A 57671-nucleotide genomic window follows, 5' to 3' on the forward strand; every position below is an offset into this window, starting at 1 on the left:
TACAAAATACCATGCTATAGCATTACGCCCTTTCAGAACACCGCTGTCCTTCGACAGCGGATAAGCCGCCAATATTACCAACAACATACTTACCGCAGTACCTAACACCACACGCATTACCGAGTTCCAAAGCGAACTCGAAAAATCTCGGTTTGAGATCACCTTGTGATAGGCGTCCATAGTGAAATCCACAGGCCAGAAATTGACCAAGTTGGCGCTTACGGCCGCTTTATCACTCAAAGATACCGCCAGAATATGAAATAATGGAAGAATACACATTAATGAAATGATTCCTAACAGGATGTGATTTCCAACAGAAAACCATTTGTAACCTGATGTTTTATAATACATAGATTTGGTAACCTCTTTTCTTAAAAAACTCTGTAATTGGCATATCTGTAAGCAAGTCTATAAGCTGCTATGATAAACAGGCAGGACACAATCGATTTCAGCAAACCAAAAGCCGTTCCAAAACTGTATTGTCCGGAAACCAATCCCATCCGATACACATAGGTATCAATGATGTCGCCCTTCTCGTAAACCAAGGGACTGTAAAGTGTAAGAATTTGTTCAAATCCCGCGTTGAGTACGTTACCCAAGGAAAGTGTTCCCAGAACAATCATGATGGGCATGAGCATCGGTATGGTGATATATACGGTCTGTTTCCAGCGGTTGGCGCCGTCAGCTTCAGCAGCTTCATACAATGAAGGATTAATTCCTGCCAGCGCGGCTAAATATACAATCGTGGAGAAACCGAATTCTTTCCACACATCACTGGCGATCATCGTAAATCTAAACCATCCTCCCTCTCCTAAGAAGAAAACAGGTTCCACACCCAGCATACTCATGCCCCGGTTAATCAACCCTCCGGATGGAGAGAGTACATCCATCAGAATCCCGCCGATGATGACCCAATTCATAAAATGAGGTAAGTAAACCAAGGTTTGCACCGTTCTCTTATATCCGACATGGCGAACTTCGTTAAGCAATAGAGCAAAAATGAAGGGTACCACCATATTCGCCGCAATTTTCCCTACTGCGATGACTAACGTATTAAACGTCACTTGAATCGTGTCCGGCAGGGTGAATATGAGTTTGAAATGTTCCAAACCTACCCATTCCGAACGGGTAAACCCCGTCCAGGGTTGATAATCCTGAAAAGCCATAACGAGCCCTGCCATCGGCAGGTAGGAGAAGATGAAGGCAAAGAGGATGGGCGGCAGGAGCATCGCATATAGGATGGTATGTTTACGGAAATAAGATTTCCGCCGGCTTACGGTCGGCCGTGCAGTAGCGGTTTGAGGCACTTGAATCACTCCAGACTGTTGTTTTTTGTCGATGATCGTGATGAATATGTTGTATAATTAGTATAAAATCAGGAACTTGATTCCGATACGGTATAATTTCTTGATCCATCACCTTTTGTTCACTTCTTTAGTCAGGGGGCACCATATGTTTCGACTTAATACATTCTCGCGGACACTGATTCTGTTGCTCTTTATATTTATGACCTTTGCCATGATGTTCTGGTACTCCAATGCCATCAGCATGAAAGTGACCCGTCAACAAATCCAGGAGCTCAATCTGAACAGGCTCAGTAATTTCCTTAGAGAGATCGATGAAGAAGCTAATCGATTAGTTTCCATGGCCATAACCATTGCGCGGGATCCCTATATCCAATCCTTGCAAGTGCCTATGGACCTGACAATATACAACGAAATCACTTCCGTGAATGCAGTGGAACAGAAATTAACGCTCCAGCCTATTTCCAGCAAGTGGAAAAGCCAGTTATCGGTCTTCTATCCGCAGACGAATCGATTTGTCAGTAATGATCCGACACTCCGTAGTTTCCCTTTCGAATTAACCAATCCCGCATGGAGCTATCAGGAACAAACCTGGAACGGGATTCCCTCTACCCCGGTGTTTGCCTATTCACTGATAGAACCTTATTTTGCCGTCCATGACGAAAGTCAGATCCAGCAAGTTACCCAGATTGCGATTCCCAGCAAAACCCTCTCTTCCATGTTGCGTAAATTGAACAGCAGCCATGACGGAGGATCATTCTTCTTCTTGCCGGAAACGAATAAAGTGATTGCCGATGTTGTAGATGAGCGAGTAGAATCATTCCAAACCTATTTAAGTCGTACGAATCCGCAACAGTTACATAACACCACATTGAAGGTTCAAGGCGAAACTTATCTGGTTAACGCTTTATACTCTTCGAAGCTCAAGCTGTTTCTTATTGACTATGTGCCAATCAAGAGGATTTTGGCTCCGATTACAGACAGTCGGAACACATCATACCTGATTGCGGCGATCCTGCTTGGTGTCAGTATCGCGGCCGCATTATTGTTATACCGGTACATCCAGATCCCGGTTAGAGATTTGCTGCTGGGTGCGAAGAGAATGAGGCAGGGAGATTATTCTGTCAGGCTCAGCTCTCCTTCCGGGAATGAATTCGGATACGTCCTGGAAAGCTTCAATCTGATGGCAGAAGAAGTACAGCAATTAGTAGAGAAGGTTCATACGGAACAGATTTATTCAAGAGAAGCCAAGTTAAAGCAATTACAATCCCAAATTAACCCGCACTTTTTATACAATTGTCTATACTACATAACGAATATGGCTTCTATGGGCAATAACAAAGCGGTAACGGCCATGTCCCTTAATCTGGGGGATTATTACCGGTATACCACTAGGAATGAAAATCAAAGCGTAAGGCTCACCGATGAGCTGAAGCTGGTTACGAACTACCTGAAGATTCAGCAGCTGCGAACAGAGCGGTTGATCTTTTCTGTGGAAGTTCCGGATGTGATGCAGGAGCAGTTGATTCCCCGCCTGTTACTTCAGCCTGTGGTGGAGAATGCCGTGATTCATGGCATAGAACCCGTGCCGGGCGAGGGAACAATTCAAATCCGGGGATATCGGGAGGGCGGCAGCTATTTCTTAACCGTCATGGATGATGGGGCCGGCTTATCCGAAGAGGAAGCAGCGTTGCTGAACAAGCAAATCAGAAACACGGACATTTCCGATGCAGGATGCGGTTTATCGAATGTACACCAACGGTTGGTATTGAAATATGGCGAGGAAGCAGGTATAACCGTCACATCATTAACGGACGGAGGTTGTTTATTCATACTTCAATGGCCCGCGGTGGAACTTTAATAACTTCTTTACAGACAAAGGATGATTACAGATGTACAAAATTATGATTGTAGATGATGAGCCGTCCGTTCTGGATGCCATTACGTCCCAAATCCCTTGGGAATCGCTTCAAATCACTTCCGTCATGACCGCTTCGTCCGGTAAAGAAGCGCTTGAATTGTTTCAAGAGGAGAATATTGATATCGTCATCAGCGATATTCAGATGCCCGTTATGGACGGGTTGGCATTGGTGGAACAGATTAAGGAAAAGAAACCTCATACGCGCTGCATTCTGCTGACAGGATACGCAGACTTCCATTATGCCCAAACCGCTCTCAAGCATCAGGTTTCCGATTATTTACTTAAACCCATTGCAGTTGAAACCATTATAGAAGCGGTCCAAAAAATCACCGATGAACTTGCTTCCGAATGGTCCCATGTAAGTTCCTATCAACACGCTCTATATACTTTAAAAGAAAACCTTCCTTTCCTGCGCAGCCGCCTGCTGGCCGACTTGCTGAGCGGACGTCGTATGGAACACTCCGTATTGGAAGAGAAGCTAACTATGCTGGAAATTTCCATTCATTGCAAAGACGTGTTCTGGATGCTGTTGATTCGTCTGGAGGAGGATTTTCTTCATTATGACCGTAATAGCAGGGAATTGCTTGAGTACGCTATATTGAATATCGCGGGAGAAGTGCTTGGGCATGAAGTTCATTTATGGTACGGCAAGGATGATCATGATTATCTGGTTCTCCTTATAGGCGATGCCCAAGCATCCGAAAGGTCCTCCTTTCGCAAAGAGCTTGAACGTAAAGCGGAGGAGTTGTTGCATCAGGTTCAACTTTATCTCAAAGGCGCCTTAACCATGATCATCAGTGAAGCCGGCGAATTCCCCAACCAAGTTTCGCAGTTTTATGATTCCTTACTCTATGAAATGCGTCGTACTTTGCCGCATCAGCAAGGTTGGCTAAAAACGGTGAATTCTTTGGATGTCAGTCAATCTGCCAGATCCTTGAAGCGACTTTATGAGCCTCCGGTGTTAATGCATCTGCTGGAAGCCGGGAGATGGGAGGAAGCGGAGAAAACCATCTTGCGCATCATGGAAGAACTAACCACCGTATCGGAGCATTCGGCTGAGACTGTTAATGAAGTCTATCATGCGTTTCTCGCAGCGTTTCACTACAATGCTCATAAAAGCGGAGTAAGTCTAGTAGAAATTGTAGGAATAGAACCGTTGGAATTACGTCACGGTGACCGGCGGTCCATCCCGATCATGACCCAGTGGGCAATCGGGATCGTAGACAAGCTCCGAAAGAATGTGGATCAGGATCATCGTGAGTCAACAACCGCATTAATTGGACAGATCAGGGAATTTCTGGAACAGAGGTTGTCGGATGATGTCTCTCTGCAAGCCATTGCTGAACATCTTTATATGAATCCCAAATATATTTCAAGACTGTACAAGCTGGAAACCGGAGAGAATATCAGCGACTATTTGTTCAGGCTGCGCATGGAACGGTCTGCTTATTATTTAAAAAATACCAATATGAAAATACAGCAAATATGCGAAAAGCTAGGATATCAGAGTACCTCATACTATATTCGTTTATTCAAAAAGCATTACAGTGTCACACCTCAAGAATTTAGGAACTCATAAAATGACAAGGCCTGAGGATAGCTCCTCAGGCCTTGTTAATTCTTTACTTAGATAGGTCGGAATACCACTGGTTCATCTCTTCGACATATTTGCTGTACCCTGCTTTATTGTAATCCTCCAGAAATTGGTCGTAGAATTCTACCGGGGACTCTCCGAAGATAATCTTGCTCTGCGCTTCTCTTCTCATCTTCTCCAGCAAGGCGCCTTTGGATACCATCGTACGGGTTGACGGTGCACCTTCGGCCAAGTTATTTACTTCTTGGTTCGAATCCAGGTACTGAAGAATGATTTTGGCGGCCTCGAGTGTAACTTCGTTTTCTCCGCCCATTTGCTTAATCTCCATAGCGGATTCCGGCTTTCCGCCGCTTGTAAATTTACGCATCATCTCAACCCACTGATCCGGAATAAACCATTCACTGTTCACACTGTAACGAACAACATCTGTATAATCAGGCACTTTTAATTTATCATTCGTCGGAACCCCGTCAACTACAGCCCAATCGTAGTTTTCCGCTAGTCCAAATTCATATTTGGAGCCTTTCTCCGGATAAATATAATTCTGGATAAACCAGTTGATATACGACATAACCGCTTCAGGATTCTTCATATCCTTGTTGATCATTACGTATTTACCCAAAGTCAAACTCTGGCCTGATACGGCAAGTTCGCCTGATGGGCCTGTCGGGAGCGGGTATGGCTTGAATTGCGCGGCAGGCACATTCTTAACCAAGTCCGGAAACGGCCATAGCGGCAGCCAGTAGGATCCTACCGTAATGCCGGCTTTCCCGCTGTTCCATAACTCTGCAGCTTTCATTTCATCATAAACGCCAACATCTTTAGGCATATATCCTTTCGATAACCATTCATGCAGCTTGGCCAAGCCCTTCTTCATGTTGGGTGTCGCGTAAGGCTGATAAAGTTTCCCTGCTTCATCTTTAATCCAGAAGCCTTCGCTTGGCGCAATGCCGTAAGGTGCGAATGCAATCTCGGGAGATCCCATCCATCGGGTATAATAATTGTCCTTAAGCGCCATGGATATTCCGTATGAATCAGCTTTACCGTTCCCGTCAGGATCTTGCTTCGTAAATGCTTCCAGGACAGCATCTAATTCATCCATCGTCTTCGGTGCTTTCAGCTTCAGCTTAGTCAGCCAATCTTCCCGGATCCACATCACACTGTCCCGGCCGGTCCAGTTAAACAACGGAATTGCGTATTTTTTTCCGTCTACGGTCACGGCATCCCATGCTTGAGGATATTTCGCAAATGCCGCTTTAAATCGCTCATCAGCATGCTTCTCAAAGAGCTCATCCACTGTCATGAATTTGCCTGAGTCAATGAGCTGCTTCATTAATACTTTATCCGGAACTACCATCATATCCGGTAATTCTTCATTGGCCGCCAGGGATAGACGAATCTTCTCTTTCATCTCGTCATCTTTGGAAGCCGTCCATAAATATTTCATTTCAATGCCCAGATCTTCTTTGAGTGTTTTATCGAGCACATTATTCTCCAGGTTCTCGCCATCGCGAAACATGATGTCCTGATTCATGACCTTGACTGTGGACATCGTAATAGGCGGATCAAATTTACCGGAATCTCCGCTCGTATTAACTTGATTTTCCGCTTTGTTGTTGGAAGAAGCCGGCTCCTTGTTCTGATTTCCTTTCCCCGTTTGGTTAGAACATGCTGTTCCTAGTAATACAGTAATCATCGTAACCATGACCAAACCCTTTTTTAATCTCATGCGTTAACCCTCCCAATGAAATAAATCCTCTGTACAATTCCATTCTAATAGAACGTCCACAACGCTTATATGCTAATATTTCTTGTTTTATAGTCTCCTGTATATCATTCATTCATGGATAAAAGTTGTGTCAGGATGACAGCGGCATGAGTTCTTGTGACGGAAGTCAACGGCATGAGTTCTCCCTTCCCGGATCCTCTCAATATGCCTGAGTCAACAAGCCCGCGCACACTTTCCTTGGCATAATCGCTAATGAGATGCCCATCGGAAAATTCTTCAACTTTAGTTCCTTTCATCGATTTTCCGTAGTTTGCCGCTTGCATCGCCCTGAACATGAATACCGCCATATCTTGTCTGGATAAAGGAGTGCCGATGCCAAATTTATTGTTACCCGCGCCTTGAGTAATGCCTAATTTGGCTGCAGAGGCAATATGAGGATAAGCAACGGCTGCCTGGTCCAGATCCTGATAGGAAACGGATGCTTTATTATCTACGAGATGCAGCGCCTCCATTAACATCACCAGGAAATCCTCTCGCGTAACGGATTTCTCCGGTTGGAACAAGCTTTCCTGCTGCAGATCCATCAGCTCCCGGGCTGTAATAAACTCGACAGCATTCTTGGCCCATGGCACATTCTTCAAGTCCGCTAACGCCTTCATATTATAAGCTGTGACGAACGTACCGAAATGAGTCGTTGTTAAAATCATGGATTCCCGAGAGGCATCGTATCTGCCATGATGTATAATTCTCATCCCGTTCGTGTTACTCACATTGTAGATAACAAGTCCATTGGCCCTCTCAATGGGGAGAAGCTCATACGGAATAACCATTGTTATGGACTTGCCGTGATGTTCAATTAAATTGATCGCTGTATTATTCACAAAACCTTGAATACTGACAATGGGATGTCCCTCGGTCCAATGCTTTATTTTCTCTTGGATGCCGGCCAGAACGGTAGTATCTATATCCAAACGAAGGATATCGGATGCCTTCAGTTCCTGTTCGTCAAGCAAAGTTGCGGATAGATATACATCCGCTGGTTTCGCAGACAGACACAGTTGTTGAATTCCAGCTTTCTTCAGAAGGGTGAATGTATCGGATGGAATTGTAAAGCCGACTTTCTTAACAACATCGCTATTGATCACTTTCAGTTGTACATGCTTTTCTTTCCGAAGAGCTGCGTTGGCAATCGCGATCTCCAATACAGGCTTAGGAACAGTAAGTTGCATCGTTGTTCCGTCAAGCCTGCCCGTCAGTTTCACCGTTCCTCCCTCCGCAACCGGCTGGTTATCGGAGATCGTAGTTGACGGGTCTGCTGGAGTAGTCACGTCACTAGGCGGTGTTACCTCACCTGATGGTGGAACCGTTCCCGGGGGAGTAACTTCTCCCGGTGGTGTAACCTCTCCTGGGGGTGTAACTTCTCCCGGTGGTGTAACCTCTCCTGGGGGTGTAACTTCTCCCGGTGGTGTAACCTCAACAGGAGTCCGGTTTGAGAATCGAAGCCAATCTAAGTCGCATACCCCGTTCTGGAGTTCGTTCAAGAAAATAACATAAATCTTATGTTTACCCTGGAGGGGCGTCATCGCAGCAGTCACTTTTCCCCATCCGGTCGGAGAAGCCCACGAGCCTGTATTCGGAATAGCCAGGCTTGCCACGACAGGACCTTCCGGCGAACCGCTCCGCAACTCTATGCCGCCGCCGTCCAAGGCCGTTGCAACGCGGGCGGAGACCTCATTATAACCACTACCGAAATCAATTTCGTTATATACAATATAATCCTCATGCTTAGTCCAACCCGCTAATCCTTGCCCTCCGGCTCCGCTTGCGGCTTGATTATGAAAAGCTCTGACGTTGCCCTCCGATGTATCGAAAGACTCCGCTTCAATTCGAAGTGTACCCGCAGGATCCGGTTCTGGTTCTGTAATCGGACCCGGTCCGCCAGTATCTTCCGTAAGCGTTTTAACCGAAATTTTTTCACTTTCTTCTGAAATGTAACCCGCCGCGTCCCATGCCTTAACACTAAATGTATAATCCGTATTAGGCAACAAATGTTCTACAGTATACTGCGTGTTCAATAAAGCTTCAGCATTCACCGGGCTTTCATTTACATATACGTTATATCCAACGGTAGCAATATCATCCTCTGACGGAGACCATGACAATGTTACCGAATCGGCTTTCACGTCTGTAACAGTTAGATTGTCGGGCTTCGCAGGAGCTGCGGTGTCCAGTGCAGCCTGTTCCGACACCCTGAATTCGCCAAGCGTTAACCAACCATCATGGTCTGAATCTTGCTTAGCATTCGCGAATTTCAACGGATGACCGCCTGTCATGGGATTACGCACCTGCATTAACAGCTTGTATTGACCCTCTGCCAGACCATGCTGAGGAAGAACATATGCCCTGCCGTCGTGATCGCCCGGCAATACTCGGTTCAAGTCAAGATCCGCCGAACCCAGCTCGCGAATCACACCATCTTGAGATACCGCAGCAAAAGATACTGGCCAGTCATAAGCAAATGGAGCAATTCCCTTGTTTTCCAATTTAATTAAAGCCTGCAGCGCAGCATCGGGATGAATCGTACGTAAATTCACTTTCGATACGAACAGCTCATACCCAATCATGCGGTGTGCTTTCAGCGCATTTTCCCGCTGAGCAGCCGACAACGTGTTTTCTTTCGCTTTATTAAAGAACACATAGTTGGCAATCCAGGATGCATGGGTTGTCATAATACTTTCTTCTAATGTCGCATTTTGCGCGAAATCTTCCAAGGACTTTGAAAGTCCCGGTTGCGACCATGCATCGAATATCCGATCCATAATGATGGGATTCAGCTCTCCGCCCATAGGATGCGACTTCCAGTTATTCGTCAGACCGTTATCAACCATTCTGGGCCAGAAATACCATCCTTCACCCAGCGTGTAGTGAGCGAACGAGTCATCAAAATACCCGAATTCATGTTTCAAATCCTCATCTTCTGTCCCTGATGGATCCCGTGTAATGACAACGGATTGTTGAAACGCATCCTTGAATGCCGTTAATACTCGGTCTTTATTCTCTTGTGACATTCTCCAATCATCTGTCGGGTGTCCGCCAGGTTCGTGAGGATAAGTATGCCATTCTCCCCAGAAACCATAAAGTCCCGTTTGTACAAGCGCTATACGCGGGTCACCGTCGTACGCAGCGCCATAAGCCGATATGAACTGCTCCAACGCGTAGATTAAATCGGGATCGTTCCAATCGGGCGCTTGGCTTTGTCCGGGCTGATTATCAAGCGTGGTGTAGTCCCTCATTTCCAAACCGCCGTCAATCAGATATTGCGGTACCCCAGTCGGCCGCTTCGGAAAATCCACATAGAACCGCACAATTGATTGGTTTCCTCGATTACTGACTTCGTTGAGGTTCTCTTCGAGCTTCGTCCAATCAAAGCTGTTATTTCCAAACATGACGTCACTTAAGGGTATATAAAACCATTCCATGCTGTGGGGGAAGGGAGAATCGCCTTGCCAGGAGAAGGGGACTAACCCTTTAATCGGGTTTAGCTCCAGTCCTTCAACATCCCCCTTGTATACTTGCTCTACCCATTGTCCGTTCCCGGAGGGTTCGCCTGAGGAAAGCTCCTGTTTGATTAAAACAACATCATCCCAGTATCCATAGGTGGTCACGTTGTTCGCGGCCCATTTATAATAGGATACTTCCAGCATCTGTGTGTGTTCAGGCACGGTGAAGTTATTCACAAATCGCTTATAAATACTTGTCTTATCGATTAAGATTTCTTCGTTCAGAAGTACACTGGAATCCGCGCCAAGCGCCTTAATATAAACCTTTGCGTCAGCCCAGCCGCTTGAGGCCTCATCAAGTTTGGACCAGAAAGAAAGCGTTAAATTCTCACCTGCGGCAAAGCCTGCAGTAACAAGTTGAGTTAACGAACCCTGCACAGACCCTCCTAATTCCGCTGCTGCCTCTCCGGTATGTACATGTGTGATATCCTGAGTCTGCTTGGCACCCACAACCGTTGTTGAATCTGACCAAAGGCTCCATTCATTCATACCTGACTCGAATGAACCATTCTGAATTAAGTTTACTGCAGAAGGTTCTTCGGCGGCGACAACACCTGTGCCCGGAGCAACACCTGCAAAAACCATTGCGTGTGTAAGCGTTATCAACAACATCCAACCTATAAATCGTTTCAACCAACTTCCCATTCTTCTTCCTCCTAAGATGATGATGTCTACATTTCCATTATAGGAGTCCTTAGGGTGATGCTCTATAATCGTATCTCCTGATTTGTCGCCTTTTGTATACACATATCTTCATTGACCTAGATCACATATCCTCTACCCTTGCGAATATACTAAATAACAATTGCTTACCTGAAGTATGATATTAGGAGGAAGCCCTCATGACAGAGCCGTTATTTATCGTTTCCCGGGAAGATTGGTCCCTTCATCGTAAAGGTTATCAGGATCAAGCACGCCATCAGCAAAAGGTACGGGAAGCCATTAAACAAAACTTGCCCGATCTGGTAACGGAAGAAAGCATTATTATGTCCGACGGCAAACAAACCGTGAAGATTCCGATTCGCAGTCTCGATGAATATCGATTTGTCTATAACTACAACAAGAGTAAACATGTCGGGCAAGGGGACGGAGACAGCCAGGTCGGCGATGTGCTCGGCAAAGACCCAAGCGACGCGAAGGGGCCGGGCAAGGGCGAAGGAGCCGGCGATCAACCCGGGGAAGATTATGTGGAAGCGGAAATCAGCATTGAGGAATTGCAGGCCATGCTGTTCGAAGAACTGGAACTGCAGCATATGCAGGAAAAGGATAAGGACCAGCTGGAAACGAAGGAAATTCGCTTCAACGATATTCGCAAAAAAGGAATTCAATCCAATATCGATAAGAAACGGACCATTCTTGAGAATTTGAGACGCAACGCCCGCGACGGCAACCCCGGCATTCACGGTATTTCACCGGATGATGTAAGGTACAAGACTTGGGAAGAAATCGTAACACCTCATTCCAATGCGGTCATTATTGCGATGATGGACACTTCGGGTTCCATGGGCAGTTTTGAGAAGTATATGGCCCGCAGCTTCTTCTTCTGGATGACCCGCTTCCTGCGCTACAAGTATGAGAAAGTGGAAATTGTATTTATCGCGCATCATACGGAGGCCAAGGAAGTAACCGAGGAAGAATTCTTTACCAAAGGCGAGAGCGGCGGCACCATCTGCTCCTCAGCTTACCAGAAAGCATTGGAAATTATTGATGCGCGTTATCCGCCGGCCTCCTACAATATTTACCCTTTTCATTTCTCTGACGGCGATAACCTGACCTCGGATAATGAGCGGTGTGTCAAGCTGATTGAGCAGCTTCTGGATCGATGCAATATGTTCGGCTACGGTGAAGTCAACCAATATAATCGCAGCAGCACCTTGATGTCCGCCTACCGCCACATTCACAAACCTAACTTTCTCTACCATGTCATCCGGGAAAAAGGGGAAGTGTATAAGGCGCTGAAGACATTCTTTAAACCGAAGGTGGGTTCGGTTTAAGGACAACATTGAAGAACCCCATACCTCGGTCTGAGTTTTAGCCTCAGAACAGGGTATGGGGTTTGTTTCGTTCACTTTATGTTTATTTTCAATATCGCTTTCCGCACGTTCCCTCCGCCATTCATCGAACAACAAGGCTTATGCGCCTCGCCCGGCATCAACACGATATACATACCGGGTTTAAGCGACACAATACGCTCTTCTTCCAGTCGGCTAAGAAACACATGATCATCTAGAGGAGGATCTACGGGTACAAGCGCTAAATCGCTATCCGGTCGTTGCCCCGGTCGTTGCCCCAGCCCCATCCACTCTTCTCCCTCAAGGACATAATGAATATCCACATGATCTTCATGAAATTCGCCAAGCACTTGGGTGGCCGGCACCGTTACTGCTTCTTTCACAATCAGTCGGACCCTATCCGTAATGTTGAATTCACCACATTGGAAAGGCTCAGAAATGATCTCCTTCAGGATTTCCAACCATCCACATAACATGGGAGAGAACAGGTTGCGGTCCCGCTCCCAATGTTCAAAATGTCCTATGATCATCGCAGTCCCCTTCGCATCATGATAATCAGTTTCTTAACAAAAGGATAATCGCTCCGGAAATTGGGGTGAGCACCATCGCGGACCTCAACAACAACTTTGGTGCCTGCTGCGTAAATTTGGCTCCGATATAAGAACCGATGACCGTACCCGTCACCACTTCCAGAAATAAACCCCATTCCATAAACCCTGCTTGCAGAAATCCAACAGAACCGGATATCGCGATCGGCAGAATAACGACCATCGTTGTGCCCACAGCCTGACGCAAAGAGAATCCGAACAGAATCAACAGGGCTAATTGAATAAACGGCGTGGCCCCGATCCCAAATACGCCCGACAATCCTCCGGTCACAATACCTGTAATTATAGCTAAACTCCAGAATTTTCTAGAAGAGAAGTCGGCTTCCGTTGTGTCTTTCTGATTCACGCCTTTCATCCGCGTTCTAACCCAGATTAGCAATCCGCACAGGAGTAACATTCCGCTGGTCATCAAAATTAAGATGTCCGGTTCAATTCCTCTGGAAACGAATGTTCCCGCAAACGCCCCGAACGCACCGAAGCCGCCAATAATACAGCCGGTCTTCCATAAGGCGTTCCCTTCCCGGACATGACTAACCGAACCGGAAAGCGTCGTAAATATCATGGCCGCAATGGAAGTGCCAAGCGCGGTGTGAATCGGCACCCCAAAGACGGCCACAAGCAATCCAATAATAAAACCGGAGCCGCCTGTGCCTGCAAACCCCAAAATCATACCCATGACTAACATCGTTGCAAATATCATAGAATCGCTTCTTTCCTGAACGTGCTCGTCTATACAGGTTGTTCCTCGAATTGTCTGTAAAATTCAGGACGGCGGTCCTGACGGTTGCTGTTATGGCCTTTGTTGCGGATCGAGTGCAGGTAATCCACTTGGATATCGGCTGAAATGACCATCTCCACATTCGGCTCACCCTGTTTCACAATGCCGTCAGGGGTGCCGATTAAGGGTTGAATCGGAGAATAAATCCCGCTCTGCCCGGTAAAAGTGAAACCATATGGGATATTAGGCGGAAAGGGGACCGAACCGATCAGATGGCTGTTAACGACAAAGATTTGGTTCTCGCTCGCTCTTGCTTTGGAAAACAAAATATTTCGCGATCTTCCCCACTCATCCAAGCATGCGGTAGGTGCGAGAATAACATCCGCGCCTTGCTTGCACAGAATGCGGGCTACCTCAGGAAAGGAACTGTCATAGCAAACCGAAACGCCAATCGTTGTTTCTCCCGATGTAAACACACTCAATTCTTTCCCCGGTGTAGTTAAATGTTTGTTATAAACAAGTTCATAGGACGGGTGAATTTTGTTCTGCGTGTGAATGCGGCCGTCCGGCATAAATACGTATGCGGTGTTGTAAAACCGGTCTTCATTCTCATGGTAAGCAAAAGTGGATCCCGCGGCCAAAATAATACCGTATTCCTTGGCTAGCGCCGCGCAAGTTTCTTTCACAGGCAATGTGTATGTTCGTGCCCAGTGTTCAAATATACGATCAAAGTCCGCTTGGCAATCGGCTTTATAATGTTCTAGCGTCATGAGTTCAATCGTGAAAAATTCCGGCAAAAGCAGAAGCTCGGCGCCTTGTGCAACGGCCTGTTCCATATGTTGACGGATATGTTGCTCAAATTCCGCGTAGGACTTGAGAGCTTTCACTTTATACTGACTGGATGCGACTTTCATAGGGTAAATCTCCTTTCAGGTCTGTATGACCATGGATGCTTTTTAGAAAACTGCCCATTCTGGCATTCGAGTGGTTAAACATTTCATGAGGCGTACCTTCTTTGACGATTCGGCCATTTTCTATAAACAAGACACGATCCGAGACATTACGGGCAAAATTCATCTCGTGGGTCACGACCACCATCGTCATTCCCTCTTGAGCCAGCTTTACCATAATCTCCAGCACTTCATGCACAAGCTCGGGGTCCAATGCGGAAGTCGGTTCATCAAACAGGATGACCTTAGGCTCCATAGCCAATGCCCGAGCAATCGCCACACGCTGCTGCTGACCGCCGGATAAATTCGCGGGGTACTCCAGCTTTTTGCCCAGCATACCTACTTTCTCCAGAAGAATCTCCGCTTTGGCGACCGCCTCTTCCCTGGGGATCTTCTTCACCAGCACCGGTCCCTCAATAATATTCTGTAACACCGTCTTATTCGGCCATAGATGAAACTGTTGAAACACCATGCTGACCGAGGTGCGCAGCCAACTGACTTTAAATTGGGAGAGCAAGGAGAGCTTGCCCTTCGCATTCGTCTTATATTGAACCGGTTGCCCGTCAACTGTAATTTCACCGGAAGTTGGGACTTCCAGCAAGTTGATGCAACGTAACAGCGTACTTTTGCCAGCGCCGCTTGGACCTATAATCGACACCACCTCGCCTTCCCGAATGTCCAGATGGACATCACTCAGAACAGGACTGCCTTTGAACGCCTTATTTAATCCTCGGATTCGAATCATGGGGTTACCTCCTACCTTTTGTTCATCCTCAACTTTTTCTCAATAAATGTCTGAAGCAGCATAATCGCGCTTGTCATCGTTAAATACACGGCACCGGCCACACCCAGCGTTTCGGCGACACTGTAAGTACTGTTATAGGCGCGTTGAGCGGCTAACATTAAGTCGGGAACGGTAATGATCGAAACTTGTGCTGATTCCTTAAGCATAATCACGCAGTTATTAATGTATGGAGGTGTAATCAGACGAACGGCTTGCGGAATGGTAATCCGAATCATCTTGGTAAAGGGGTTCATCCCCACGGATTCGGCGGCTTATATGCAGCATGTGTTTATATGTTCCCAATTCCGGGCTGGAAAGCTCGATGACGTCCCCCGGCTTGCAGGCCATCGGTCCCGCAGGTGTTCCCGTCAGGATGATATCCCCTTCACGCAACGTCATCATACTCGAAATATGGGCAATCACCCACGGTACAGAGAACAGCATATCACTGGTGTTTCCGCGTTGGATCAGCTCCCCGTTCACCCGCATTTCCAGGGTTACATTCATCGGATCAATTCCGCTTACCATAGTTCCCACCGGTGTAGTCTCATCAAAAAACTTGAACCGTCCATCGTCAAAATGCTCATCCGCCGTCATATCGTTGGCCAGCGCGTATCCCGCAACGTAGGATAAAGCATCATTCACCGAAACATTCCGAGCGGTTTTCCCGATGATCGCCGCCATTTCCACTTCGCACAAAAAAGACCGTAACGACGCGGGCACATACACATTTTCCCCCGTCACCAAACTCTCGGGCGACTTAATAAACAAGGTCAGCTTGCTATCGTCCGTGATTCCTTTTTCCTTGCGGAACGCTTTCAGGTTGGGTCCGACCCCGACAATTTTGCCCCGTTGCTGCTTAACTGTTTCCATGTTCATCCTCTGATCTCCCCAATCTATAAAATTGCCGGGTATTGTCCAGCATCATTCTTCCCGCTTCTTCCCGGGAGATTCCGTGCAGCATACTCCAAGTTGTCAGGGAGTCCATCATCATCTCGGGATGGGTGGATCGACCCGTGAACGGGCCTTCGAACGGCCAAGGCCCGTCCGTTTCCAGCATCACCTGCGCGGGCGGGTACAACCGCGCCAGCTCCTGGATCTCCGTCTCGTACACCAAGTCCGGCGTGAACGAGACGAAGTAGCCGTTAGCGACCATGCGCTCCGTCACTTCGCGCGGGCCTTTGAACCAGTGGAAGTGCGCCCGCGTACAGCCGCGGCGCTCCAACAGATCGCACGCGGCAGCGGCGTCTTCGTACACCGCGTGCAACACCACGGGTTTATCCAGCTCCACCGCAAGCTGGATAAACCCATCGAGCGCTTCGACATAGGGCTCCATGTCGAAGCGCTCGCCCCGCGCCTGGGCTTCCGCGCGCGTGTAGTACGGGAGGCCGACTTCGCCGATGGCGGCCATCCCGTCCGCGTGCGCGCGGATCCAGGCGCGGAGCCCGGCTAGCGCAGCTTCGCCGGGCAACGGCTGCTCCGGGTGAAAGCCGTAACACGGCTTCACCAGGCGCGGCAGCCGCAGCGCCAGCTCGCGGTTCAGCAGGCACGACTCGGCGTGCATGCTAACCGCGATGAGCGCATCGACGCGCGAGCCGGGCCGCGCGCAGTCTTGCAGGATCTGTTCCCGCTCCGCGGGCGGGTACAGGTCCAGATGAATATGCGCATCGATTAGCCGCATGTGATGTCCCCTCCATTTTGCACATAATAGTCGCAGTAACTCTTGCTCGCTTCGCTCTTTGATTTCGTCATAACAGTACGCCCCTTGTCCGATATTTGTGGGGAGAGATGCCTGTGACTTTTTTGAACGTCTGACAGAAATAGGATGTGTTTCCCAGACCGACCTCGCTACCGACCCACTCCACCGATTTGGAAGTTGTCTGCAATAACCGGCAGGCATGTCGGATTCGAGTGGCATTTACATATTCCGTAATACTGCTGCCCGTCTCTTGACGAAACACCCGCGAGCAATAGGATTTAGACAGATGCAAGGCTTCTGCCAACATATCCAGATCAAAGCCTTTCGCATAATGCTGTTCGATCCATTGCATGATCTGTTCCGAATACCGGGTGACGCGAATGGCGGGGGGAAGCGGCGTGGCTTTCTCATCAATGCATGTCATGAGCTGCATTAGCAACAAAAGTGTTCTTTCCTCTTGTTCTTCATGCCGTTGCGCCTCTTTATGTAACCCGCTCATATCGAATATCCCTTCAACAAACGCAAACCGATCCGAGAGGTCAAACGCGCATTCCGCTAACGATTGAAACCAGAGCCGTTGAAATTTCCCGTGCATCCAATCCCAACTCTTCAGTTTGGCGGCAACCTGTACCGGATCAAAGCTGAATATCGTGCGTTCATAAGGCGTCTCCGGACTGGTCTCCGCATGCACGAGGTGCAGTTCATAAGGTTGGAAATAGTAGAGCATGCCCGGTTTCATCGGATAATTTTCTTCATTCACGATGACATGTCCGGTGCCTCGATGGATATATAACAGCTCGCAGCTTTGGTGGAAATGGCAATAGCCTTCAAATTCTGTCTCCGTCCGTTGCCGATGCGCGATATCGAACAGTTTGGTGCCGAAGTCCACCTGCTTAAAAAATTGTTTCATTCCATCCCCCACCGCAGTTCGTAGAATATCAAATGACAATAGAGCAACATTTTTGGACAAAGCAATGCAACCGATTTCAACAATCAACCCTTATACTGAACATACGAAATCATAAGGAGGCATATACAATGACAGTAACATTGACAGGCACCCTGTTGCAACGTCTGGAAGAGAAAGTGCTGCGTATGGTACAGCAAATGGGAGATAAATCTCCGCATGTGGCGCGCGCGGACGGCAAGTATGATGATATGGCTACGGACTGGTGGACATCCGGATTTTGGCCGGGGATGCTTTGGATTATGTATGATATGACAGGAAATGAAAAGTTTAAAGAGGCGGCTTGGGGCTGGGACGCGAAGATTGAGCCTTGGTTAACGAAAACCTCACTGGATTTGCATCATGATGTAGGCTTTCAGTTTTTGGCCACGGCGGTAATTAAACATACGTTGACCGGCGATGCGGACGGATTGCGCAGAGGCTTGCAAGCGGCGAATTTCCTGGCTGGACGGTTCAACCCCGCAGGTAACTTCATTCGCGCATGGAACGGGGACGACAACGCGGGTTGGGCGATTATCGACTGCATGATGAACATCTCTCTGTTGTTCTGGGCTTCCGAAGTGACCGGCGATCCGCGTTACAGACATATTGCGGTTCGACATGCGGATACCGCCTTGGCGAACTTCATTCGGGAAGACGGCTCCGTTCGTCACATTGTGAGCTTCGATCCGGAAACAGGCGGGTTTATTGAGGCATTCGGCGGCCAGGGCTTCGCTCCGGATTCCGCCTGGAGCCGGGGCAACGCATGGGCGCTGCACGGATTCGCCAACGTGTACCGTTGGACGAAGGACGTGAAGTATCTGCATGCGGCCAAGCGCGTAGCGCATTATTTTATCGCGGCCTTGCCGGAGGACGGCGTGGCGCATTGGGATTTTCGCACCGGCGAAAACAACCCGCCGCGTGACAGCTCCGCTTCCGCGATCGCCGCTTCCGGCTTGTTGGAAATTGCCGATGCGGTTGGTGAAGGCGAGCGCGGCTTGTATCTGAAGAAGGCGGAACATATTGTCGCCTCCCTTACGGAGAACTACGGAACCTGGGATGACCCGTCTCACGAAGCGATCCTTACGCAAGGAACCGGGCATTTGCCGGCTAACTCCAACATCAACGTTTCGCTCATTTATGGCGATTACTATTATATTGAAGCGGTTGCCAAGCTAAACGGCTGGAAACATCGCATTCATTAAAAAGAAGCCGATCCTGTTTAACGGGATCGGCTTCTCTTTCACTAGAGGACACATTAACTAATACGATGTCAATTAGGCACTTGAATACTCAGTCCCGTTAGTTTGCCTTGCTTTTCTGTATATACAACTACAATCTCACCGTTCGGAAAAGACAGGGTGGCTTTATATTTCTGTACTCTATCAGAATTTTTGGAAAGAACCTCGCCCTTATACCCGCCGTCCGTAAGACCTGTTCTGGACAGGTAGGTCATAACGGTTGTTACATCCGCTCCCCGATAAAGCCCGCGAAGATAAGTCGTCCACTCGCTTGCGCTCCAATCGGGCCCTCGAACTTCCATATTACGCGATCTTAGATATTCCAAACGCTTCCCTAAGGTTTCCCCATCCGCTTCCTGTAAAGAAGCGATCATTTGGGCAGGTATGCCGTCTGACAGATGAATTGTTTGATTTTTGGCTTGTAACATCGTAAAAATATCCTCTTGTGTTCTTTCGTTACTAAACCAGTAGTATTTAAATTCATTCGGATTGACATGCGAAGGCGCGGGTAACATATAATTCCCATCTGAAGAAGCCGGTATTTCAAGCACAGGGAATCTCGCCGGGTGTTGAGCTATGAAAACGGATTTTCCGTCCCCGCTAACCATCATTTTAATGTCCAGCACGTTGCGTGAGTCTCCATCTTCCGTTGTTAACCCCGCAGTTCCGCTTAAGGATGAATAGTAGAACGAACCGTCCGTTCCCTTCTCTTTGCTGAGTCTATAAAAGAACCGATCTTTTTCTTTAACATTTTCAACTGTATTATAGGTTGTGTTCCCTTTGTTCTTATATTCATCTTGGTCAACTGACCACAGAATCTCACCCGTCCCCCTTAGTTCATCCGGAGCATCCTCCACTGTCCATTGGGGTAAATTCAACCGTATTCGGTAGCTGTCCTGACTCCAAGCATAAGTATGATAACTTTGTTTCGAGAGTCTGTACGCCTCCGAATAATCCGCAGAGTACCCGACTCCCTCCATTTCACGCATGGATTGCAGAGGTTGAAACGCCGTTAAATAGGAGCCCTGCGCTACATAAACGCCCGCCAGAGGTAATGTGATCAAGAGTACATAAGAAAAGCCCTGTGCCCATCTACCGTAACGCGCGGCAACCGCCGGATAATCAGCAATTGTCTCTCCGTCCTTCGTCAGGCAGTCGGTCAACTTCTTTACAAACTCATAAATCAACCAGGTTCCGGTGCAAGAATAGAGGATCAGCACCAAATACACATTTATAGGTTCCTCCAGTAAGCTGATTAAACTAATACTTAACGTGCAGACCAATGCCAGTATCACTAACGGGATAAAAGATGAGAAGTATTTCTTCATATAAGTCGCGGAAGTGTTCAGTGCTTTAGCGACCCTTAAGTCTTGAATGATAATCAGGTATGGCGCCAAAGAAAAGAACAAGAACAGAAGTGACAGCACAATCCCTAACGGCCAAAGGAACAGAGCGGAAATAAACACGATCGCACCCGTGAATGTTTCAAAAACAGTCCAGCCTATCATCCGTTTAAAGAACATTCTTCCACCCGACAGCATGTTGTACGGCTTACCTTGAACTAAGGCATGTATTCCTCCTATATACATACCGCGGATATAACTGTGTACCAAGATGTACAATATCGTCATTGGAACCGTCCATTCCATATGAATGTGTTCCACCTTGAAAGGAGTCAGTTGTATTTTAAGCTGCTGCAGCGATGGGAGATGGAAAGGGATTGCCGCAGTAATTCCCGGACGTTGGACAGGCGCAATCTCTGGCGTCCCCCCTAAGAATGAGAAATGAGGGATAACAGTGAAGCCGTAATAGGCTCCCCATCCCAGCAATAAACCCAATCCTATGTCTAGAGTCATTGCCAATAAAACCAGTTTTCTGAAATTCAAAATAACTCTCCGTTCTTCTGCTTAATTCTCATGATGTCTAACGCAATAGGGCGCTCTAAAGTTACAGTGTTGTACATTAACACAACATCACAAAGAAAAGCAATACCCGCTTTTTGCGGATATTGCCTACCATGTTTATTCTTCAACAAGCTTAGCAAGGACTACTGCCGCCTGTGCCCGAGTGGTCAGCCCTTTGGGTTCGAACCGGTTGTCATTGCCGCCGCTAATAAACCCGAGCGAAACCGATTCCTTCACACTGGATTGAGCCCAAGCACTAATCAAAGCACTGTCAAGGAAAGACTTCCCGGATTCAGAAAGCACTCCTGCTTCCGTTGTTTCCTGCGGTTCCGCTGTTTGTACTGACTTGTAGCGATATGCATTCACCAACATAACGGCCATTTGCTCCCGCGTCAGCGTATCGTTGGAGCCGAACTGGCTCCCCGTTATGCCCTGGGTAATGCCGGCTATCACCGCCGCATACACATCCTTGCTGTACCAGGCCTTCGGCGGAACATCCCGGAAGCTGCCGTCTGTAACCGTTCCCCTTAACCCCAGCGCTCTCGACAGCATGGATACGAATTCGGCACGGGTAACTTTACCGCCTGGACTGAAGGTGTCTCTAGTCGTTCCACTGACAACTTGACGCCCGATCAGATGCTCAATGGGTTGTTGCGCCCAATGTCCGCGGATATCATCGAACGTCTTCTTGTATTCGAGCATCACCATGACCCGGTGTTGAATTGGCGCAGTAAGCGTATGTGCTTCCGTATCCCGTTGTCCGCCAATATAAGCCCAGTCTCTGTCGTAGTTCTGATATCCGAAGAAATGAAGCCTTTCAGTCTTGTTATAATGCCAAGGATCGTAGAACATGGTAAGTTCAACAGGATGGTGTTTAATCGGGGAGTCCTTGCCCCCCTTTATCTCCAAACCGTAATAGCTGGCCAGGTCCATTGGAGCGGAGTTATCATCACCCAGTGTCATTTCAAAATGATAGTACTCCGACTTCTCGTGGGCATCCGATGGATTGTAAGGAACGCGTTCTTGTGCATTCGCATTCATAACCCGGAACCGAATGCCGTTCTCAGAAGTTTCTTCTTGAAGCAGAGCTACCGGGAAATTCAACGTGAACTCACGAGTTCTCAATTCAATGGGTTTACTAGCGCGACCCGCCTCCGTCACCATCTCCTTGGACAGGAATACGTCCAACTTATCCAAGCGCTCCGGATTGACGGAATGAATCGTGATTTTGTCCGAATTGACCGCTTGGACTTGAGGTTCCCAGTCCGTTCTTGCCGGATTCACATTTAACACATTCGAGCCGAATGAATCCACGGTTGTGCTATAAGGGGGCATCTGATGATCTTGTGCGAGTTGCTTCACAGCATCCATGTCCTTGAATGAATAAATGCGATGATCCCCCTGATGGGGATCTTCTTGAATATCATTGCCTATATGCATGAGCATACTGCCGTCTTTCATGGAGATCATGTGTTCAACCTTATATGGCAGATCGAACAGTTTACTGTACGTATTCTTTAAGTACACCGCCTTGGTTGTAAAGACATACTCCCCGTTCGTCCCAATAATGTACTGATCCATGTAACTTCCATAAATCTGGGCTACCTTGTCCGCATTCATTCGTCGACCCGCATAATACACAGAGGTTCCATCCTGCACAACGAGATTGGACGGGGGATACATGAATCCGTAGCCTTCCGTTTCACTTTGGAACGAATAATCTGTCATGTTCAAAGCGGTGATGGAGCCGCCTGACGTACCGCCTTCTCCAATATATAACAGGTCCCGTCCAACATCAGCTTTGATGTCCGGCGAGCTGAACGAATAACGGTTATTATGGAAATGACTGCCTATGTCCATGTTGTGTCCTGAAGCGCGGTCGTATACGTTAATATCGTTGTAGTAGCTGTCTATGTAGAATATTTTGTCCCCGGCCAGCGCAATTCGGTTTGTGGTTCTGCCTAACTCGATACTCGTTAGCGGTCCGTTCAGCAGAGCGCCGTGTCCGGTATCAATGACATTCAGCGACGTGGCTTCGGTTTGAGCAATGTATAACCGATCATCGGGACCCAGCTCAATATCCGCTGTACCAGATCCTGCATAACGTTTATGTTCAATCTTCAGTGTTGTAGCGTTTATGTATAGCAGTTCGTTGCGTACGAGCGCATAAATATACTTTCCGTCCCGGCTCGTGGTCCAATCTGTAAGCGGTGCGTCCAACGTTAACGGAAGGTTGTTGTTGGATGGGGTCAAATGCGGCGTGGCGGCTTGTATGGCGGTTTGCCCGACAGGAAGTACGGTTCCCAGGCATACGGAAAGAAGAGTTGAAGTAATAATCAGTGTCTGTCTAAACACGGTGACGTCCCTACCTTTCTATGAAGAAGTTGAGGGTTTATTCTAACGGAAGCGGTTTAATTTTGCCATGCAAATATATGGAATTAAAAAAACGACTCGCGATGGAGCCGGTTCATGTTCAATATAAGGATACTCTTCAACATGGCGCATCCTAGGATATATAGATACTGAGTTGATTAAAAGCCAAGAAAACAGCCCTACTGTTTCTTGGCTTTATTCTTTCCCTCATACCCCCTCCCCCACGCACATATACATAGCTACAGACAGCAATTTACCAAGGGGTGAAGGACATGCGTGACACGGAAATCAAGGAACTGGAATACGCCATAGCGGAAATCATGGAGGTGGCGGACGGGTTCGGGCTCGACTATTATCCGATGCGATACGAGGTTTGTCCGGCAGATATCATCTATACCTTCGGCGCGTACGGCATGCCTACCCGGTTCTCGCACTGGAGCTTCGGCAAGACGTTCAATAAGATGAAGACGCAATACGACTTGGGTTTAAGCAAAATATACGAGCTCGTCATCAACTCAAACCCCTGCTATGCCTTCCTTCTGGACGGTAACTCTTTGATCCAAAATAAACTGATCGTAGCCCACGTCCTTGCCCACTGCGATTTCTTCAAAAATAATGCCCGCTTCTCCAAGACGAACCGCAATATGGTCGAGAGCATGTCTGCAACCGCCGAGCGCGTTCGTGAATATGAGATGCAGTACGGAACGGATCAAGTCGAAAAGTTCATTGACGCCGTCCTGGCCATTCAAGAGCATGTCGATCCAACCATTGTGAAGCCTTACCAACTGGAGAAGGAACGTTATCTCGACCTGATGCAGCGCAAACATGAACCGTCTCCTCCGCCCATCACGGCTTATGACGATTTATGGAATTTGGAGAATACAGGGCAAGAAAAGGATGCAACCCCTGAACTGAAGCGTTTTCCGCCGCATCCGGAGAAGGATATTCTGTGGTTTATCGAGGAATATTCCACTGTGCTTGAGCCGTGGCAACGCGATATTCTGACGATGCTGCGCGATGAGATGCTCTACTTCTGGCCTCAGCTGGAGACGAAGATCATGAATGAAGGCTGGGCTTCCTACTGGCATCAGCGCATTCTTCGGGAGCTTGACCTGACCGCAAGCGAGACCATCGAGTTTGCCAAATTAAACGCATCGGTGGTGCAGCCGTCCCAACATACCCTGAACCCTTACTACCTGGGGCTGAAAATATTCGAAGATATCGAGAAGCGCTGGGAGAATCCTTCGGCTGAGGATCGCGAACGCTTTAAGCGCGAGCCCGGCCGCGGCCGCGAGAAGATGTTTGAGGTGCGCGAAAACGATTCTGATCTGTCGTTTATCCGTAACTATATGACCAAAGATCTGGTGAAAGAGCTGGATTTGTACGTTTTTGAGAAAAAGGGGCCGGAATGGAAAATTACCGATAAGTCGTGGCAAAATATCCGCGACCAGCTGGTCTATTCCCGCGTCAACGGCGGTTTCCCTTATCTTGTCGTGCAAGACGGCGATTTCTTGCGGAACGGCGAGCTGTATCTGCTTCACCAGTACGAAGGCGTGGAGCTTGACCTAAAGTATCTGGAGCGCACTCTACCCTACGTCTTCCAAATTTGGGGTAAATCCATCCATATGGAAACCGTCGTGGAGGATAAGCGCGCGGTGTTCACCTATGACGGGAAGAAGCTGCATCGCAAGTTTCTATAAACGCACTTCGCCACAAAGGAAGAGCCCGAACGAGAAGCGAAACGCTTCGTGTTCGGGCTCTATTATTTGTGCCAAGCGTCCAATCGAATTTCCGTTGGAGTTCTGCCGGTTTGCTTTTTCATGACTCTGGCAAAATGGTACGTGCTCTTAAACCCGCAGCGTTCAGTAATTTCGTTAATCCGAAGCCCCGTCTGAATGAGAAGCTCGTTTGCCCTTAGCACTCGATAGTTCCAGACATATTTCATCGGAGTCGTGTCTTCATGCAGCCGGAACAAGCGTACCAGATGCTCCGGGGACACCCCGGCTTGGGAAGCAATGTCCCGGAGGGACAGCTCCTCGTGAAAATGACTGTTTATGAAATCCTTCGCAAGCAGGATGGAAGGGTGAAGATCCTGAAGTTGCCTGGACCTGAAGTTGGCTGCCATAAACAGTTCAATAGCCCCGTAACCTATGCTGCGAATGACATTACTGGTCTGTTCGTATTGCGTTTGAAGTGACAACAGCAGTTCGACCGTTCGATTCAATTCGGAAGGAATGGAAATGATGTTTGGAAGGGCTTCAAGGCCGTTTCGTTTCAATTCCGTCAACTCAGGCACATGCACGCTGATCCAGCGATGCCAGGTTTCCTGATGCGAACTGAATTTGAACCATTCTTGATGCTGCGGCTTCAACAACAGCACTTGCCCGGGCAATACCTGATGCAGAACGCCATCCACGGTCACTTCCATAGAACCGCTGTGCACCAGAACCAGCTGGATATCCTGCTGCTTTCTCGGACCATAGCTCCCGCCCGGGGGATAGACGATATTGCCGGCATAGACCGAGTATACGTCGTCTAAACCGAGCAGGTGCTTCTGATCCATAGATCTTTAACTCCTTAATCTAATAATCCCTTAATATAGCGGATACTTTTCTCTTAAATCTTCACGCAGTGTAATGTTGGCGTCTTCACGAATGTAATGGCACACATAAGAACGGCGCCATCTGTTCAAACTGCGATTCTTGTTGGATGAATGGATAACCAGCTCGTGAAAGAACAGGATATCCCCCTTCTCCATCACGACCGGAATCTGGTTGCTCACATCCACGCCTTCCGTTTCTTTTGTCCAACTTTCATGTTCATCCAGATTCTTCACAGCTCCGTGCGGGAGCAAACCTAATTTATGCGTCCCGGGAATGACCCAGAGACATCCGTTCTCTTCATCGACAAGATCCTCCATGGCCACCCAAGCCGCAATCATCGTCATCGGATCGTTCTTGATATAATAATAATCCTGATGGGAAGCTTGCCCCGGTGAACCCGGCTCTTTGTAGAAATACATGCTTTGCACACCGGCCGCTTCTTTGCCCATCAGTTGCGCCAACCCGCCGCGGATGATCGGCAATTTCATCATTTGACGGGAGAAACTGTCATGACGATGCGGGTTAAACAGGCGCAAAGAATATTTCTTATCTTCGTCACAGGCGGCCCAGTCCGGCATCGGTGTCTGGTTCCGTATATCATAGATGTGTCCGTTGAAGGCATCGATCAGGTCCGCGCTGCAACCTTTCTTAACAAGCAGATAGCCTTGCTCCTCATATGTCCGAATATCCTCTTCTGTGAATGGTTTCATTAATGTGCTCGCTAATTCAATCATATACCCTAATCTCCTCTCGAATCAATCATTGGATTTGTATCTTTATCATAGCGCGAGGCCAATGATCCAACAATGCTTCGGATTATCACATTTGTGTCTGTAAATGATATCTTGCTATGGAGAGACCACGGTGAAGTTATCTACGTAGCTCACACCCGACAAGCCTGTAATGGATACAATCACACTGCTGTTGCTTCCGCTGTTGAAATTCAACGTATACTCTGTCCAGACTCCGTTCACAGGCGTTGAACCTGAAGCGATGACAGCCCAGGAGGAGTTCACGATTTTGTAACCTAACGTCGCCCCCGTCTTGGCATAGAACTTTAACTGATAAGCCGTGTTGGGCTTGGTTAATATGGTTTGGAACAGATTCGTGTAACTGCCTGTGCCGTTGAATCCCGCTGAATAAGCGCCTGCATATTTATCGGCCGTTGAACGGGCAAATCCGTTCTGCCAAGTCCAACCCGTAAGCCCCCATTCGAACCCGGGATTCCGGACAAGATTCGGTTGTCGCCCAAACGCCGGGATATCCTCCAGATTTGCGACCCAGCTGTCATTCATCAACAAGTTCCCGTTCGTATTCGCATAGCGTCCGATGGTCCAGTTTCCGTTCCAGGCTTGGAAGAAAGCCGTCTTAGGGAAGGAAGCTTTAATGCCGCCGATCAGGTTGCTCCAGTTGAATGCGGGGTTCGCGCCGGCACCGTCCCCGGAACCAAATTCCGTAAATCCGAACGGTTTATTCAGTGCAATCAGCTCGTTATAGCCGACGATATGAGCCGGGTCGATGTAACTGTTATAGACGTCCAGTCCCACAACATCCACATATCCTGCGCCCGGATAATAGTCATCCACTTCGCTGCCGGTCCCTCCGTTACTTATAGGCGCATAAACCCAAAGTAAGTTATCCAGTCCTCTGGTATTCGTGAAATAAGTGTACATCTCCGTCCATAATTGCTTATATTTAGCTGTCGACATTTGTCCCCACCAGAACCATCCCGCGTTCATTTCGTGAAACGGCCTCCATAGGACGACAATCCCTTCATCCCTTAACACTTTCAATCCGTCCGCGATTTTAGCTAACTGTTCACGATAATTGTTGTAAGTCGTTGTTCCCGGCGTGAAGATATCAGTTTCATTCGCAAGCTCAGACTTGGAGCCCAATAATGGATTGTCCGGATTGTACAAATGAGCGCTGACAGTAACAAGTCCGCCCTGTTTCCAGTACTCTCTGGCCACCTGGTTAGGTTGATCATATTTAATATATTTGCCACCGCCCGACTGAAAAATAAAGGCGTAATCCACACCCACCATACCCGCCCAGGAACCTGTATTGGTGTAAACTTCCGACGGGAACGTGCTCATAGTCGCATAGTCGCCGTAATGGGCAAATTGTCCCGAGACGACTTTGTTGTTTGTAGCGGCGGCCCGCGTGCTTAAATAATTTCGAACCTCCGCTTTCGTTTCCGCCACTGTAGCGGCCCCGACTTGGATCGCTGATAATCCGGAAAGACCACTAAGTAATACTGCCGCAGACAAACTCTTCATCAACCAAGCATAAGATAACTTTCTCATCATCATGATTAGTTCCTCCGCTTCCTATGATTTGTTTAATTGCTTGATTACCATAATCAAATCCGTATAACTGATCTTCAAATCCCCATCCACGTCGCAATTCACGATGCGTTGCCAATCGACATGGGCTGAGTTTTTACCCAAATTCGGTAAAATCAGCAGCAAATCCAAGAGATTCGTCTTGCTGTCTCCGTTTACATCTTCCTTCTTGCGTACAACAACAGAGTTGTTAAACTGATTCAGGGCAGCTGACAGCCGCGCTGCGGCTTCATCCGCATGAGCCTGAGTTGACTTTTCATTACCCGCGACTGACTCAGCTAATTCAAGCTCGGTGTGTAACGCCGCTTTGGAGCCCGGGGCATATTGACCGATACTTGCCCCTTCCGCTGCGGATTCCAGCTTATGCTGAACCGCGGCGATCAGATCAATCAACGTTGTCTTATCCACACCGATCATTTGTATAGCCAGGGTTGATTCGATACCTGGTAAAGCATCACCCACGCCGCTGCGGAAGGCAGAAGAGCCTCTTATCGTGGTTTCATAGTTCGTTGACCGGATCTTGGCTCTCCACTGAAGCTCAAAGAGCTGCGTATCGCCTGAGACGGCTCCATTAGAACCAGCCGAATCTGACAAGACTTGAATGCGGCCAGGTTCCGTATCGTTTACCCGTGTAATTTCATAACCGGGTTTGACGGATGTCGCCCCGATAAATTCAACGGCTTCCGGATCGTATTGAATGAGAGTGCTCGGAACATATACATTCTGATATACACTCTGGGTCACATAAGAAACCCCGTAGATGGTTGAGAAGTACGCATCCGCATTCACGGTCACCGGTCCCGATAGTTGACTGTATAGGCTCAGATTTGAATAAAATTCGGCCTTCGCCGCTTTCAACTCGGTTACAGCAAGCTCGATATCAGCTTGCTTGATTCCTTGTGTGGCTAAAGACGCTCGAGCCTCCTCTATAGCCCTGCCGAACACCTCCACGGGTTCCGAACGGACTTGCATGCTGGACAACGCTTCTTCATAAACAGCCTGAGTAACGGTTAACTCCGTACGCAACGCCGACTTGTCCACGACTGTCACCGTTGCATTTGCTGAATGAGCACCGTCCGGTGTGATGACGTTGATTGTCGCATCGCCCGAAAGATGCGCGGTTACTTTGCCGGCCGCATCCACACTCGCGATGTCGGGTTGCCCCGAGCTCCATACCAGCTGGGAAGCGGCTCCCAAAGGAGCAATCCTCGCCTCCAGCGCCAAATCTTCTCCCTTTTCCAAGTACCCGCTTTCAGGGGTAACGGATACACCGGTAACCGGTATCGTCTGGGTCGCTTGAATATCATCGAAGTAGATGGCGCCCGCTGCCGGACCGTCAGCGGATCTTCCCACATACAACGCGAAGCTGGTCACGGAGCTCAAATCAAGAACCGCGTCGCGGTTCGCTACCCAAGAAGCTAACTTAAATTCACTGAAAGGGATGGTGACTACTCTCGGCGTGGTTCCAGTAAGCTTGATTTGGCTTTCCCAACCATAACCTGACGCATCGGAGAATTGAACCGTCAATGTATTATTGGAACCGTCCGGTTGAACCCACATGGATAAGCCTTTGTATTCATACCAGTTTTTCAGTAATCCGAAGATAACCCCTGCGTACGTTTTGGCACCCATATCGTAACTGTACTTCATTCCGTAATCTCCCCCGCTCTTCATGGAGGAATCCAACGTTGTAGTTATCATTCCGCCGCCTGCGTTTCTCGCCCAGGCACCCGTTAAAGCGGCGTTCATATCCGGTTTGTTACCATAAACCTCAAAATTGTCTATAAACCAGTTGTAGCTTTGATAGTTTTCGGGAGCTTTAAAGCCAATCATGAATTCATCCAAATAGATCGGAGTTGAATTCGTCTGCATGACTTTTAACTTCAACTCACGAAATTCACCGCTATTGAAATTGACCGTATTGTACGTCCAACCTCCTCCGATATTAAGCGTGACTGCCTCCGCAACAGGAACTTCCCCAGAGACGTTCGTAATGCTGTAAGCCGCGCTGCCGCCGGAGGTTTTAGAGTAAAATGAAATCGTATAGTCCTTCCGGGCTTCAACATCGAAATCTTGAGAAAGTATAGTTTCCCCTTCTCCCTGGCCGGCCAATTTGAGAGATTGCAAACCGAGCCTCCGCTCCTCTGTTGTCACTGTAACCGGCCCGCTGGCCAGCCAAGGAAACAAGCGGCCCGTTTCAAAGTCACCGTTCATCAAGAAGGAGACTTTCGCCGCAGCCGGCGGTGTTTCTATGATCTCGATATCATCAAAATAAGTAATCGCAGCCGTACCCGGCTCTGTAAGCATTACTTTCAATGTAGAATGGGTCCCGCTGACAAACTCACGAGTATATTTCACCCAGTCGGTACTGGAAGGCACGGGTACATCCATGAGCGTAGTTCCTAAATCTGAACTTACGACTTTATATCGCCCTCCCTGTCCCTTGGCGTATAGGTTTAGGGTATATTGTGTTCCGGGCTTGACCGTGATCTGCTGGGAAGATAACGTATAATTCCCTTTGGCGCCTGTTTTCAACGCGTTGATTCCTGTCCGTTTCTCCACGGAACTTATCGTTGCCCCGCTACCCAGCACCCAAGGAGAGATACCTGCTTCAAATCCGCCGTTCGCCACGGTATTTGGAGTTTCGCGGACATCAACGTCATCAATATACATTGTTGTCGGTGTACTGCCTTCATAGAACGTTAAATACACGGTGCTGAAATTGCCGCTGTTAAAGGACTGTGTACAACGCGTCCATTCCGTTGCCGAGACGGTACAGGCACTGTTTGTCACCGTATTGGACAGACCCGGATCCGTAGTCACCTTCGCTCTCGGATTCTGGCCTTTCGCGTAATAAGATAACTCGTAGTTGGTATTGGGCGTAACGGACATCGTTTGGGTTATACTTGCATATCCGCCTTTATTTCCGCTTTTTAACGAAGCCGTTCCGGATTTCGCTTCATTGCTCACCACAGCCGCGCCGCTTGTTCCCGCAGACCAGGATTTCAGTCCCGCTTCAAAGCCCGCATTCATCACGTAATTTTCATCCTGTTTCAACTCCGCGTCATCCACATACGTATTATTATTCAAGGATAAATTTAATAGGGAAACAATGACTGCTTCTTGGTTACCGCTGTTAAAGTTTAACGTGTGAAGTTTCCATTCCGCGCTCGGCGAAATAGATGTAACATTCGCAGGATCTGTCGTCCCGCCAAGGCCGATGACTCCCTGATTAACGTCAGTCACTTGCAACCTCGCGGATCCGCCGTCGGACTTGGCATACAGAGTCAGCTTGTAGTTTGTCTTCGGCTTCACTTTAAGCGACTGCTTTGCGGTTTGGGTTCCGTTCACCGGACCTAGTAACAAGGAGGTTCGTCCCGTACGATGCCCTTCCCGCGTTATGGCGTTGGACTCATTCTCCATGCTCCATCCATACGTGCCAAGCTCCAGTCCTCCATTCACCAACAAGTTTTCTTTTGAAGAGATAACCGTCGGGACCGGTCCCGCAACATTAGAATAAGGCGATGCGCCGGACATATTGTTAGCGGTCATTCGGTAATAGTAGCTTTTTCCTCCAACTGCGGTAGCATCCTGATAAGGAACATAAGGATTACTGCTGTCTACAACTTCGGTGGCTACCACCGACCATGGACCATCCGGAGTATTCGCTCTCTCGAGCGTATAACTTTCCGCGCCCGTGCTTCCACGCCAGGCAATCTTCTGAACCGATTGAATCGGCAGCAATAAAGGCGCCTCAGGCACAGGGATGGGAGGTACTTCCCTATTCTGTATGCGGTAAGCCCGGTCCGTTACCATCCTCACGACGTTCGCCTGATCATTCGTGACCGGATACCCGATTGCGGTAGGCAGAATCGGCGGATAATGGTAAGAGAAATAACTCGAGTTTTCCCGGTGCTGATAATACCCGCCGTCTTCCTTATGGAAACGCAAGCTCCAAATCATCGCGCCGGAGGTGCCGTTTTCGATGACTTTATCAAACATCTTCTGCATATTCAGCGTGGCCGTTAAACCTACTTCCCCGATAATCAGGGGTTTCTTCCCCTTGGTCCGAAGTCTGTCTCTGTCCGCCGTACCCGCGAGATCCGTATTCGAATAATAGTGATTAGACAGGATGTCCACATTCGGATCCTCAATGGATTGCTCGCTAAGCGTCCCCCAGTTTCCGTCCATGAATAACTGATTCGCATTAACCGACTTGAAGTACGCCGCAATATCCCCGATCCACTCATCGGGAGCATGAAGCTCATTCCCGGTTTCCCAAGCCATGATCGCCTTGTCATCCTTATATTTAATGTTCGTATACGTATTGGTTCGGTTCATAATGTGATGCATGACTTCCTTGAAATCTTGCCTTACGCCCGGATCCGTGTAGAATTCCTCCGCAGTTTTCCCACGCAAGTTAGCGAAAGCGGCTTTCCCGCCGAAATATTCTACATCATTGGTAAACGGAATGATCAACCGAATTCCGTACTGGTTGCATAACTGAATCGCTTTATCCAAATTCACAAACAGACTCTCGTCATATTGCATCGTCCCTGTACCGTCCCGTCCGTGAATGAAACGGAGCGCGGTATCCGCTGCAGACTTTTTCACGGTAAATTGCATAATCCGGATGACTTGCCCGCCCATCTGCGCAACGGATCGAATCGCATCCTCCATCTCCCAAGCTGTGGATTTATGAAGAACGGGATCTTCATTAAGCACCAAGCTCGGCACGTTCCACGAAATGAATCTGAACTCTTCCGAACCATTCATCAGTTTATCTCCTGATCTGGTAATGAAACGGGATTCGTTACTCACCTCAGCCTGAGCAAGTTGAGGGGTCCATTCTGTCATGCAAGCGCTTAACAAAAACAGTACAACAAAAGATAACATACCGGTTTTCTTTAACATAAATTCACTCCTTACTGTAATGGTTGTCTATGAAACCGATGGTACATCCTTTATGTTAGAACCGAAGTCCAACTAAATCTATCGATAATGGCACCTAAGTAACATTTTGCGACACAAATTCGAAACTTCCACTATCAATCTTGGCACTTTTTTATCCCGATCGTGACATTGTCCGAAACTTTCAAGACGTGCTTGACGTGACTGCTTTATAATAGAAACATGCAAAGAATAACTGTGGCATCCAGAGGAGAATGCGTATGTTAAAGCCCAGCGGATCATTAAAGAAAAGCCTTATCATACATATGATTCTACTAATGATAACGCTTACGAGTTTGTTGGTATATATTCTGTATTACGGCATTGGCATTCTCACAACCCAGGCGCTCGATTCCCACCGACAACTGACGAATACGTACATGGAGCGGATGGACAGCGCCCTGACGAAGACGAACAGTTTCTTGTCCCACCTTGCGGCGTACGACAGCGACTTGAGTTCCATCGGAGCTTATCCCTACGGATCGACAGAATATATTATGAGCAAAATCAACATTCAGAAGGAATTCACAACCAACACAGGCCTATATGACGGCGTTGCCGCTTTTTTTCTGTATATCGAACCGACCAACGATCTCTTATTGTCCGAAGGCAGCAGCGTCATTAAGCCGGACACGCTTCGCCGAGCCATTTCGTCAACACAGGCAAAGGAACGTAACATTTACATTGACGAAAAATCCCAAGCCATTATTCAAATCACATCGATTTCGAGAGGGGTGTATATCGGAGCTTGGATTGATCCGAACCGTTACAGCTTTTCCTATGACGGCTTCCTCTTTATGTTTAGCGACGGAGGAACTTCCTTACTTCGTAAAGACTATAACAGTCTGTACAGCAATTTAACTCCGGCCTTAGCCTCCCGGGATGTAACCGTTTCGAACGAACTACAACATGACGAGAAATCTTATCTTCTTGTGAAATCAACTTCCACCCTTGCGAATTTACAGTTAGCCATTCTAATCCCCGAATCCGATTTGTTAGGATCGCTGCGCATGATTAAGAATTTGATGTGGTTGCTCCCGATTGCCTTTGTCGTCATCATCCTGCTGTTTTATTTCTATTTACAAAAAAGTTTCATGAAACCGGTCCAGCATTTGCATCAATCCTTCAAAAATGTAACCGCGGGTAAACGGGAAGTCGATATCCCGGAACATCACCATGATGAGTTTTCATTTCTGTTTCAATCGTTTCAAAATATGGTCGGTGAAATCAATGAACTTAAGATTGATGTGTATGAAGAGCAGATCCGTGCTCAACAAGCGGAGTATAAGCATCTGCAGCTTCAAATTAACCCTCACTTTTATATGAATACGCTGAACATCATTTATAACATGGCTGCCGTCCGTGAATACCAATCCGTACAGAAGCTTACTTTGCATCTGGCCCATTATTTCCGGTTTATTACGAAAACCAATCGTCCTTTAATATCCTTAGGAGATGAAATGGATCAAGTCCGCAATTACCTGGACATTCAGTGCATGAGATTTGTGGACCGGCTTCATTATGAAATTGTCATGCCGGATGACATAAAGGCCTATCCAATTCCCCCCGTTACCCTGCTGACCTTTGTGGAGAACACGATGATTCACGGATTTCGCAACAAGCGTAAAGATTTAATGGTCCGAGTTGTCGTGGAACCGGATCAGTCACATCCCGATCAATTGTTCACCATCACCATTAAAGACAACGGCTGCGGATTCCCGCAATCTATTCTGGACGGTGCGCCCGCTACATTACCTCTTTCGCAATGGTCTCCTGCCGAGTCGGATGAGAGAGAGAGGGGCATTGGAATGTATAACGTAGTAAGAAGAATAGGGATGATGCCGGGTGGTGCTCTGGCAAGACTAGAGCTCACCAATGATGAAATTACTTCCGGTGCCGTCGTTAAATTGACACTTCCCAAAGCGATATAAACCGACAACCTGAAGGAGTGGCCTGAATGTACAGTATGTTGATTGTCGATGATGAAGATTATGCGGTCAGAGGAATTAAAGAAGGCGTGGATTGGAGCGAGCTTGCGATACACACCCTTTACGAGGCCTATGATGCGGAACAAGCCATTGATTTGTTGCTAACCCAGACCATCGATATTGTGATTGCGGATATTGAGATGCCTATGATGAACGGGTTGGAATTGCTGGAATGGATGAATGAGCATTCTCCTTCCACGATTACACTCTTCCTGACGGGACACGCGGACTTTCATTATGCCAAGGAAGCGATCCGCTTAGGCGGCTTTGATTACTTGTTAAAGCCGATTGAACATGACGAGCTCAAGCGCATTGTCGCTCTCGCCATTCAAGAGACGACCCGTAATAAGCGAAATGAAGAGGTCGATGATCTGTATACCAAGTATTTGCGCATGTGGGAGAGTCGGCTGCCCAGTATGGTAGACCACTTCTGGCAAGAACTATTGGAGCGTAACAAACCCTATGATGAGGAACAGTGGACACAGGTTTCTGAGCAGCTGCGCATACCGTTCCAGTTTCGGGATTCGCTGATTGCCATTCTGATCAGCGTAGAGCAATGGAAGAAAGAATTCTCCGGCAGAGATGAGGAGATCATGATGTACGCGCTCCGCTCGGCGGCACAGGACATCTTTATCAACAACCGGAAAGGACAAGTGTTTCAAGACAGCGGAGGAAGCATCTGGGTAGTGCTTGCAGCGGAACACACGTTGCCTGTGGATTGGGCGGCGGATTCCGATTCGTTCATTAACGCTTGCAACGAATACTTCTACTGTTCCGCATCCTGTTATATCAGCAACCCCGTGAATATAGGGGAATTAGCCGGGGCGTTCGGCGATCTTCTCAGCATGGAACGTTACAATGTCAAGGATACTAATACGGTACAATACCAAGGGACATCCCTTCCGGATTTGCCTGTGTACACGGTACCTTGGCTTCCGAATTGGTTGCCCCTGCTGGACATGATGAAGAGGGAAGAGATTGTTCAGAAGGTGGACCTTACGATACAACAGCTTCGCGAGAGTAAATCCGACCACTTCGAATTAATCGCAGCCATGGTGCATGGGACAACTTATATCCTTTATTGCGCGTGTCATAAGAAAGGTCTACTTCTCTCCACCCTAAAGCCGGCTTATGCAGTACAAGAGAGTCCGCGCAACCTTGCCGAACTAAGAGATTGGATGTTGCGGATGTTTCAGACGTACTTCGATGCGGCCGGAGGAAATAACGATGATCATTCAGCCATCATTACAAAGATCAAGCATTATGTGAAAGATCATCTTCATGAAGAGCTTACCCGGGAGTCCATCTCAGCCCAAGTCTACTTAAACAGCGCCTACATGTCGAGATTGTTTAAAGTGGAAACCGGCGAGGCTCTGTTCGACTTTATCGTACAAGCGCGCATGGAGAAGGCACGAGAGTTGCTCAGACATTCGGCGCACAGTATCAGCAATATTGCGGTCTCTGTCGGCTATACTCACTTCTCTCATTTCTCCGGAATGTTCAAAAAAGTATACGGCGTCACCCCGAAGGAATATCGTAAACGTTACCAGGAATAATGTAAGATCCAAAAAGCGGCCCCCAGAAGAATGATCTTCCAAGGGGCCGCTCTTTTTACACTTATTTGGCTTGATACGAAGTCTTAAATTCTTCTTGAATTTGTTTGTAGGTTTCATTGTTTACAATGGATGCGACGTATTTGTCCCAATCCTCGAAACTCATGGCGCCCATAACCACTTTAACCGAGTTATTATCCAGATCTTTCGTTAACGCTTTCCACTTGTCATCGTAAGTCGGAGCGTTCAAACCAATGGTAGGGTACGAAATTTTGTTCTCTTCAACAATGGACTTTAATTTGGTTTCCAACTCTTCAATCGTTTTGGTGTATTCCGGTTTATTGAAGTCTTTAGCCGCACCCAGTTGCCAAGGCACCGTTGCTGTTGCACCCATGAAGTTCTGGTAAATCCATACCGCATCGTCCTTATACTTCGGCGTTTCTACTTTCTTGCCGTCTTGAATCGTATAATACACATTCTCAATCGGATTTTTGGCAAAGTCCAGATATTCCTTGGTAGCCGTATAATTGGCTATTTCCAGAATCCGTTCCGCACCTTCCTTACCGTACTTTTCATTAATGACCCATGCTACATCGAAAGGCTTTGAGGCGTTTATCGCATAGCCCTTAGGACCTTTCACTGGACCGTAAGCTACCAATTCAGGGTTATCCTGAACGCCGTCCTCGAAGTACTTGATACCGAATTGCGGCAAGTGCAGCCAATCATACATGTCTCCGAGAACAACACCCGATTTGCCTTTTTTGATAAAGGATGTTGGTTGAGCCAAAGCAAATTCCGGGTTAATCGCTTTCTTCTCAACAAGTGTCTTTACCCATTGCAGGAAGTCCTTATATTCAGGAACAAAATCACGGTAGATAAAGTTTCCTTCCCCATCCATCCCCCATGGAGCATGGATGCCAGTGAACGAAGCAGCGATTGGCGCCAAATCTTGCGCGTGGAAATGTCCGCGGTCGAAGTTCAAACCGTAGCGCTCAGGCGGGTTCGTCAACTTCGTTAGCAACTCCGCCAATTCCTCTGTTGTTGCAGGCGCTTTCAAATTCATCTGTGTCAGCAAATCTTGACGTATTCTGGTTGAGCTCTGCACAAATTGATTATATGCGATTCCTTTTGGAATCCCGTAAATTTTGCCGTCCACCTTCATATACTCCCAGTATTCCTTCGGAATCTTCGCAAGCTCCGGATACTTCGTCGCGAAGTCTTCACTCTCGATGAGTGGTGTCAGATCGAAGAAAGCTCCGCCTTTAATAGCCTGGTAGGTTTGTGCAGGGAAGTTCACGTTATCGCCAAGCACAATTTCCACTGCATCCGGCAAATTTTTCGAAGCCAGCTGCACGTTCACACGGTCGATATATTGCTCAATTTTATCAGCAGGCACGAATTGAATGTCTAACTTGGTGTTCAACTTCTTCTCCAGTTCCAACTCCAGCTGATTGTCATTCTGGGGCAACGTTCCCCACATTCTGGTTTGGATCACCGCGGTCATTTCTTTCGCAAAAGGCTTGTAAGCTTCAGCTGTTACATTAGCAGCCGGTGTTTCTGTATTCGTTCCGGAATTCGTGTTGGTGCTTGAAGCGCCATTATTGTTGTTGTTCGTATTGCAACCTGCCAGGACGGAAGCGGCTACAACGGTTAACGCCGTAAACTTCGCCCAATTTTTAATCATTCCCATGGTGATGACCTCCCGTTATATCTGTTTACATCATTTATAATGAACAGAGATGCGTCTCCGGCCGGAAGACCCTCCCGAACATCCATATTTACCTTGTTTCCCGAACTTCTCTACCCTTTAACCGAACCAATTAACACACCTTTGGCAAAATATTTCTGAAGAAAAGGATACAGCGCCAGGATCGGTGCCGTAACCACCATGACCGCGGTCATCTTCACAATTTCCGGATTAATCTGCTGATTACGCGTCATATCCACGCCGGAATCCGTAAATTCGTTTACATTGGCCTGGACCACAATCTGTTGCAGAAACACCTGCAAGGGCCATTTCTCAGGGGTGGTTATATACATGATCGCGCTAAAGAAAGTATTCCAATAGGCAACGGCGGCAAACAGCGTAAATGCGGCTAGCATAGCCTTGGATAGCGGCAGAATAATTCGAAAGAAGATGGTAAGGTCGTTACAACCGTCAATCTTCGCGGATTCCTCAATTTCGGAAGGAAGTTCCTGAAAGAAGCTTTTCATCACGAGCAGTGTCCATGCGCCCACCAGTCCTGGAAGAATAAGCGACCACCACGAATCGATCAGATTCAGCTTGTCAATTAAGAGGTAGTTTGGAATCAGGCCGGGTGAGAACAGCATCGTGAAGATGACCAGATTCAGAATCCATTTGCGTCCCGGCAGCGTCTTCTTGGCCAGCATATAGGCCATCATCGAACTGATGCCGATGGAAAGAGGAACACCGATGCAAGTGATAAATAGCGAAGCTTTAAACGCGTTAAGAAAACCTTGACCGGATAGAACGTAATCGTATGCTTCCCAGGAAAAGTCCTTGGGGAACAACATGAATCCTCCACTGATATAGTTGCTGGAATCGCTGAATGAAATCGCCAGTACGTAGATGAAAGGGACAATCATGGTGAACGAAAGCAGCAACAACAAGAGTGTCAATATTCCCTGATAGACTCTCTCCATCCCTCTGTGACTACCCGCACTAATAAATGCCTTCATGTCCGCGTCTCCTTACCAGATAGTTACTGCCCAGAACCAGGATTAACCCGATGGTGGACTTGAAAATACCGACCGCAGCCGTATAACTGAACTCGCCTTCCCGAATACCTTGCTTGTAAACGTAGGTTTCAAAGACTTCCGAATATTCGGAGTTTATAGGGTTCTGCATCAGATAGATTTGTTCAAAATTCGTATCCAGCGTATGTCCAAGCGCAAGAATAAACATGATGATGACGGTGGGTATAATCGACGGCAACGTAACGGACCAGATCTGTCGGAGTCTGCCTGCCCCGTCCATCTTGGCGGATTCGTACAGAGCCGGATCGACGCCTGCAATGGCTGCCAGATAAATGATGGAACCCCAACCGATATTCTTCCACTGTTCCTGCAAAATCACAAGAGGATAAAAGGCTTTGCCATTGAAAAGCAACTCGATGCGCTCCCCTCCCCATGTGTGAATGAGGTTATTGAGGATCCCGGTTTCTTTGGAAAGAAAGATGTACGTTAAACTGATGACAATAACCCACGATACGAAGTGGGGCACATAGACGAACGTCTGAATCCAGCGTTTGACTGTGGCATTCTTCAATTCGTTGAGCAACAAGGCCAACACGATCGGTGCCGGGAACATAAGGATATGCAACAAACTGATCGTAATCGTATTGCGGAACAGCATGAAAAAATCCGGATCCTTGAACAGCGTTATGAAGTGCTGCAATCCAACCCATTCACTTTGCAGGATCCCCTTGTATACGGAATAATCCTGAAACGCGATCATAATGCCCGGCAATGGCAAATATTTAAATATAATGAAGCATAACATGCCGGGAAGCCCTAACAAATATAAGTACTTATGTTGAGCGATCTCCCGCAGAACAGAAGGTTTTCTCTTCACGGCGATCTGAGCCGGCAACCGTTGCGGCAGGGTATCTTCCATAGGTTTCTCTAACTCCTTCTCTGTCTGGTGTATCTTCATTCTACTCTGAAAAAAATAAGGGTTCTAACTGTCAAGCACATCATTTTATCAGAATTGTAACTTTCCGTAGTTGTCACTTTTTGATTAGCAAAATAATGACAGCTCCATTGACATCCCTAGTGCAGAAAAAAGCTGCTTTCCTAAAGGAAGCAGCTCCATGTTAACTATTGGAAGAGATACAAACGGACACTTTGAGGGGGAATTGGACTTGCAGCATCAACTGATTCCCCATCCGGATCAGCACAGCCGAATAAGGAACGTCGCCCCGCTCTAATGCTGCAATTCAGCTCTGTTGAAGAGCTGTTCCATACGAGTACGGCGATCCGGTCGCCGGCTGCATAAGCCTTAGCAGTCAATCCCTCAGACAGGCCGATAAGCTCGAAACCGGTGGTATCTAGGAATCGGCCCTCCCAAAGGTAATCTGAATACTTTTTGCAGAATTCAATAACCTGCCGCAAATATTGTTTTGCTTCAGCTGGAGGAATACTCCTCATCAACTCATGATCAGGTGGATAATAAACTACATCCTCATAATCCTCAGACTCGGGAAGTTTATCTTGAAGCAAGTACTGTACATCGGCCCTGTAACGGGTTTCCAATTCAAACCTCAATCCATACAGGACTGCGAAGTTGGCGTAGTACCGGTCCATCATGGCCGTAGGATGACGCTGCGTCATAGGCAGTTCCGGAAACGTGTAACGGAACATCTCGGGGAAGGGCTCTTCCCCTGCGGAGGCATGCGTTTCTTCCGGCCTGAAGCCGCAGCCCCAGCCGTGAACATACGATATCCCGGAGAGCACAGAGTCATGAATCCCCTCGGTCATAATCGCGAAGTCAGGGCTTAGACTTCTCATATGCGTTGCGATAGAATGTATAATTTGACTTCGTTCTGTTGTATATGCGGTCGCCGGTGTTTTATGTTTATGATTCGGGTTATGACATTCATCTGGACCATAGACTCCGATTTGGTCGAAAAGGATGCCATCGGCTCCCAGCTCATAGGCTTGTATAGCCAATTCCAGCATCCGGTTCTGCCATACGTCCGAACCTGTACAACCCATGGCGAACGGAACCGGTGTTGCACTGCGAAATTTACGTACTGATGAAACTTGGAGTTCCTGGTTCTCCAGGAGCAACGCAGCATCATTGCCATGATAACGATAGAACTCCGTCATAAGGTCCATGATGACCCCATTAGCATAGAGAATCGTTCGCATGCCTCGCTCCTTGGCACGCCCCAGAGCTTTCCGCAGCGCCTCTTTACCTCCCATTAACTGATCGGGAATAAAATCGGGGAAACAGCGGTCATGTCCGCCATGCGCCCAACCGAACAAGCCAAGGGTGTCTAGACCGCGTTCCTCGGCGACTTGACATAACTGATCAATTCCGCTGTGGTAGTCCCACATGACCTCCCCGTTCTGCTGCTTCATTACGCTAAGCAGCCACCCGGAAGACCGGCGAACCCATTGTGGGGGCGTAATGATTGAAGCATGCGAATCGTACCAACTTCGGTATATCTGAGCCGCTTCATGCCAGGTTCCCTGAAAAGCTTGTATGACGAAGGTCGGAGAATTCCAACTTCCTCCGGGCTGGATATACGGATGATGCTTAACGCTGACATCCAGAACATCCAATAATTCATTATGATTTGCATGAATGTCTAATTTCCCCTTATCAGGATCATGTGTGCCGAAGTATAATCCGCCACTGTTTTCACAAGCAAGAGCGAACCATGGCATCGTCCCTGTCCCGCTTGGATAGGACATCGACCTGCTTCCTATCGCCTGAAATCCGCGGAATCGCTGGCCCAGTCCGTTGGGCCAATATAAGTTGCTATTTTCGCCCGAAGCTTGTATACCCGATAACTTTACTCCTACGACCTCCCGAATATACCAAGCCTGCTCATTATGATTCTGAATGTGCAGAGAAATATCCCATTTCTGGGATGCTGTCTCCAATATCCGCATTTCGATCTGTATTTTTGAAAAAGGCACCGATTCGCTTAGCCTACTGTACCGAATAAGATAACCCTGATCCACCGCTTCTGCCTGCCCGGAACAATCCTTGCTTGAAAGCAGCAACTTTACTCCCGGCTTCCAAGGTTGGGAGGGAAGCTGGGCGGTCAAACTCCATTCCAGTAGGCCTTCCTTATAACAATTCATGATACTTTCCAGACTAATAGCCTTTCCGTTCAATTGAACTAACCCGTCTGATATTTTTGGCACTATGCATTCTCCTCCGCGCAATAAATATAATGAGTTCTACGCTTCCTTGAAATAGTATGAAGGCGGTTCTAAACCGTAGGCATGTATACAACGACATTTTCTTTCGACTGCTCAATATTGTAAGTCTCAACGACCACGTCATATGAGCGCGTCTTCACGCGCGGATCTGTTATCAGGCAACCTGTCTTGATATCGAATTCCCACTGATGCCATGGGCAACGGATAATTTCGCCTTCACGCTCAGAGGAGAACTGACCCGGTTCTTCAGATGTCACCAGAGGTGTAATTAACCCGCTGCACAGCTCAGCGCCTTGATGAGGGCAATAATTCCGCAAAGCATATAATTTTCCTTCGATATTAAACACGCCGATACTTCGACCTCCAATGTCGATCACTCGACGGGACCCGACAGGGAACTCAGCTGCTGCTCCGATTATATGCGGCTTCATACACTTCCCTCCTTCGCCCAAGAACCAAGTTTGTATAATCGCGCTGCATTGTTGTAGTAAATATTCGCCGAAGTTTCCTCATCCAGCTTGGGTAAGGCCATCGCTGGAGAATCAAAGTCCCAATGCGGATAATCGCTGCAGAATAACAGCTTCTCCTTCCCGTTCATCCATTCCAGCATTTGCTTGAAGGCTGCCGGATTAGGTCCCGTTTCAATCGGCTGAGAACCTATATATACATGATCCATAAAATACTCGCTCGGCTTCTTCTTCACCCACGGGGTTTGATACCGCAAGCCGATCCAGTCCTGATCCAGTCTCCATAAGTAAGGCACAATCCAGAACACGCCTGCTTCAAGCAACACTACCTTCAGGTTAGGGAAACGCTCGAATACCCCTTCAAAGATGAAACTCGCCAGGTGAGCCATTATTAACTGGGGCCGCAAAGCCCGGTATTCAATATAATAGGAAGGGTGACCGGCTCCTGTCGGTGAAGGATTGATTCCGAACCCTTCCATACCGATATGAATGGTGAAAGGCAGATCGTTCCGTTCACAGGCCTCATAGATTGGATTGTAATAACGCTGGCCGTATAGAGATTTTGCGCCGCTTGGCGCAATAACCTGAACCACATCTTTATGTTTGCCCACACGGTCAATTTCTTTGGCGGCCAGCAATGGATCCTGAATCGGGATGAGTACGGATCCCTTCATGCGCTTATCCTTCTCTAACCAATGTTCCACGGTAAAGTCATTGTACGCTGAACATAAAGCTGCCGCGTAATTCGCGTCTGGTGTGGTCGTTACAGGTTGGAACTCCCCGGTTAATATGCCGTACTCCACGTTGAATTCGTCCATAAGTTGTTTCGCCAAGAAGGACAAATCCGATGCCGGTGGATTCCCGTTGGGCGGGAATGAATCCACCCTTCTCCCCTGTACCCCGCCGTTCAGTGTCGGCAGGGACGGCAGCTGTAAACCCCACGTCTCCACTTGAGAACGATAATGTTGAGACAAATAAGGGAACAAATCTTTGACTTCGCCAAGCTGATGATGAATATCACAATCGATGATTTTACGTCGTCCCATATAAATCCTCCTTGTTATTCACACTTGTTGTTTATATCAATCATTTTGAAGAGCCTGTTATGTCAGGTATGTTGCTCCTTTTCATCGTAATCGGGTTTAGAGGGTCCAACAAGCATGAGAACAAGGTCGGAATGCGTTCCATTTTAGCCTTGTGTATTTCGATATCATTCGTTATAATTACATGTTATTCTATCGGATCGGAGCCCCAGCCATGATGAACAAGATGTTGCCGCTGATTGCGGAGCCCGCTTATACCCTGACCAGTTGGTACACAAAGACGGTTGCCGGCATTGAATCCGAAGCCGGGCGGAGAGGGTTAAAACTTACCGTATATCCAACAGAGCTGAATGATGTCATGGAAGAGATACCAAACCCGGGAGCCATTCTTGTTCTTGGCAGCTCCGCGGCGTGGGAACAAACCGTATTGAATCAGTTGCATGCCGCGGGCGTTCATCCCATTCTCGTGAGTACGCATTTCCATGAGATGCAGTCCTCCTCGAGCTACATAGCCCTCGACCATTCCCGGGCTGCATGCGAATTGACCCGATCTGTTATAGATTCGGGCTGTAAGCGCCTGGCCTTCTGCGGCATGAATCCGGACTCCCTTACCGATTTACTGAAGCACCGGGGATATGTTACGGCTCATTCGCAGGCAAATATTCTAGTCCATGATGAGGACATTTACAGAATGGACGGCTCCATAAGCCGTTGTTTTGAGAAACTTTTACCGATGCTTCCTCAATACGACGCCGTGATATGCACGAACGATGTTGTCGCCGTCCTTTTGATCCAAACATTGAAAGAAATCTCACCTAACTTGTTATCCCGCTTGTCGATCACCGGTTTTGGCGATACGATGACGGGCCGGATTACAACCCCTTCCTTAACCACGGTGACGCTGGATTATGCTGAAGCTGGCCGGAAAGCCGTGGATCTTCTTCTTTATCTTGTTAAGCATGATAAGGTCGTCTCTTCTTCCATAACGGTTGCCAGCCACATTCAAACTAGGGAAACGACCTCCGGTTTCCACGACATGCCGGTGGACGAAGGATCACATTTAACGCTCTCCAAATCTTCGAATGCAGTTTCAGCCCGAACGGAACAACAATTTTACCGAATGGAGCACCTCTTGCAGGAATCGGATTCATTAGACCTGGATATTCTTCGCGCCCTGCTCACAGGCAACACCTACGAATCCCTGTCGGAACATATAAACCTGTCGGTGACCGCAATCAAATACAGAATAAAAAAGATGCTGATTCGGTCCGAATCAACATCTAAAGCGGAGCTCCTGAAGCTCATCAGCACTTATGTGGAACAGAGCGACAACCTGAAAAATCTGTACGGGTGTTCAGGATAGATTTATTTTCCTTACGGCCGATGGCGAACATCCCCGGAGTTGTTTGAATACCCGGTTAAACGTAGGGATGCTTCGAAACCCGCAGCGGTAAGCAATTTCCGTTACCGGAACATCCGTAAGCTGAAGCAGCCTGTCCGCTTCCGTGACACGGTAACTCGTTATATATCGGCCGACGGTCATACCTGTGGCCTCCTTAAAGAAGCGGGAGAAATGGTACACGCTCATGTTGGATACAGCGGCGAGCTGATTCAGCTTCAGCTCGTTAGCATAATGCGCTTCCACATAATCGAAAACATGTTGCAGCCTTTCCAGTTTCGTTCTGTGCCTCGTTTGTTCATAGCCGGAGTAGACCTGATGCGGGACATCGCGGTAAACGATTTTCATAAGTTCATAGATGCTTGCCTTCACCGCCAGGGGGCATTCCTGATCCTGTTGCAAGCTCTCCTGATAAAGCTCCAGTACCGGCTTCAGAAGTCGCATATACAGTTTCCCGTCCTCCCCCTGCCGGGGCTTGGGGATATGGGGTTGCGCGACAATCCTGACCCTAACTTTCTCCGCGAGCTCATCATACAAAGTTAAACCGTATTGGATGATGAATACACGGCTTCCTTCAGGCAGAGGAGCATAATGATGAACCTGACCCGAATGAATGAGGAACAGATCTCCCTCTCCTAACGTATAGGAATCCTGATTTAACCCTACTCGTTGCCGCCCTTGCATAACGTAAACAACCTCGATCTCGTCATGCCAATGGGGGGAATATTCAATATCCCCGGTCTCAAAACTATGGATCGGACGCGTTGAGGTCGTCCTGCCTTTCTGTTGCCACGCGCGCACGGTCTTCGACCTCCAACCTGAAATATAGCTTCATTCTAGCTCAGTCGGATGCAGAATGTAAGACCGCGCGCGTAATCACGTACATGAAATCGGATTAAACCACCGTTAAACGCACGGTTTGCCTGATATCCGCTGACGAGGAACCCAACATCAACTCGAAATCACCGGGCTCTACGATCCAGTTCAACGATTCATCTAACAATCTCAGCATACGCGGGGTGATGGTGAATGTCACATGGACACACTCACCCGCTTCGACCGTCACTCGTTTATAGTCTTTGAGCGAGAACAATGGAGTGGCCACAGTACCGTACAAATCGCGAATATACAGCTGTACAACCTCATCGCCGTCCACTCCTCCTGTGTTCCTCACCTCGATTGAAAGCGTCGTTTCTTCGTCCTTGTCCACCGTCGTCTTCGATAACTTCGGTGTTCCGTATTCAAAGGTCGTATAGCTGAGACCGAAACCGAATGGAAACAACGGTTTATCCGGCATATCATTATAGCCGCTGTTGCGCCCGCGGGGCTCCGTATTATAACACATGGGCAACTGCGCCACATGCTGAGGGAATGTGATGGGCAGGCGGCCCGCCGGATTGACAGCTCCATAAAGAATATCGGCAATCGCACTCGATCCCGCTTGACCTGGATACCATACATGGAGGATGGCGCCCGCTTTACTCACCCAGTGTTGCATGGTCACCGCGCTGCCCCCGTACAGCACAACAATCACTTGCTTCCCCAGATCGGCCACATCCGTAATCAGCTTCTCCACGGACTGCGTCAGGTCGAGGTTGGCACGGTCGCTCCCCTCCCCTTCCGTCAGTCCAGCCGTCACGATGACCGTTTCATAACCTTCCAACAGCGAGGCATAATCCGTCCGCGGTTGCACCCGGTCAGGCTGATAATCCCAAGTCAGCTTTAACCTCGGAGATGTGCCTGAGGTTCCGAACATGACGGAAATCGGATATTTCTTTCCTTTTTCCAGATCGTAACATGCGTATTGACAATCACTGACCGTATCATGAAACCGATCAATTAACATTTCCCCGTCTATGCTCAGTGAAATTCCGCCGTTAGCTTCCATGCAGAACGAAAATTGCCCGCTTGCGGGCGCTTCAATAAATCCTTTCCACTCGGCTGAGAATTCCCCGCCAGCAGGGAATTGAGCATGCTGCGCTACAGGCCCATCCGACCAGTCAAAGTGAAGTTCCGCATCCGTCCGCTTCACCACAGGCTGGCCGCAATACGTCTTATCCGGTTTGAAATAACCGTATAACCCTTGCTCTATGCCTTGATCCGTGATGCAACTAAACACTTTCTGCGGGATGACCGAGTAGGATTGCCCCTGTCCTGCCGCCGGCTCCACAACCTCCGCTTCTTCCATCACATCAGCCAAGGAAGGGACCTCGATGCCCCAAGTGGAATATCCCCCTAATTTAGGCGCTTTGGCAAGTGATCCCATGATCGCGACCTTCCCGCCTTTGACCAGGGGCAGGACATTGTCGTTCTTTAGCATAACGATGGATTTCGTCGCGGCGCGATAGGCCACTTCACCGTGCTTCGCGCATGCTGTAACGGCTTCAGTTTCTTTGAAGTCCAGCGAGAGTTCCTCATCAAACAGTCCCCGTTCAAATTTCACCCGAAGAATATCAACGACCAGAGCATCAATGTCTTCCTCAACCAGCAGTCCGCGGTCCAAAGCTTCCTCTAAGGAAGAATACCCGTTCTCGCCAAGGAAGCTTGGAATCTCCCGGTGCAATCCAGCCTTGACCGCTCGCGCGGCAATACGCGCATAGTCATTGTCCTCCACCCGATGCAAGGTTTTCGCTTTGTGCATAAGACCGTAATCCGTCACAACAAAGCCTTTAAACCCAAGGTAGCCTTTGAGCATATCTGTCAGAAGCCACTTGTTGAGTCCGACTGGGATGCTGTCCAAAGCGTTATAAGATGCCATCACCGAGCGTACGCCCGCTTCCTCAATACATGCCTGATACGGTACAAAATACAGAGATTTCAAAACTCGCTCCGAATGATAGACAGGCCCGCTGTCCCTTCCGCCGTCCCCGCTATTCGCAACGAAGTGCTTGGGCGTGGTTACAATTCCCGCCGACTCTAAGCTTCGGCAGAAGCTGACCGCCGTCTTGGACGTGAGCACCGGGTCCTCGCCATACGTTTCTTCCACCCTTCCCCACCGTAAATCTCTCGCCATATCGATGGTAGGCGACAGCACTTGGCGTATACCGCGCGCTTTGCTCTCCGCCGCGATGACACCCGATACTTCTTCCATAAGCTCCGGATTCCACATGGCCGCGAGTCCGATCGCCTGAGGGAACGATGTGGCCCCTTTAAGGCATAACCCGTGCAGCGCCTCCGCCGAAATGAACGGAGGGATGCCCAGCCGCGTATTTTCCTTGCAATGACGCAATACGCCGTTTACGATTTCCACTTCCTTCTCCAGCGAATGCGGCATCATAATCCGTTCAAAGGCGATTCCGCCCAAGCCATGTTCACTAATCAGATGCTTCTTCGACAAATCTCCGTTCTCATCCATAAGCTCCTGGAGAAAAACACATTGCATCTGGGCAATTTTCTCCTTGATGTTCATCAGTGCTAACAATTGTGTTGCGCGTTCAGATGCTGTCAGCGTTCGGTCCATATAACTAATGCTGGTAGAGGTCATCGTTCATCACTCCTGATTTGATATGGTTTTAAGCGGTATAACCATGTTCCACGTAACCCCCTGAATATCCCAAGGTTCATCACCGTTACCGGTTGCGAGAAACAGGTGGGTTGGCTTACCGTCGTGGAACAACAGATTAGGTCTTTCCAGATTGCTCTGCTTCGTGACAGTGCCGTCGTCCCAAACGACGTCCCGCGTATAGGATAGAGGTTCAGGATGCAGCTTCCAGTGGACGCAATCCTCGCTTGTCGCGTAGACCCCCGCCCCCCACTCACCTGTAATTCCGCCTCCGTTGTTCTTGAAATCATCTTTCATGAGAACATGAAACTGATCGTCCTGATACCACAGATAAGGATCTTCCACATGAATATTTCCGTCATCAAACTGCAGAATCGGAGAGTCGCTTAACCGCTCGAAAGGACCTGCGGGATGCGGCGCTTTCACGATGCCCAGTTGTAACGGAGCGTGCGCGTACTCCCTGGATTTATAGATCATGTACGTCGTGCCGTCAGGCATGATTACCGCGGATGGATTGGTCGTGATGGTACAATCCCAATGGCCGGGGGTGCGAGGCTCCAGCAGTGGCTGATCCATCCGCTCCCAAGGGCCGAATACCGATGTGGAGACGGCAACACCGATTCGCTTGCGGTTCCATACTTCGATGGCCCGTTCAGGGGAGATGAACTCCCCCGCTTCGGGAACAGGTCCGCCGAAGGTCGTTCCGAAATAATATAAATAATAAGTTCCCTTCCAATATTTAATCGAAGGATTATGCTGATTCATCGCGTCGAAGTAGGAACGATGACGTCTCTCCATCACAACTTCCTGAAAGGTGTAAGGACCCTCCGGCGTATCGCTTATAGCTCTTACGATTTCACTGTTAAACAGCCACTGCCACCCGAAACCCAACGCCTTTGGCCATCTCGATGCGAACATATGATACTTCCCGTCTTCGCCTTGAATGACTGAACCGCACCAGACAAAATAATCATCCATACGAAAACCGCCGTTCTTGGGTGCGGGAAGCAACTTCTCATTTATAGGGTTACTCAACATTAACATCCTCCATCTGTCATTGGACTCTGCTTCCCACTTTAGTGGATAAAATCAATGATCACTACTTATCCCCTGCTAACAAGTTCTCAAATATTGCTGTTTTGACTCAAAAAAAAAGCAGTCAGCACTTGATCCTGTACTGATACTGCCTCTCTCTTATAGCAAAACATGAAGTTATCGATATCCCTAAACAAATATGCCTTTCTTCAATATAATATTGGCATAGAGCGCGCGCTCCCCTGTCGCCACAATCGCATAGGCTTTCTTCGCGCGTTCGTAGAACGCATATCGCTCCAGGTAATCGATGGGAGAGGTCGTTTCCTGATCAATGATACATCTGTATTTATGCCATATGGTTGTCTCCGCCAGATCTCCCGGAACGACGGACATCAGCGCAATCGGGCTATCCGTGTATGTATCCAGGGGCATCAGTGACAGCACCGCCTTCAACAAATCCGGTAAACCGTGCCCATCGCATCTCACCACTCGGCTGGTATGGCTGGCGGCCGGAAAATTGCAATCGGCCAGTACAATCTCGTCACCATGACCCATTTCCATCAAGATTTTAATCAAATCCGGCGATATGATTGGCGGAATTCCTTTTAACATCGTAAATCTCCCCATTCTTAAAATTAATGTTATCGATAACCCTCAATTTATCAACAAAGATTTACGCTGTCAATCCTAAATTTTAGGCGCAACAAAGAGTGCCGCCAATAAGATGCAGCACTCTAACCATAACGTTTCCGTTGGGCGCTTACGCCAACAAACTAATCACTAACAACTCATACAACACAAGCGGCAGAATCACATTGTTGTAATAATAACCGCGCGCATCCACTTGAGCCACTTCCAAATACAGATGGTGGTCGTCAACGTTCGCGACCGTCCCTTGAATCGTTTCGCCGTGGATGGTTTCCACCTGAACCGGACGACCCACGCATTGAGCACATACGCCATAAGCGTCTTCCCGCATTTTCTTCAACGTCTCCACCATGCCGGTGTTCCCTTGCAGCACCGGTTGTACGCCAGTAACCTCTGTCATTTCAAGCACCTCCGAAGGATTTCATGAATATTGCTCATGCCATATCCTATGCGCCCGCCCAGAAAAGGTTCGTCGTTATTAAGAAACTAACTTCAATCCGATGGCCGAACCAAGCACCATACAAAGGAACAGAATCCGCTTCAAACTTTTTGTTTCACCGTACACAATCATCCCGATTAGTGTACCGCCGGCAGCCCCGATCCCCGTCCATACGGCATAAGCCGTTCCCATGGGCAACGTGCGCATCGCGAACCAGAGCAAGATGAAGCTCACAGCGAAACTGCCCGACAACAACGCGTACGAAGTCCAATGCCGGTCCTTTTGCGCTTTATTCATCATGGCCACACCTGTCATTTCAAAAACACCCGCGCATACCAGATACATCCATGCCATCTTACTCCGCCTCCTTCGCATTTACCGGTTCTTCCCCGTGCGTGGCTTTCAGGCCGATCACACCTACTAACAGCAGCACAATAAGCGCAATTTTAATCCCGTATAAGGTTTCGCCAAAAAGGAATGATTCCGCAAGCACCGTACCCGCTGTCCCCAAACCTACAAATACCGCGTAAACCGTACCGACCGGCAACTTCCGGGAAGCCGCGATCAACGCGTAAAAACTGACCGTAATGGCGACCACCGTAGCACCCCATTGCCACCAGGTTACGGAATGCTTCAAGCCAATCACCCATCCTACTTCAAAAAAAGCCGCCAAAAACACCTTCAACCATGATTGATTCATCTTTAATCCGCCTCCCTGTCTTCTCCTGTTGATCATTGCCGCAAACCGCAAAGCACAAAGCAAAAAGCCCGGGAAATATCGTCAGATATCTCCCGGGCTTTTGTCCCTCCGTGCAAGGCGCTGCATTATGGCAACGCGTTTTCCCTCGGACCAGCCAGCCGAAACGGCTGCGGAACCCTAGAAAACTTTATAATATAACAATACCTCACATAAGCTGTAATGTCCAGACTTTTGCCAAACTAATTATTTCCTTAACATACCCTTCAGCACAAACAACAGATTTGCCGGACGTTCCGCAAGCCTCCGAGTGAAATAAGGATACCAATGCTCGCCGAAAGGCGTATATACACGAACTGTGTATCCCTCGTCGGCCAGTTGTTGCTGCAAGCTTGTGGAAATACCGTACAGCATTTGAAATTCGAATCGATCCCTGCCTATTTGGCGGGCTGCGGCATACGCTTTAACCTGATCAATGATGGTTACGTCATGCGTTGCCACGGCGGCATAACAACCCTGATCCAGCATCGCTTTCACCAGCTTCACGTAGTTGGCGTCGACATCCGCTTTACGCGGATAAGCTACCGAAGCCGGCTCGCGATAGGCGCCCTTGACCATCCTCAGATTCGGCTTGAACGGAGCCAGTTTCCGCAAATCGTCTTCCGTGCGATACAGGTAGGATTGCAGCACAAGACCGACATGCGCATTCCCGAATTCATTGCGGAGTGTAGTGTAAATGTCGATGGTTTGCTGGGTAATCGGCGAATCTTCCATATCAATACGCACAAAGTTTCCGTGTTCTCTGGCCTTCGCGGCAATTTTCCGCATAAGTTTAAGGCACAGCTCCGGGGAAATGGACAAGCCCAGTTGAGTCAGCTTTACGGAAACATTGGACTTTAGTTGATGATTGGCGATGCTATCGAACGTGCGGAGCACCATATCGGCCGCATCTATGGCAAGTTTTTCCTCGTATACGCTTTCACCTAAGAAATCAAGGGTTGACGTAAGTTTGCGTTGGTTTAACTCCGCCACCTTGGCACAGGCTCCCGAAAGTTGTTCATGCGCTACAAACCGGTGAGCAACTAGTCTCATCCCGTATTTGGTAAAGAAAGATTTCACAACAGGTAAATCGGCACCGAACAAAATAGTTTTACGAAAAAAAGTACTCATACTGAAATAGCCTCCTAAGATGAATTACACTTACATCATATTCGGGATGTTTCGACAATGTCCTTCTTGCCTTTTTTGCCAATTTGGGCCAATAGGGAGTTCCTTTGAAATCATGTTTCATAGAATATACTAACTTGAATAATAGGAGAAGTTTGAACATGAACTGGACACCATCTCAACGTAAGGAAGTGATCACCTCCGAATTGATTGGCGGGTTGATGCGGCGAGAATTCTCTGTCCGTTATCAGCCGCAAATCAACACGCACAGCGAGGCATTGATCGGGGTTGAAGCGCTCTGCAGATGGACTCATCCGATTCTGGGCGTCATCTCGCCGGCCCAGTTTATTCCGATCGCCGAACAGGCGGGGCTCATCCCGTTCATCGGAGAATGGATACTGGATGCAGCTTGCAAGCAATTGATGCTTTGGAAGCATCGTCACGGAGTTCAGCTTGCATTAGGAATCAATGTGTCCGCTTACCAGTTACGGGATGCGCAGTTTCTGTCTGTGATCCAAAGGACGCTGGAATCTACAGGCTTCCCGGCCGATTACTTACATCTCGAACTGACTGAGGGTGCTCATGTTCATGACGATATGGTTGAACAGTTGCGTGCCATCCGAATCGCCGGAGTCGGCATTTCAATGGATGATTTCGGTACAGGCTACAGCTCGCTCAGCCTATTATCACGGTTACCTGTCACGACGGTCAAAATAGCCCGGGAAATGATTAACGGCAAAGACGTTTCGGAACGAGCCGAAATCATCTTTGCCGCTATCGTTTCCCTGGCCGGTCAACTAAACATCAACGTTATTGCCGAAGGGGTGGAGACTTCGAAACAACTCGAGTTTGTAAAAAACGGCGGTTGTTCCGTCGTACAGGGTTACTATTTCAATCCTCCGTTGTCAGCAGGCGAGTTTGAGCGTGCTTACTTTATGGGGCGAGCTTAAGAACCGCAGCACTTCTTGAACTTCTTCCCGCTTCCGCAAGGGCACGGATCGTTACGACCCACTTTAAGTCCTGTGGCAAAGGAAAGCACTTGGCCCCCCTCGGTGCTTCCTCCGCTCAAACGGTCTTGCGCCGCGGATGCAGCATTCCGGGTATGGGACAGCTCCGAAGGCGAGTTGCCTTTCAGGAACCATTGACGCGTACCGTTATAGAGCAATACCAACTGATCCGCCACGGGTCCGATGTCATCCATAGAGTCGAATTCAATGTAATGTTGTATTTCCTGCACCATATCGTGGAGTGAAGACATTCCCATCTGGACGCCAAATGTCAATCCGTCGATTACTTCCTGCGCATCCGACTTACTCATCCCGTAGTTGGAACGCAAGTATTTCATGAGATTAAGGTACACAGGTGTTTGTTCCACAAAATCAGGGCGGCTCGCATCCAACAGCTCGGCTTTCGTGAAAGGATAATAAGGAATAGACGCTCTCATGTCATGTTCTCTGAGAATTTCCTCGTAATCTTCCACCGCACTGTGAAAGAAGATCTTTCCTTCAACCAGCATGTTCCCGTCATAATCACAATACTCTTGAATGACTCTAAGTATTTGTTCTACATCTTGAATCATCACATATTTGGAAAGCAACTCAAGTAATGTTTCGCTGCGCAATGCGCCGTAATGCTCCATCATCCCCATAGAGAGCTTTATAATCTCTTCGTTATGAACAGCGTTCTGCTGATAGGACTTCCATGCCTGTCCATCCAGAGAACGAACGGAAGCTACCAGCTCCTCAGGCATCACTAAAGCCGATTTCCCCTTCACCGTTCCGTTGAAAGCAAGCCCCAGAAACTTATAGTAATTACTGGATTTGATCTTCGCCGAGCCCGGTACCATTCCGTCATTCTTAACCAAACGCTGGATGGTGTCCAAACGTTCACGGTCCATCGTATCTAACACATCACCGATCGCCTCAGGCAGCAAAGCGGCTAACCTGCTGGCCAGATCCGTCTTGTTGAGAGAACTTAATCCCTTAAATCCGTAACGCGTACGAACTTCGGTCAACTCCTGTTTGGAACGTTGCGAAAGCACCTGTTCCAGCTTTAGAGGCCATTCAATGACCCCCGTATTAGTTACTTCCGAATCATATACACCTAACAATCCGTTCACCTCCGAAATATAGCAACTATTATACCGAATTTCCGGTCAAAAAGGTAGTGAGTTACATTGAAGCAAAATAACCCAGTGAGAATCCACCGGGTTATCGCTGTTGACAGTATATAATGAGTTAGGCTTTCAATTTACGATTATTAAACCAGAGCGGAATACGGAACACCAAATTGATTAACAACACGACAAACACTAACACCGCCGCCGCTTTGTCGGCAATCTGCCGCGCGTCCGGCACGATGGCTTCCGCCTGCACATACCACAGATGAACCGCAAGCGTTTCACCCGGGGACATCAGATTGAAATCCCACATTTCGCCGGAAGTGCTTAAGCCGCCTGTCAGGATGATGACGGCGGATTCGCCGAAAGCGCGTCCCGCAGTCAGGCAGATCCCTGTAATGATCCCGTTAAGAGCTACGGGAAGCACGACCGTGCGAATGCATTGGAACTTGGTTGTCCCCATGGCGTAGGATGCCACTCTTAAATCTTTGGGCACCGCCCGAATCGACTCCTCCGTAACCCGGGTTAACACCGGGAGGTTCAACAGCGCCAAGGTAAGTCCCGCTCCGAGGATGGTATATCCAATCTGGAAATATTCAATAAACAACCAGATCCCAAGCAAACCGAATACGATGGAAGGTACGGAAGCCAGACCCTCCACACAGATCCTCAAGAAAGCCGTGAACTTATTGTCAGGCGCGTATTCCGCCATATAGATGCCGGCACCTAAACCGACAGGGATAGAACAAATCAAAGAAATGCCGAGCACATAGAAGGAATTCAGCAGCGTGGGACCGATCCCTCCGCCTTCTTCAATTTCGTCGGGGACCTTCACCAGAAAGTCCGGTGTGATGTAAGGTATTCCTTTGGCAAGTATTGTGAACAGAATCCAAAGAATCAGCGCCACGACAGCTCCGCCCAGCACCCACAAGGAGGCGGTTGCCATCCGATCCATCGTTTGAGCCCATGTGTTCTTTCTTGTAATCGATGTCATGCTCATACGTTAACTTCTCCTTTCGGACGGATGACGCGAATAAGAATAATCAGAATCAGCGAGATCAGAAGCAGCAGGAAGGCCATCATGTATAATGCGTAATTCCAGGTGGAATCGAATGCTACGTTCATAATCTGCATGACAATATTGCTGGTTAAGACGGAGGTTGCCCCGAATAAACCCTCCGCAATGATCGGACTGTTGCCGATAACCATCACCACAGCCATCGTCTCGCCGATCGCCCTCGCCATTCCCAGAATAACGGCGGACATGATACCGCGGTTGGCCGCGGGAAGGACGATCTTCGTAATGACTTGCAATCTCGTCGATCCCAGCGCGTAAGCGGCGTCCCGGTACTTCTTAGGCACGGCCACGATGGAATCATCGCTCACTCTCGCAATCGTCGGAAGGGTCATCAGCGTCAACACAAGCGCCGCTGCAAGCAACCCCTCTCCGATGGGTTGACCGAACACATTTTGCAGGAAAGGAATCAATACCGTCAGTCCCAAATATCCGTATACAACCGATGGAATCCCTACTAATAAATCTAAGATCGGGCGAACCGTTTTTTTGACCCAATCCGGCGCGATCTCCGAAAGAAACACGGCAATCCCTACGGAAATAGGCGTTGAAATCAACAACGTAAGCGCGGTTAGCGCCAGTGTGCCGTAAATAAACAAGCCTGCGCCGAATTGTTCATCTTCCGGTGTCCAGTTGGTCGATAAGAAGAAGGTTGCCGCCGGTACCGATTGAAAGGCAAGTATGCCTGTCCGTCCTATAAATAGAATGATCGAGAAAAGTACAATACATAACAAGGCAATGGAGGAGAAACATATGATTCGGAACATCTTATTATTCAATCGGGTTCGAAATAAACGGTCGAAGCTCCGAGGCTTTTCCTTATAAGGACTTTGTTTAAGAACAGTCGATCCTTCTCCGTTTCCCGCTCGTTGCAGCATGGTGCTCATTATTTATCCTCCTCAGATTACAACAGAAGGTAACCAGCCTCATAGAAGAGACCGGTTACCAGGGTTACTTAATGAATTTCATTTCGGAAACCTAATGCTTCGAAGTTCTTAAGAATGTTACTTCTTGATGCTGGCAAGCGGGATGAATTTCAACTTTTTCAGGGAACCTTGTTGGAACTCTTTGCTTGTTACATAGTCGATGAACGCTTTCGTCGCGCCTGTCGGTTGACCTGCTGTCATGTAATAGCCCGTACCCCAAATCTTGTATTTACCGTTGACGATATTAGCAGTAGTGGCTTCAACGCCTTCGAATTTCAAAGCTTTAATGTCGCCTTTAATGTAAGGCAAGTCCACATAACCGATGGAGTTCGGCTTGGAACCAACGGTAGTAGCCATCGTACCGCTGTTGGAAGCCGCGATGGAACCGGAAGCTTTCTCGTCAATACGAGTGCCGCCCAAAGCTTTAAGCTCGAAGTTAACGCGTGTACCGGA

The 57671-nt window shown here is 48.3% G+C and carries 45 protein-coding genes and 1 riboswitch (2 of these 46 running past the window's edge); of the genes, 9 read left to right on the plus strand and 36 right to left on the minus strand.

What is annotated here, in order from left to right:
• Positions 1 to 351: the 5' portion of a carbohydrate ABC transporter permease gene (locus SY83_RS21860; protein WP_068610424.1), read on the minus strand. 525 nt of this gene lie to the left of the window's left edge; only the first 351 of its 876 coding nucleotides appear in the window; the start codon lies at positions 349 to 351; its stop codon lies off the left edge, out of view.
• A gap of 20 nt (positions 352 to 371) precedes the next feature.
• A complete protein-coding gene (locus tag SY83_RS21865; RefSeq protein ID WP_407944602.1) occupies positions 372 to 1307 on the minus strand; it encodes an ABC transporter permease in 936 nt (311 codons plus the stop codon).
• A 145-nt stretch (positions 1308 to 1452) separates the two neighbouring features.
• Between SY83_RS21865 and SY83_RS21870 the strand changes: the two genes are divergently transcribed.
• The gene (locus tag SY83_RS21870; protein WP_068610428.1) at positions 1453 to 3165 is read left to right on the plus strand and encodes a sensor histidine kinase; all 1713 of its coding nucleotides are present in this window, start codon (positions 1453 to 1455) and stop codon (positions 3163 to 3165) included.
• A gap of 31 nt (positions 3166 to 3196) precedes the next feature.
• Positions 3197 to 4804: a response regulator gene (locus SY83_RS21875; protein WP_068610429.1), complete on the plus strand. Its 1608-nt coding sequence runs from the start codon at positions 3197 to 3199 to the stop codon at positions 4802 to 4804.
• A 43-nt stretch (positions 4805 to 4847) separates the two neighbouring features.
• On the opposite strand, the gene SY83_RS21880 is transcribed toward SY83_RS21875, so the two are convergent.
• Both SY83_RS21880 and SY83_RS21885 read right to left on the minus strand, forming a co-directional pair.
• Complete coding sequence (locus SY83_RS21880) at positions 4848 to 6548, minus strand: extracellular solute-binding protein (RefSeq protein ID WP_068610431.1); 1701 nt, start codon at positions 6546 to 6548, stop codon at positions 4848 to 4850.
• 104 nt (positions 6549 to 6652) lie between these two features.
• Positions 6653 to 10753, minus strand: coding sequence for a carbohydrate-binding protein (locus tag SY83_RS21885; protein WP_068610434.1), 4101 nt, complete (start codon positions 10751 to 10753; stop codon positions 6653 to 6655).
• A 197-nt stretch (positions 10754 to 10950) separates the two neighbouring features.
• Between SY83_RS21885 and yhbH the strand changes: the two genes are divergently transcribed.
• On the plus strand, positions 10951 to 12102 hold the full coding sequence (yhbH, locus tag SY83_RS21890) for a sporulation protein YhbH (RefSeq protein ID WP_068610436.1): 1152 nt from the start codon (positions 10951 to 10953) through the stop codon (positions 12100 to 12102).
• Between the two features lie 71 nt (positions 12103 to 12173).
• Here the strand turns inward: yhbH and SY83_RS21895 are convergent, their stop codons facing one another.
• The 8 genes from SY83_RS21895 to SY83_RS21930 all read right to left on the minus strand — a co-directional run bounded on the left by SY83_RS21895 (position 12174) and on the right by SY83_RS21930 (position 17789).
• The gene (locus tag SY83_RS21895; protein ID WP_068610437.1) at positions 12174 to 12650 is read right to left on the minus strand and encodes a NanQ anomerase/TabA/YiaL family protein; all 477 of its coding nucleotides are present in this window, start codon (positions 12648 to 12650) and stop codon (positions 12174 to 12176) included.
• Between the two features lie 25 nt (positions 12651 to 12675).
• The gene (locus tag SY83_RS21900) at positions 12676 to 13404 is read right to left on the minus strand and encodes a sulfite exporter TauE/SafE family protein (protein WP_231891323.1); all 729 of its coding nucleotides are present in this window, start codon (positions 13402 to 13404) and stop codon (positions 12676 to 12678) included.
• Between the two features lie 53 nt (positions 13405 to 13457).
• Positions 13458 to 14360 carry a nitrilase-related carbon-nitrogen hydrolase gene (locus SY83_RS21905; protein WP_068610442.1) on the minus strand — a complete coding sequence of 301 codons (903 nt, stop codon included), beginning with the start codon at positions 14358 to 14360 and terminating at the stop codon, positions 13458 to 13460.
• A complete protein-coding gene (locus SY83_RS21910; RefSeq protein WP_068610444.1) occupies positions 14335 to 15141 on the minus strand; it encodes an amino acid ABC transporter ATP-binding protein in 807 nt (268 codons plus the stop codon). Before SY83_RS21910 ends, SY83_RS21905 begins: the two co-directional genes overlap by 26 nt.
• Before the next feature lie 11 nt (positions 15142 to 15152).
• A complete protein-coding gene (locus tag SY83_RS21915; RefSeq protein ID WP_068610446.1) occupies positions 15153 to 15416 on the minus strand; it encodes an ABC transporter permease subunit in 264 nt (87 codons plus the stop codon).
• Entirely contained in the window at positions 15361 to 16059 is a 699-nt protein-coding gene (locus SY83_RS21920; protein WP_068610448.1) for a fumarylacetoacetate hydrolase family protein, read from the minus strand. Before SY83_RS21920 ends, SY83_RS21915 begins: the two co-directional genes overlap by 56 nt.
• Entirely contained in the window at positions 16040 to 16861 is an 822-nt protein-coding gene (locus SY83_RS21925) for a TatD family hydrolase (RefSeq protein ID WP_068610450.1), read from the minus strand. Before SY83_RS21925 ends, SY83_RS21920 begins: the two co-directional genes overlap by 20 nt.
• Before the next feature lie 67 nt (positions 16862 to 16928).
• Positions 16929 to 17789: an AraC family transcriptional regulator gene (locus SY83_RS21930; protein WP_068610452.1), complete on the minus strand. Its 861-nt coding sequence runs from the start codon at positions 17787 to 17789 to the stop codon at positions 16929 to 16931.
• A gap of 128 nt (positions 17790 to 17917) precedes the next feature.
• Here SY83_RS21930 and SY83_RS21935 point away from each other — a divergent pair, with 128 nt between their 5' ends.
• Positions 17918 to 19030: a glycoside hydrolase family 88 protein gene (locus SY83_RS21935; RefSeq protein WP_068610454.1), complete on the plus strand. Its 1113-nt coding sequence runs from the start codon at positions 17918 to 17920 to the stop codon at positions 19028 to 19030.
• Positions 19031 to 19098: 68 nt separating this feature from the next.
• Here the strand turns inward: SY83_RS21935 and SY83_RS21940 are convergent, their stop codons facing one another.
• Entirely contained in the window at positions 19099 to 20922 is a 1824-nt protein-coding gene (locus tag SY83_RS21940) for a hypothetical protein (protein ID WP_197479920.1), read from the minus strand.
• A gap of 165 nt (positions 20923 to 21087) precedes the next feature.
• A complete protein-coding gene (locus SY83_RS21945; RefSeq protein WP_068610458.1) occupies positions 21088 to 23325 on the minus strand; it encodes an S-layer homology domain-containing protein in 2238 nt (745 codons plus the stop codon).
• Positions 23326 to 23615: 290 nt separating this feature from the next.
• On the opposite strand from SY83_RS21945, the gene SY83_RS21950 reads away from it, so the two are divergent.
• Positions 23616 to 25043: a SpoVR family protein gene (locus SY83_RS21950; protein WP_068610460.1), complete on the plus strand. Its 1428-nt coding sequence runs from the start codon at positions 23616 to 23618 to the stop codon at positions 25041 to 25043.
• Between the two features lie 62 nt (positions 25044 to 25105).
• Here SY83_RS21950 and SY83_RS21955 read toward each other — a convergent pair whose 3' ends face one another.
• From SY83_RS21955 to SY83_RS21970, 4 genes are all read right to left on the minus strand, one after another.
• The gene (locus SY83_RS21955) at positions 25106 to 25906 is read right to left on the minus strand and encodes an AraC family transcriptional regulator (RefSeq protein WP_068610463.1); all 801 of its coding nucleotides are present in this window, start codon (positions 25904 to 25906) and stop codon (positions 25106 to 25108) included.
• Between the two features lie 30 nt (positions 25907 to 25936).
• Positions 25937 to 26680: a phytanoyl-CoA dioxygenase family protein gene (locus SY83_RS21960; RefSeq protein ID WP_068610465.1), complete on the minus strand. Its 744-nt coding sequence runs from the start codon at positions 26678 to 26680 to the stop codon at positions 25937 to 25939.
• A gap of 114 nt (positions 26681 to 26794) precedes the next feature.
• Positions 26795 to 28258 (minus strand): glycosyl hydrolase, encoded by a 1464-nt coding sequence (locus SY83_RS21965; protein WP_068610467.1) that lies wholly within the window; start codon positions 28256 to 28258, stop codon positions 26795 to 26797.
• Between the two features lie 18 nt (positions 28259 to 28276).
• Complete coding sequence (locus SY83_RS21970) at positions 28277 to 33205, minus strand: carbohydrate binding domain-containing protein (RefSeq protein WP_068610469.1); 4929 nt, start codon at positions 33203 to 33205, stop codon at positions 28277 to 28279.
• A 314-nt stretch (positions 33206 to 33519) separates the two neighbouring features.
• Between SY83_RS21970 and SY83_RS21975 the strand changes: the two genes are divergently transcribed.
• Together SY83_RS21975 and SY83_RS21980 are read left to right on the plus strand one after the other, a co-directional pair.
• Entirely contained in the window at positions 33520 to 35172 is a 1653-nt protein-coding gene (locus SY83_RS21975; protein ID WP_197479921.1) for a sensor histidine kinase, read from the plus strand.
• 26 nt (positions 35173 to 35198) lie between these two features.
• A complete protein-coding gene (locus SY83_RS21980) occupies positions 35199 to 36785 on the plus strand; it encodes a response regulator transcription factor (protein WP_068610473.1) in 1587 nt (528 codons plus the stop codon).
• 61 nt (positions 36786 to 36846) lie between these two features.
• Here SY83_RS21980 and SY83_RS21985 read toward each other — a convergent pair whose 3' ends face one another.
• The 6 genes from SY83_RS21985 to SY83_RS22010 all read right to left on the minus strand — a co-directional run bounded on the left by SY83_RS21985 (position 36847) and on the right by SY83_RS22010 (position 44214).
• Positions 36847 to 38472, minus strand: coding sequence for a type 2 periplasmic-binding domain-containing protein (locus SY83_RS21985; RefSeq protein ID WP_068610474.1), 1626 nt, complete (start codon positions 38470 to 38472; stop codon positions 36847 to 36849).
• 110 nt (positions 38473 to 38582) lie between these two features.
• The gene (locus SY83_RS21990) at positions 38583 to 39482 is read right to left on the minus strand and encodes a carbohydrate ABC transporter permease (protein ID WP_082882689.1); all 900 of its coding nucleotides are present in this window, start codon (positions 39480 to 39482) and stop codon (positions 38583 to 38585) included.
• Positions 39466 to 40419 (minus strand): ABC transporter permease, encoded by a 954-nt coding sequence (locus tag SY83_RS21995; protein WP_068610476.1) that lies wholly within the window; start codon positions 40417 to 40419, stop codon positions 39466 to 39468. Before SY83_RS21995 ends, SY83_RS21990 begins: the two co-directional genes overlap by 17 nt.
• Positions 40420 to 40622: 203 nt before the next feature.
• Positions 40623 to 42683 (minus strand): DUF6259 domain-containing protein, encoded by a 2061-nt coding sequence (locus SY83_RS22000; protein ID WP_068610478.1) that lies wholly within the window; start codon positions 42681 to 42683, stop codon positions 40623 to 40625.
• A gap of 68 nt (positions 42684 to 42751) precedes the next feature.
• Positions 42752 to 43132, minus strand: coding sequence for a Rieske (2Fe-2S) protein (locus tag SY83_RS22005; protein WP_068610480.1), 381 nt, complete (start codon positions 43130 to 43132; stop codon positions 42752 to 42754).
• On the minus strand, positions 43129 to 44214 hold the full coding sequence (locus SY83_RS22010) for an amidohydrolase family protein (RefSeq protein ID WP_068610482.1): 1086 nt from the start codon (positions 44212 to 44214) through the stop codon (positions 43129 to 43131). The genes SY83_RS22005 and SY83_RS22010 overlap by 4 nt, the downstream gene beginning before the upstream one ends.
• A gap of 211 nt (positions 44215 to 44425) precedes the next feature.
• Between SY83_RS22010 and SY83_RS22015 the strand changes: the two genes are divergently transcribed.
• Positions 44426 to 45574: a LacI family DNA-binding transcriptional regulator gene (locus SY83_RS22015; RefSeq protein ID WP_068610483.1), complete on the plus strand. Its 1149-nt coding sequence runs from the start codon at positions 44426 to 44428 to the stop codon at positions 45572 to 45574.
• On the opposite strand, the gene SY83_RS22020 is transcribed toward SY83_RS22015, so the two are convergent.
• The 8 genes from SY83_RS22020 to SY83_RS22055 form a co-directional block, all read right to left on the minus strand.
• On the minus strand, positions 45566 to 46411 hold the full coding sequence (locus SY83_RS22020; protein ID WP_068610485.1) for an AraC family transcriptional regulator: 846 nt from the start codon (positions 46409 to 46411) through the stop codon (positions 45566 to 45568). The two genes, SY83_RS22015 and SY83_RS22020, sit on opposite strands and share 9 nt — an antisense overlap.
• 94 nt (positions 46412 to 46505) lie before the next feature.
• Positions 46506 to 49094 carry a glycoside hydrolase family 3 protein gene (locus tag SY83_RS22025; protein ID WP_068610487.1) on the minus strand — a complete coding sequence of 863 codons (2589 nt, stop codon included), beginning with the start codon at positions 49092 to 49094 and terminating at the stop codon, positions 46506 to 46508.
• A gap of 6 nt (positions 49095 to 49100) precedes the next feature.
• Positions 49101 to 50147: a glycoside hydrolase family protein gene (locus SY83_RS22030; RefSeq protein ID WP_197479922.1), complete on the minus strand. Its 1047-nt coding sequence runs from the start codon at positions 50145 to 50147 to the stop codon at positions 49101 to 49103.
• A gap of 189 nt (positions 50148 to 50336) precedes the next feature.
• Complete coding sequence (gene fucU, locus SY83_RS22035; RefSeq protein WP_068610491.1) at positions 50337 to 50759, minus strand: L-fucose mutarotase; 423 nt, start codon at positions 50757 to 50759, stop codon at positions 50337 to 50339.
• Between the two features lie 148 nt (positions 50760 to 50907).
• Entirely contained in the window at positions 50908 to 51195 is a 288-nt protein-coding gene (locus tag SY83_RS23190; RefSeq protein ID WP_068610493.1) for a hypothetical protein, read from the minus strand.
• 78 nt (positions 51196 to 51273) lie between these two features.
• Positions 51274 to 51588 carry a DMT family transporter gene (locus SY83_RS22045; RefSeq protein WP_068610495.1) on the minus strand — a complete coding sequence of 105 codons (315 nt, stop codon included), beginning with the start codon at positions 51586 to 51588 and terminating at the stop codon, positions 51274 to 51276.
• A gap of 1 nt (position 51589) precedes the next feature.
• Positions 51590 to 51934, minus strand: coding sequence for a DMT family transporter (locus SY83_RS22050; protein ID WP_068610497.1), 345 nt, complete (start codon positions 51932 to 51934; stop codon positions 51590 to 51592).
• Between the two features lie 87 nt (positions 51935 to 52021).
• A riboswitch (guanidine-I (ykkC/yxkD leader) is annotated at positions 52022 to 52126 on the minus strand.
• A gap of 51 nt (positions 52127 to 52177) precedes the next feature.
• On the minus strand, positions 52178 to 53101 hold the full coding sequence (locus tag SY83_RS22055) for a proline dehydrogenase family protein (protein ID WP_068610500.1): 924 nt from the start codon (positions 53099 to 53101) through the stop codon (positions 52178 to 52180).
• A gap of 158 nt (positions 53102 to 53259) precedes the next feature.
• Here SY83_RS22055 and SY83_RS22060 point away from each other — a divergent pair, with 158 nt between their 5' ends.
• A complete protein-coding gene (locus SY83_RS22060) occupies positions 53260 to 54048 on the plus strand; it encodes an EAL domain-containing protein (protein WP_068610501.1) in 789 nt (262 codons plus the stop codon).
• Here SY83_RS22060 and SY83_RS22065 read toward each other — a convergent pair.
• The 4 genes from SY83_RS22065 to SY83_RS22080 all read right to left on the minus strand — a co-directional run.
• On the minus strand, positions 54045 to 55217 hold the full coding sequence (locus SY83_RS22065; protein ID WP_197479923.1) for an SEC-C metal-binding domain-containing protein: 1173 nt from the start codon (positions 55215 to 55217) through the stop codon (positions 54045 to 54047). The genes SY83_RS22060 and SY83_RS22065 overlap by 4 nt on opposite strands.
• 118 nt (positions 55218 to 55335) lie before the next feature.
• Positions 55336 to 56217 (minus strand): phosphate ABC transporter permease PstA, encoded by an 882-nt coding sequence (gene pstA / locus SY83_RS22070; protein WP_068610505.1) that lies wholly within the window; start codon positions 56215 to 56217, stop codon positions 55336 to 55338.
• On the minus strand, positions 56214 to 57179 hold the full coding sequence (pstC, locus tag SY83_RS22075) for a phosphate ABC transporter permease subunit PstC (protein ID WP_068610507.1): 966 nt from the start codon (positions 57177 to 57179) through the stop codon (positions 56214 to 56216). The genes pstA and pstC overlap by 4 nt, the downstream gene beginning before the upstream one ends.
• Before the next feature lie 117 nt (positions 57180 to 57296).
• On the minus strand, positions 57297 to 57671 hold the final stretch of the coding sequence (locus SY83_RS22080; RefSeq protein WP_068610509.1) for a phosphate ABC transporter substrate-binding protein. 483 nt of this gene lie beyond the right edge of the window; 375 of the gene's 858 nt are visible here — the last part of the coding sequence; its start codon lies off the right edge, out of view — the gene reads right to left on this strand; it ends in the stop codon at positions 57297 to 57299.

The sequence above is a fragment of the Paenibacillus swuensis genome, assembly GCF_001644605.1.
GTDB classification, from domain to species: Bacteria; Bacillota; Bacilli; order Paenibacillales; family DY6; genus Paenibacillus_N; species Paenibacillus_N swuensis.

Coding starts and splice junctions, on each gene's coding strand:
- SY83_RS21870 (WP_068610428.1), top strand. CDS start 1,453: ATGTTTCGACTTAATACATTCTCGCGGACACTGATTCTGTTGCTCTTT.
- SY83_RS21875 (WP_068610429.1), top strand. CDS start 3,197: ATGTACAAAATTATGATTGTAGATGATGAGCCGTCCGTTCTGGATGCC.
- SY83_RS21880 (WP_068610431.1), bottom strand. CDS start 6,548: ATGAGATTAAAAAAGGGTTTGGTCATGGTTACGATGATTACTGTATTA.
- SY83_RS21885 (WP_068610434.1), bottom strand. CDS start 10,753: ATGGGAAGTTGGTTGAAACGATTTATAGGTTGGATGTTGTTGATAACG.
- yhbH (WP_068610436.1), top strand. CDS start 10,951: ATGACAGAGCCGTTATTTATCGTTTCCCGGGAAGATTGGTCCCTTCAT.
- SY83_RS21895 (WP_068610437.1), bottom strand. CDS start 12,650: ATGATCATAGGACATTTTGAACATTGGGAGCGGGACCGCAACCTGTTC.
- SY83_RS21900 (WP_231891323.1), bottom strand. CDS start 13,404: ATGGGTATGATTTTGGGGTTTGCAGGCACAGGCGGCTCCGGTTTTATT.
- SY83_RS21905 (WP_068610442.1), bottom strand. CDS start 14,360: ATGAAAGTCGCATCCAGTCAGTATAAAGTGAAAGCTCTCAAGTCCTAC.
- SY83_RS21910 (WP_068610444.1), bottom strand. CDS start 15,141: ATGATTCGAATCCGAGGATTAAATAAGGCGTTCAAAGGCAGTCCTGTT.
- SY83_RS21915 (WP_068610446.1), bottom strand. CDS start 15,416: ATGATTCGGATTACCATTCCGCAAGCCGTTCGTCTGATTACACCTCCA.
- SY83_RS21920 (WP_068610448.1), bottom strand. CDS start 16,059: ATGAACATGGAAACAGTTAAGCAGCAACGGGGCAAAATTGTCGGGGTC.
- SY83_RS21925 (WP_068610450.1), bottom strand. CDS start 16,861: ATGCGGCTAATCGATGCGCATATTCATCTGGACCTGTACCCGCCCGCG.
- SY83_RS21930 (WP_068610452.1), bottom strand. CDS start 17,789: ATGAAACAATTTTTTAAGCAGGTGGACTTCGGCACCAAACTGTTCGAT.
- SY83_RS21935 (WP_068610454.1), top strand. CDS start 17,918: ATGACAGTAACATTGACAGGCACCCTGTTGCAACGTCTGGAAGAGAAA.
- SY83_RS21940 (WP_197479920.1), bottom strand. CDS start 20,922: ATGACTCTAGACATAGGATTGGGTTTATTGCTGGGATGGGGAGCCTAT.
- SY83_RS21950 (WP_068610460.1), top strand. CDS start 23,616: ATGCGTGACACGGAAATCAAGGAACTGGAATACGCCATAGCGGAAATC.
- SY83_RS21955 (WP_068610463.1), bottom strand. CDS start 25,906: ATGGATCAGAAGCACCTGCTCGGTTTAGACGACGTATACTCGGTCTAT.
- SY83_RS21960 (WP_068610465.1), bottom strand. CDS start 26,680: ATGATTGAATTAGCGAGCACATTAATGAAACCATTCACAGAAGAGGAT.
- SY83_RS21965 (WP_068610467.1), bottom strand. CDS start 28,258: ATGATGATGAGAAAGTTATCTTATGCTTGGTTGATGAAGAGTTTGTCT.
- SY83_RS21970 (WP_068610469.1), bottom strand. CDS start 33,205: ATGTTAAAGAAAACCGGTATGTTATCTTTTGTTGTACTGTTTTTGTTA.
- SY83_RS21975 (WP_197479921.1), top strand. CDS start 33,520: ATGATAACGCTTACGAGTTTGTTGGTATATATTCTGTATTACGGCATT.
- SY83_RS21980 (WP_068610473.1), top strand. CDS start 35,199: ATGTACAGTATGTTGATTGTCGATGATGAAGATTATGCGGTCAGAGGA.
- SY83_RS21985 (WP_068610474.1), bottom strand. CDS start 38,472: ATGGGAATGATTAAAAATTGGGCGAAGTTTACGGCGTTAACCGTTGTA.
- SY83_RS21990 (WP_082882689.1), bottom strand. CDS start 39,482: ATGAAGGCATTTATTAGTGCGGGTAGTCACAGAGGGATGGAGAGAGTC.
- SY83_RS21995 (WP_068610476.1), bottom strand. CDS start 40,419: ATGGAAGATACCCTGCCGCAACGGTTGCCGGCTCAGATCGCCGTGAAG.
- SY83_RS22005 (WP_068610480.1), bottom strand. CDS start 43,132: ATGAAGCCGCATATAATCGGAGCAGCAGCTGAGTTCCCTGTCGGGTCC.
- SY83_RS22010 (WP_068610482.1), bottom strand. CDS start 44,214: ATGGGACGACGTAAAATCATCGATTGTGATATTCATCATCAGCTTGGC.
- SY83_RS22015 (WP_068610483.1), top strand. CDS start 44,426: ATGATGAACAAGATGTTGCCGCTGATTGCGGAGCCCGCTTATACCCTG.
- SY83_RS22025 (WP_068610487.1), bottom strand. CDS start 49,094: ATGACCTCTACCAGCATTAGTTATATGGACCGAACGCTGACAGCATCT.
- fucU (WP_068610491.1), bottom strand. CDS start 50,759: ATGTTAAAAGGAATTCCGCCAATCATATCGCCGGATTTGATTAAAATC.
- SY83_RS23190 (WP_068610493.1), bottom strand. CDS start 51,195: ATGACAGAGGTTACTGGCGTACAACCGGTGCTGCAAGGGAACACCGGC.
- SY83_RS22045 (WP_068610495.1), bottom strand. CDS start 51,588: ATGGCATGGATGTATCTGGTATGCGCGGGTGTTTTTGAAATGACAGGT.
- SY83_RS22050 (WP_068610497.1), bottom strand. CDS start 51,934: ATGAATCAATCATGGTTGAAGGTGTTTTTGGCGGCTTTTTTTGAAGTA.
- SY83_RS22055 (WP_068610500.1), bottom strand. CDS start 53,101: ATGAGTACTTTTTTTCGTAAAACTATTTTGTTCGGTGCCGATTTACCT.
- SY83_RS22060 (WP_068610501.1), top strand. CDS start 53,260: ATGAACTGGACACCATCTCAACGTAAGGAAGTGATCACCTCCGAATTG.
- pstA (WP_068610505.1), bottom strand. CDS start 56,217: ATGAGCATGACATCGATTACAAGAAAGAACACATGGGCTCAAACGATG.
- pstC (WP_068610507.1), bottom strand. CDS start 57,179: ATGAGCACCATGCTGCAACGAGCGGGAAACGGAGAAGGATCGACTGTT.